This is a genomic window from Flavobacterium sp. UBA7680, from assembly GCF_002482975.1.
Lineage (GTDB): Bacteria > Bacteroidota > Bacteroidia > Flavobacteriales > Flavobacteriaceae > Flavobacterium.
Genome location: NZ_DLHA01000014.1, coordinates 1 through 51,120 on the forward strand (window position 1 = coordinate 1; position 51,120 = coordinate 51,120).

Genomic DNA, 51,120 nt, shown 5'->3' on the forward strand with positions numbered 1-51,120 from the left:
GGCAATCCCTGAAGGTTGGTAACCAAGGGATAGGTGATCTGGTCTTCAACGAGCTGTGGAGCACGTCCCATCCATTCTGTAAAAACGATTACCTGATTTTCAGATAAATCGGGAATAGCATCAATAGGATTTTTTTGAATAGAGATGATACCCCATACAAATATTCCTGCTGATAATAGTAAAACGATATAACGGTTGCGCAGCGACCATTCTATTAATTTGTGTACCATAGATTTAATTTATTTGTGCAAGACTATCGCTTACTTTTTCAATCCAATTGAGCAGTTGTTCTTTCTGAACAGTATTCAGCACTGCATTTTTATGGATCAGCGTATAGGAAGCCAAAGGCATTTCGTTAGCTTTTATCTGCTTGGCAATTCGGTCTAATTTATTTTCCTGTTTTCGTTTGGAATAACTTCCCCATTGGCTAAAATTCAAATTTTCTTTACCCTTAGTAATATGCCCCTCCATGAAAGTACGTGCCGGCTGTATGTAGGAGTACCATGGATATTGCGTGTTGCTGCTGTGACAATCATAACAGGAAGTCTGAAGAATCGTTTGTACATTTTTGGGAATGGGATAGACTCTCGAAATGTGAATTGGTAAAACCTGCCCGTAATCGGAATTTCGGGCAGGCTGATACAATTGCATCAGTAGAAAAATAATTAACCCAATAAAAAGAATCTTTCTGATGAATCGTTTCATTTTACAATTGTTTTTTCATTGAACCGCAGGTAAGCATTTTGGAACCATAGTAAGGGTTTTTTATCTCTTTTGTTTCACTAATCCAGATAGCTCCTTTTCCTCCATCATACATAGGACAAGAATCCTGGTATAGTGTTTTTGGAGCTCCAAAAGTCTTGATCAAATCATTTACGTCTTTACTCAGTAGGGCAAAATGCTCTCTTTGATGCTCAATATTGCCACCATTAGCCCCAATATGTTCTGCATGCTCTTTGGCGTCGTCAGCTATATCAAGATATGCTGCTTTGGATTTTGGATCTATCGATTTTACATTTACGCTTTTGAAAGTCGCATACAATGCTTTTCCAGCTTTAGCAGCTCCGTTGGTGTCATCTTTTGCAAGTGCATTTTTTAATGCTAAATAATTTGCTACAATTTGTTCAGTTGAAAATTTAGTTTCTGTTTTTTTGCTTTGTGCATTACCTGAAACCATTACAAATACCATAACTATGGCTGAAAGAATTACATTTTTCATTTTTATTAAATTTTAATTGTTAAAAAAAAGGGTACTATTGATGTTTCTGAAAATATGTCTATCAACTTACTTACATGAAAAGACATATCATAAGTGACTATTTGGTTAAAGAACGGATCAAAGGGCAGTCTAAAAAATTAGATGCATTTTTTCCATTTCAATAAATTCGGAACATCAATAGTCACCGTAACATTGAGTGGTCATTATGTAAATAACCCGATATATTTAGAAGTAGTTAACTGCTTTACAGTTCTTTTTTCATAGAACCACAGGTTAACATTTTTTTACCTTGATATGGATTTTTGATTTCCTTGGTTTCGCTTATCCAAATAGCTCCTTTACCACCATCATACATAGGGCAAAAATCTTGATACAATTTTTGCTCTGATTTGAAAGATTTTATCAAATCATTCATGTCTTTACTTAACATGGCAAAATGCTCTCTTTGGTGTTCGATATTTCCACCGTTAGCTCCAATATGTTCTGCGTGTTCTTTAGCATCATCAGCAATATCAAGATATTCTGTCTTTAATTTCGCATCTATTGAATTGGGATTTACATTATTAAAAATTGCATACAATGCTTGTCCGGCATTTGCAGCTCCTTTTGTATCATCTTTGGTTAATGCATTTTTTAAAGTCAGATAATTGCTCACAATTTCGTTTATAGAAAATGTTGTTTGAGCACCTTGAGTTGTTTTTACCTCTGCACTTTTTTCAGTAGTTTCCTTTACTGGCTCGGTTAATTCCATTCCGCATTTGGAACATTTGTCTCCTTTTTTTCCTGTAACTTCAGGATGCATGGAACAGGCATACAATTGTGAATCACTCTGAGCTGTCCCGGAAGCAGCTTCAGGAGCTGTAGTTTCCTTGTTTTTTGAATTACAGGCTGTAAGTACAATTGCCATTATAAGGGTCGAGAAAATTAATTTTTTCATTTTTTTTAGTTTTAGATCTCTTATAAATGTTGTTTTGTCCAACATTCTTTTATTTGAGTGTTATACGAATAATTCTTTTTTTGATTGTGCAAATTCAATTTCCGGTTGGCATTTTGAATACCTTTTAGGATAGGATTTACATTTTTAGCACCAAACCATTGGGTTTTCTGCCTACATTAATAGTTTTAGAGACAGTGTGATTTGATACGTTAACTACAGAGACTGTATTGGCTGTCTGATTGGTCACATATGCTGTATTGCCATCTGCTGTAAATGTTATTGCATGTGCACCCGAGCCAGTAGTAAATACACCTCCATGCATCCACATCATCATAGTCTGGTCCCAAGTCCAATAATGTACTTTTGCATTAACAGGATCGCTTACCCAAAGTTCCTTCTTATTGCCATTGTGAGACGCTATTCCAGGCATAAATCCTAAATCAATGGTTTGATCTACAGCATCCGTTGCCACATTGATTACCGAGATAGATTGCCCGTCTTCATTATCAACATACATTCTGGCGTCACTTCCTGTCCAAGCACCCACAGGGTTGTTCCCTACAGCAACAGTGGCTGTAACTTGTTTGGTTGTCGTATTTATAACTGACACAGTATTATCATCTCCATTAGCGACATAAGCCTTAGTGCCGTCAGAAGAAAAGGTAAGCTCAGCAGGCATCATGCCCACTGCAATGGTATTTTTCAATGTGTATGTTAATGCATCATAAACCAGAACTTTTCCATTCATGTCCATTTGAGGTACCCAAATTTCTAAACCATTTGGACTGTAGATCGTGTTATGGTTCATCATTGGCAGGTTAATGTTTTTTACAGTTGTTCCATTGACGGCATCAATTACTAGGAGTTTACCTGTCATTCCTTCCATGCCGGCAGTATGACCGGCAGAGAAGTCCATTCCGGGCACGCCAATGGCCAGGTGATTAGAATGTAAAGAAATGTGGTGAGGCCACATGATCATATCAGTTCCGGTCCCCATAAGGCTGACGGTCTCTGTAACTTCATTAGTTGCCAATTTGATTACTGAAATTGTGCCGTCCTGACCATTGACCACATATGCAGCAGGATAGTTTATGTTCAATTTTGGATCGGACATATTCATATCATCTGATTTACTGCAAGAAGACAGCCATAGGGTTCCTAAGATTAATGCTCCAAGGATTGAAGTACCTGTAATTATATTTTTCATTTTTGATTTGGGATTATTTGATTGTTTCTATAGTTGATCCACAGCTTAGCATCTGGGAACCGTAATACGGATTCTTGATACCACTTTCTTTGCTCAGCCAATTCGCATCAACCATTGGGCAATGATTATAATAAACCGGTTGTGGCTGATTGGTAGTTTTTATAAGATCGTAAGTGTTTTTAGATAAGCCTTTAAAGGATTCTCTTTGTTTCTTAATATCCTGGGTTTCAGAAATGTTTTTTGCATCTGTAGCTAAACTTTTCATTACATTCATCCATGCAGTATGTTCTTTAGGTTTTAGGTTGTCCATTTTGACAGCATTGATTGCAGTAAGAAGTTCTTTAGATTTGATTGCAGTAGTCTTGGCATCTGTTTTCACTAAAGCATCTTTTAGCTCAAAGTAGTTGTCGAAAATTGTTTTAAATGGACTGTCTTGTTGTGCATCTGGAAGAACTGCGGTTGTATGCTGGGAATGATCCATTTTCTCCATATCCATTTTTGATTCTTTCATTGTGACAGCCATCTTATTTGTTCTTTCATATTGGCAGCATTGTGGAAGTTTTACATATGCTTCGGCAGGAGATAAGAATTGCTCACTGTCATATCCCGCTAAGGCAATTCGTTTTAGGATCTCCTCCTGATTTGTTTTCTTCTGGTCGTAGGTAATGGCCGCAATTTTGGTGTTCTCATCCCAGTTTGCCGAAGCGATATTTTTGATGTTTGCTGCTTTTTCAATAGCAGTTTTGCACATTAGACAATTACCATAAATTTTTGTGTTTACGGTTTTGGCATTTTTTATAGGTGCGCCATACACTACGACTGATAGCAATATTGTAATTGCCATCAATCCTTTTTGAATTAATTTCATTTTAAAATGTATTAGAAGTGAATGTAGTCTTATGAGAAATAATTGTATATACGAGGTGTATAGACTATTATTCTATATAAGCGAAAAATTAAAATAATGAAAAACAAATGGCTTCCTTCTTTGGCACACGTATGGCTATCAAAAAAGGTTTTTAGCTTATTTTAGGTATAAGCCAGATAGAATAGAAACCTGTTAAAATTGAGGTTTCTGAATTGTAGAATTTTTGTTTTTGAGAAAAAAGACTCAAAGTATTGTTTTTGAATTCCAGTTCGCTTAAAAAGGAGATACCTCCATTGCATACTGAAGCACACCCGCATGAAGCATGTCCACATTTATGACCGCAGCCATCATGCTTTTCCTTTTTGGAATGACCGCCTTCTTCTGAGCAGCAATCCTCATTATGGGTTTTAGAAGTTTCCTTAGTACAGGAAGCTTTCTTTGAAAGATTTCCACATGCAAAAGTTGCCGTTGGCACTAGGAAGAGGCCAAGGGTAACAATTAATATGATGTAAAATCTTTTCATGAGAAGTAAATATAGTATTACAAAGGTAATAATATAAATATAAGTTAAAATAAATTAAATGTTAAAGTTGTTAATTTCAAATATCTTTTGTAATCTCCACGGATAATTCCTGCCATGATTAAAATGGTAGAACCATTAATTTTTATTTTTGCAATGTAATCAAATTTGCATTATAACTATTTATAAATGAATTCTAGTTTCGTATAAAGTTGCCGATAGTCAATAAAAATTATTTTTAAATAATATAAATTTTATTACTATTTTTACATCCGTGAAATGGTTTAACATCATATTGTCAGTTTATATAGTAGTCTTGGCATTTATGCCCTGTGCTGATATGGAAGTAAGTAATGCCGGACAGTCTTCGGAAGCGCAGCAATATCAATGTGTTAATCATTCACACAATAAGAAAAAAGATTTGTGTAACCCATTTTGTAATTGTAATCGTTGTGGAGCACAGATTTTGAGTTATTTTCCTGTTATTAATTATAATTTTACTTTAATCTCTACGGTTATAAAAACCAAAGAACCAGTTTACAAGCCAGTTTTTGTTTCCTATTTCTTTGGAAGTATTTGGCAACCACCTCAAATAGTATAATGATGCCCGAGTAATTTCGGGTTAACAAGTTGTGGACTTCCACGAAATTTCAGGATTATGTCCTGAGAATATCATTCATTATACAATAAAAAATGTTAGACAAGATAATTGCGTTCAGCATAAAAAACAAAATCATCATAGCAATGATGACACTGGCACTTGTAATTGCAGGTATTTACAGTGCTGTAAAATTGCCCATTGATGTGATTCCTGATATTAGTAACAACCAAGTACAGGTTATTACATTAGCTCCCTCTATGGGCGCTCAGGAAGTAGAGCAATATATTACTGCTCCTATTGAGTTAGCAACAGGTAACATTCCCAATGTTACTGAAAAAAGGTCAATATCAAGATCGGGGTTGTCAGTTGTAACTTTGGTTTTCAAAGATGAAACTGATGTATATTGGGCTCGTCAACAAGTAGGGGCACAACTTAAGGAAGTAGAAGGGCAAATAACCAAAGATATGGGTGAACCAATGCTTGCACCTATTACAACAGGTCTTGGAGAAATATATCACTATGTTATTCATACGAAACCAGGGTATGAAAAAAAGTATTCCGCTACAGATTTACGTACCATTCAGGATTGGATTGTAAAACGACAAATGGCAGGTGTTGTGGGCCTGGCAGAAGTAAGTGGTTGGGGAGGCTATATAAAACAGTATGAAATTGCATTAGACAATGATAGGCTTAATGCTATGAATATTACAATTTCTGAAATATATGAAGCTCTTGAAAAAAATAATGCAAATACTGGCGGGTCATATATAGAACAACAAAGCAATGCTTATTTTATTCGGGGTTTAGGCCAGGTTAAAACTTTGGATGATATTGAAAAAATAGTCATTAAAAATATTAATGGCACTCCTGTCCTTATTCGTGATGTGGCATTAGTGCAGTTTGGAAAGGCTACCCGATACGGGGCAGTTACCCGAAATGGTAAGGGCGAAGTAGTAGCTGGTGTGACGCTAATGCTCAAAGGTGAAAATTTTAACCAAGTTAGCAAAAATGTAAAGGAACGCATGGCACAGATTCAAAAAACACTTCCTGAAGGAGTGATCATTGAGCCTTTTATAGACCGCTCTGAATTAGTGGGCAGAGCTATTGGTACTGTTGAGAAAAACCTGATTGAAGGAGGTTTGATTGTCATTTTGATTTTAGTTTTACTTCTAGGAAATCTTCGAGCTGGATTAGTTGTCGCTTCCGTAATACCTCTTGCCATGCTTTTTGCATTATGCATGATGAGGCTTTTCGGGGTTTCAGGAAATCTTATGAGTTTAGGTGCGATTGATTTTGGGTTAATTGTTGACGGTGCAGTAATTATAGTTGAAGCCATTGTACATCGAATAACATTGAGTCGTAAGCACCATCAAGGTTTAGAAAAACTAACCCAAGAACAGATGGACTCTGAGGTTTATGGTGCTGCTTCCAAAATAAGAAATAGCGCAGCGTTTGGAGAAATCATTATCATGATTGTTTACCTACCGATTTTAGCCCTTGCAGGTATTGAAGGAAAAATGTTTATTCCAATGGCACAAACAGTTGCATTTGCAATTCTTGGAGCATTTATTCTTTCGCTGACTTATGTTCCAATGATGTCAGCGTTATGCCTCAGTAAAAAAACAGAGCATAAAAGAAATATTTCAGATAAGATTATGGATTTCTTACAGCGTGTTTATTCCCCTGTGCTTGAACTTGCATTGAGGTTTAAAAAATCTTTGATAGCTATATTTGCACTTTTATTTTTAGTTAGTATATGGATTTTCAATACTATTGGAGGTGAATTTATCCCAACCCTTGAGGAAGGCGATTTAACAGTGGAAATATCAATGATGCAGGGAGCCTCGCTATCGCAAACAGTTGAAACTTTCACTGTAGCAGAAGGAATGCTGAAAAAGAAATTTCCTGAAATTAGACAAATTGTAACGCGTATAGGTAGTGCCGAAATCCCTACAGATCCAATGCCTATTGAAAAAGGCGATATGATGCTGCAAATGAAGGACAAGAAAGAATGGACTAGTGCTGATTCACGTGAGGAAATACAAGAGAAAATTGAAGAAGTTTTGTCTGTATTGCCTGGCGTCAAAGTTGAAGTAACCCAGCCAATGCAAATGCGATTTAATGAATTGATGACAGGAATACGACAAGATGTCGCTATAAAAATATTTGGAGACGATCTTGACGAGTTAGCAAAACAGGCAAAAATTGTCGGTACATTAATAGCACCTATAGAAGGTGTGACCGAACCGACCATTGAAAAGGTAACTGGTTTACCACAAATAGTTGTCGAGTACGATCGCGACAAAATTGCACAATATGGCTTATCCATTTCTGATGTCAATATGGTTTTAAATACTGCCTTTGCAGGAAATGTTGCTGGTGTTGTTTTTGAAAAAGAAATGCGCTTCGATATGGTGGTGCGTCTAAAGAGTAATTTGCGTACAGATATACACAATATTGAAAACCTCTACGTTCCTTTGCCTTCAGGGAGTAAGATTCCACTAAACCAGTTGGCAGATATTAAAATTGTAGATGCACCCGCTCAGGTATCAAGAGAAAACGGAAAGAGAAGAGTGTATGTAGGTTTTAATGTACGCGGTCGCGATGTTGAAAGTCTTGTTGAGGAGATTCAGGCAAAATTGGATAAGAATCTTAAACTGCCTCCGGGTTATTACATTACTTATGGTGGACAATTTCAAAACTTAAAGGACGCCAATAACCGCTTGGCAGTATCTTTACCTATTGCTTTAGGTTTAATTTTAATCTTGCTGTATTTCACCTTTGGTTCATTAAAACAGACGATGCTCATTTTTACTGCTATTCCGCTGTCAGCTATTGGAGGAATATTCGCTTTGTGGATACGAGACATGCCTTTTAGTATTTCTGCAGGTGTTGGTTTTATTGCTTTGTTTGGAGTTGCAGTTTTAAATGGGATTGTCCTTATTGGTGAATTCAACTCACTTGAAAAAGAAGGAGTTTCAGATATTTATGAACGAGTTCGCCTCGGTACTAAACACCGGTTACGCCCTGTAATCATGACTGCCTCAGTGGCTGCTCTTGGTTTTTTGCCAATGGCATTTTCCACAAGTGCAGGGGCAGAAGTTCAAAAACCATTGGCATCGGTTGTTATTGGAGGACTGATTTCTGCAACCCTACTTACATTAGTTATCCTTCCAGCACTTTACATACTTTTTTCTAATACTAAACATATAAAAATTGGAACTACTCCTGTTGTGATTGCATTATTTCTTTTCACTTCATTTTCATTTGCACAAACATCGGGTAAACCATTAACATTAGACGAAATAGTTAAAATTGCAATTGAAAAAAATCCTCAATTGAAGTCAGCAACATTGCAGGTCCAGCAACAAGAGGTATTAAAGAAAACCTCTTTCGACATTCCAAAAACTAGCATCTCATTATTGCATGGACAATACAATGGTAGCTACAGAGATAATAATTTTGGCGTTACTCAGGACTTTAGCTTTCCAACCGTATATATTGCTCAAGGAAGAGCGCAAAAACAAAATATTGCATTAAGTGAAAAAGTACATACTCTGACAAAAAATGAGTTAATACGCGATGTTAAAACTGCTTTCTATCAACTTGTAGCAAGCAAGGAAAAATTGAAATTGGTAAATACGCAGGATAGTATCTATCGGAAATTTTCTGATGTAGCACAACTTAAATATAAAACTGGAGAAACATCAAATTTGGAAAAACTATCTGCAATGAATATTTACCAAGAAGTGCAGTTGCAAAAAAGTCAGGCCCAGGCTGACATACTAATTTATCAACAAGAACTGAAAAAACTACTTGGAACTAATGATGAAATAATGATTTTGGATGAGAAACTTACAAGACAAACACTTTCAGCTAGCACCGGCACAACTGCAATAAAACAAAATCCAATGCTTGCTTACTACAATCAAAAGATTTCAGTTGCACAGTCTCAATTGAGTTTGGAGAAAAATAAATTTCTTCCTGATCTTTCACTAGGTTATTTTAACCAATCTCTTGATGGTGTTAACGGTTTTCAAGGAATTCAGTTTGGTGTTGGTATTCCAATATTCTTTTCCAGTCAGCGCGGTCGTGTTCAATCAGCAAAAATTGAAGCAGAGATAGCAAGGAGTGATCTTAAGAATTACCAAAACGGTCTTAATTCATATTTTAATAAGCAATTACAAGAGTACCAGAAACTAACAGACCTCCTTAATTATTATGAATCCTCCGGACTTGAACAAGCAAATCAAATTTTACGAATCAGTCAATTTTCATACAAAAAGGGCGAAATTGGTTATGTTGAGTATATTCAAAACCTGACTCAGGCTCTTTCTATCAAGTCTCATTATCTCGACACTTTAAATGAACACACTAAGACGATAATCAATATTAACTTTTTAATTGGTGGAAATTAAAATTCACCCTACTGATATGGAACTTAAAAATAATATAATGGGTATGAAAGCCCTCCTGGCAATGCTTTGTTGTTTACTAATAATAGGTTGCAACGAGAAAAAAGAAGAATCCAAAACAGCTGAAACTCCAAATGAAGATGAACTAACTACATTTGTAGAACTGACAAAAGAGCAATTCGAGACTATTGATATTGAGTTTGGCAAAGTTGAGCAACAAAACCTTTCCACTACTATAAAAGCCAGTGGCCATCTTGGAGTACTTCCACAAAACAAGGCAGAAGTTTCTTCCTACGTTGGTGCAATAGTAAAATCAATTTTAGTAATAGAAGGTAGCAAGGTACAGAAAGGCCAAACAATCGCAATTTTAGAGCATCCGGATTTTATTAAACTGCAACAAGACTACATTGATGCTCGGAATAGTTTGTCTTTTTTGGAAAAAGAATATCAAAGACAAAAAGAACTGGCGGATAATGATGCAGGAACGGGAAAAATATTTCAACGTTCTGAATCTGAGTACAATGGAGCTAAATCAAGGGTAAATGCGCTTGCAGGTCAATTACGTGTTTATTCAGTTAATATGACCCAGCTAGCTAATGGCAAAATTACATCTTCAATAATACTAAAGGCACCTATAACAGGATATATCGCCAAGGTTAATGCTAGTACAGGAGGATATGCAGAACCTAACACTGCACTTTTCGAGATTATTGACAACAGTCAGATTCATTGTGATCTGATGGTTTATGAAAAAGATATTTTTAAGATCAAAGTTGGCCAAAAAATCTTATTTTCAATTACCAATGTTCCCGATTATCAAAATAAAAAAGGAGGAAAAACCATTGAAGGAGAAGTTTTCGGAATCAACAAATCTTTTGAAGGGAATTCAAAAGCAATCAGTGTACATGCCAAGATTAAAAACGAAAGTCATGAACTTATTCCTGGAATGTACGTAGATGCTTTAATTGATGTCGGAAACCGAAAAACAACTGTGGTTCTGAGTGACGCAGTATTTGAAACAGGCGGGAAACAATTTATTTTCATCAGAAATAAAATAACTGGCTGTAAGGAACATAAAGATTGTGCTGCTCATGAATTTTGCAAGCCTTCAGAAAATTGTGCAGAGCATCCAAAATGCGAGCAACACGAACACTGCCCTCGTAGCAAATCTTGCACGAAACATCCCGATTGTGAGATACATGAAAAATGCAAGACAATGGATAAGCCTGATGCCTATTATTTCACGATGATAGAAGTAAAGAAAGGGGTCACTGATTTAGGCTATACAGAAGTATCGTTTACTGATGATATTCCAGCAGATGCAATTGTGGTTACTAAAGGCGCATTTTTTCTACTCTCAAAAAGTAAAACAAGTGAAGAAAAGGATGACAATGACTAATTAAAAAAGATAAGACGTTGAATCAATAGAGCCAAAAGAAAATAAACAATACTAATTTATGAAAATATGGAACATCAACATAAGTACGACGCAAGTGGCAAACAACTGTGTTGCAAATTAGAAAATAAAATTAATAAAAAGGCAAAAGAGTTTTCAAATGAAGGTGGTAATGACCAAGTCCATAAAAAAGAAAATGTTTTTAAAATGTTTATTCCTGCAATTATAGGTTTTATAATGTTGCTGATTGCTATTGTATTGGATAATTTTTTTCCACAATCTTGGTTTACAGGATGGATACGTATAATATGGTATGGCATTGCTTATATTCCCGTAGGTTTCCCTGTTATTAAAGAAGCATTTGAAAGTATTCGTAAAGGCGATATATTTTCTGAGTTTCTTTTAATGGCTATTGCGACACTAGGAGCATTTGCAATTGGTGAATATCCCGAAGGTGTAGCGGTAATGCTGTTTTACGCTGTAGGTGAAATATTTCAAGCATTGGCAGTAAAAAGGGCCAAATTCAATATTAAAAATCTTCTTGACCAACGACCAGATGAGGTAACTGTCCTGGTGAACAATGTAACTAAAACAATTAAAGCGGAAAACGCAAATATTGGAGATATTATACAATTAAAACCTGGTGAAAAACTTGGTTTAGATGGTGAACTATTATCAGATTATGCATCATTTAACACAGCTGCCTTAACAGGTGAAAGCAAACCTGATACCAAATCAAAGGGAGAAACAGTTTTAGCAGGAATGATTAATCTGACTACTGTATCACAGGTAAAGGCAACAACATCTTATACGGATAGTAAATTATCTAAAATTTTAGAGTTAGTTCAAAATGCCACAGCTCAAAAAGCACCAACAGAGTTATTCATCAGAAAATTTGCTAAAATCTACACACCAATAGTAGTCTTATTAGCCTTTTTAATTTGCGTTGGACCCATGTTATTTGTTACTAATTATGTTTTTAGTGATTGGTTATATAAAGCCCTAGTATTTTTGGTTATTTCGTGTCCTTGCGCTTTAGTAATTAGTATTCCTTTAGGTTATTTTGGAGGAATTGGAGCTGCTTCTAAGAACGGAATTCTTTTCAAAGGAAGTAATTTTCTCGATGTTATGGCAACAATTCAAAATGTAGTGATGGACAAAACCGGAACAATGACAGAAGGAGTATTTAAAGTACAGGAAGTGGTTTTTAAGCCAAAATTCAATAAAAACGAAGTCCTGCAAATGGTTAATGCAGTGGAGAATCAAAGCACTCATCCGGTGGCTACAGCCATTCATCAATACGTTGGTAAAATTGACACTTCAATAATTTTACAGAACGTAGAAGAAATAGCAGGTCAGGGATTAAAAGCCACTGTAAACGGAAATGAACTGTTAATCGGTAATTTTAAAATGATGGACAGATTTTCCATAGCTTATGATATAGACCCAACAAGTATTGTTTATACGTTAATTGCAATTGCTTATAATCAAGAGTTCGTTGGATATTTAACCATCGCCGATAGTATTAAAGAAGATTCACAAATCGCAATCGATAGGTTAAAATCATTAGGAGTAAAAACCACGATGCTAAGTGGCGATAAAACCACCGTTGTACAATTTGTAGCTAAATCACTAGGAATTGCAAATGCTTTTGGGGATTTATTACCCGAAGGTAAAGTAAATAAAGTAAAAGAAATAATTGCAAAAAATGAGACTGTGGCCTTTATTGGTGATGGTGTAAACGATGCACCAGTGGTCGCATTAAGCAATGTTGGTATTGCAATGGGAGGCTTAGGAAGCGATGCTACCATAGAAACTGCTGATGTGGTTATACAAGATGACAAACCAAGTAAAATTGCAATGGCAATTAATATTGGTAAACAGACCAAGAAAATAGTTTGGCAAAATATAGGTTTAGCATTTACAGTAAAAGCTATTGTTTTAATACTCGGCGCAGGTGGTTTAGCCACCATGTGGGAAGCTGTTTTTGCCGATGTCGGAGTAGCGTTATTGGCAATTTTAAATGCAGTTAGAATTCAGAAAATGAAATTTTAGTATTGATTATAATATTCATAAAAAGGTGTTCGGTTAAATTAATCCAGCACCTTTTTAATATTAATTTAAAAAAATATAGTTAACTCTTTAGATTTCCATATGGCAATATAGTTGTTCCAGTTAATTTCTCTCACCTTATATGTTTTTTACCATAATCTATGTAAAACAATAATAATTTCTGAACATAGTGCTCCCAGAATAATCTTTAATCCCCACCCTTGATTAAATAGAAACCAATTTGAATTGTGCTGAAGTATAATATTTTATAAGATATTGAGACTTTAATTTAATATAGATTAGTTATAGACAAGCCTAACAATGAAGAAACTCTCTGTAAAGATGACATAATTTTGATAATCAATGACATTTTTTATACATTTACAGTTATTAAAGTACATTGACTGATTGCGATTAAATTGATCAAGGAAACAAAGGACTGCAAGGTAAGTCATTATAAATGAGACCTATTCGGCGACCCTTTTTGGGCGAGTACCTGGAAACACCAATAAAACCAACGAATTAAGGAATAGGTAGGTCGTCCTGCCACCCCGACTAAAGAGCCTTCCAAAGGCAGTCAAAACCCCTTAAATCGTATGATTTAAGGGGTTTTTCTTTTTATTCAACTCCAAAATATTCAAGTTATATCAAAGAAAATGGGACCTATTCGGCTACCCCTTTTCTTTTTTTATCTTTAGGTCCCAAAATTCAATTTAATGTTTTAATAGTCAGTCATAAAAGTTTTCACAGAATAACGGAAAGTTGAAGTTTTTTAAGTTACTTGAAATAATTTCTTTCAAAACCATTTTTATTACACAATATCTTAAAAGACTATAAGGTCATTTTAAAATTATTTATCATTCAAAATCTTTTCGATATCCGAATATTTATAATACATAAGTCCTCCAATCTTTGTATATGCCAGTGTACCATTTATTCGGAGGTTCTGCAAAGTTCCTGCGGAAATATTTAATAATTTTCGGACTTCAGAAGATTTTAGCCATTCATTTTTCTGCTGGGACTGAGGCTGAATGAATTGCTTTAAATCATTCAAAAGAAGATTTCTGAATTCATTTAAGTCTTCACGGGTGATAAGATCGATTAACATAATTATATAATTTTTAGATTGTTACAATACAAAATTATACAGTTTTGAGAATTTTGATTCATAATCAGCAGCAAGTTTCTACGCCACTTACTTTAATTCCCTCCTTTTGACCTTAAAATTATTACATAAATACGATTTTAAGTTTCGCATCCCAATTACCTCAAAAGCTACTTCAAGTAATTACCATTTGACCATTTATAAATTCAAGCCAATTTAGTTCTTAATGTTTATTAAAACTTTTTCTAGGAAGATAAAATATCGAATTAGTTATAATTTCAATTTAGGTGCAGAATCGGTGCAACTAGTTTCATAAATATTATAAAAAACTGTTAAACAACCACTTGAAGCCTTAAGTTCGAAACATTACTAAAGTCCAACAATTCTGTCGACAGGGTCGGCAGAATTTATTTTCCATATTCAAATGTTTTCAAAATTAGATTATATTCATTAAATTAGCAGTATGGATAAAGAAGCAGAATTAGGACTCGATTTTATAATTGACAAATTAACAAACTCAATAGAAAACGTGATTACCGGAGATAGTTTTCAGACTAAAATTTCTATTCTCAAAATTCTGATTTAAAGTCTTTAACAAAGAAAAATGGCTGGCTTTCTAATTGGAATGAAGAATTTAAAAATCCAATTAGAGATGTTTATAAACTTACAATTTTTGGAAATTCAAAAATAATTCAAGGTCTTCAAGCTTAGAAGTTAAGTCAGATCATGTCTATATGCATCTTGTTGAAAGTGCTCCATTCAATAAAGGACAAACAAAGGTTTATGCTGATGTAGCTGGTAATCTAGCTGCTTATGCTTGTAAATTATCTTTTCAGCGGGGTCACGATGGAAATGTTTCTTTTCTTTCAAAATCGCAATTAGCTGATCATTATGAAAAAACACTTGGAGAATTCCATTTCGGTGGTAGAATTATGATAATTGAAACAAAATCAGCTTTGAAATTAATCAATAAATATTTTCAAAATAAATAATTATGAAAACTAAAAAATTAGATTTAGATATAGACAGTATTGGTGGACTAAGTTCTCTAACATTAGCTGAAGTAAAAGCTTTAAGCGATTTTTTTCAAAAGAAAAAACTAACAAAAAAAACTGAGAAAAAATAAAATAACCCAAAGCATAGCATGAGCCGAAAAGCAAACTGCTATGATAACGCGATAGCAGAAAGCTTCTTCAAGACATTAAAGGTAGAACTGGTATACCAAAATAAATATAAGACTAAAGAGAAAGCAGAAAAATCAATAACCGATTATATCGAGAACTTTTACAACACCTGCAGAAGACATTCTGCACTCGGAAACTTAACCATCGAAGAGTTTCAGAATCAGCAGGCAATTAAATAATAGCTTTTCTTAGTATGCTAGAGTTAAACTGGGTGCACAATCGATGCATTTAGACTTAACAAGAACTGATAATACTGTATTAAAACAATTTGAAGGCTCAAGTTCGAAATATTACTACATCAATTTTCTGAAGTACACTGAATGAATACCTTTTTTTGAGAAGTACACAATAGCTCTACAATAAAGGATTTAAAACATAAATTCAGTACCTATAAGCTCCACATGATAAGAGAAAAATGCTTTAAAAATTATCACTTCAAGTTTTGTGGAATTTATCTTGGCTTTCACAAATGTTTATTCCCTCCAAATTATCATCATATACATTAATTACCTTGAAGGACCGTTGCACATACAACTCTTTTTCTCTTCAACCGCTGTATTGGATGTTGTCTTTTTTAGAGAACTTAAAAAATTATATACATTTTCAGATTTTGCGAATCTCTTGATTATAAGTTTTAGCGAACTGCCATAAAATCAAAATCTTAATTTTAATGATACTCATTGTGTTTAAAGTTGCATTATCTATCCGCTACTTTAAAGTCCATTTTTACCATAATTAAGGGTTCATTTTTGCACTCTTATCGTATTTCCAATTCTCGTTTGCATATTCAAAATTTTACTTATTATCTTTAATGTAGAGAATTGCTCGATCCAGCACTTCATCTTTTCCTTGTTGTATACCTAAAACAGTACGTTTTACAACTATATCAGGAACGATTCCAATTCTTTGAGTTTCTTTACCGTCGGGGTAGTAAACACCTATTCCTGAAAAAGGCGCATCGTAATCTTTAATAAAATCGATATGACTGGTGTTGCCATCTGCTCCCGCTGTTTGACTGCCAATTACTTTAGCATCATCTGCTGTTTGAAAACACATTGTTGCCCATTCAGACTGACTTAATGAATTCTCATCTACTAATATAATTACTTTACCTTTGTAATTGTTTTTATTTTCTGTACCGCAAATATCTAATTCTTTCATCCAATAAAATTTACCTGGATAACTGAGATCAGGGATTGTGTATTTAGCAAAAGGTTTTGGGCTTGAATTTAGAAATTTAGAAATTTCAAAATTAGCCCCCTTAGGATAGTTCCTGGAATCTAAAATTATGGCTTGTGTGTCACGTAACTTATCGATCATTAGAGAAACTTCAGATATTTTGAGTTTGCCCATATTTACATAACCTATATTATCTTCTAGCACATAGTATTTTTCCTTTTTCGATTTTTTAAATTCATTACTATGTGATATATTATAGTCAAAACATTCAATTCTTTTGCTGCTGGTAATTTTGTTGCGCGTGACCTCTACATCTATAAAATCATTATAACCAGAAGAAATTTCAGAAACCAGATTTAGAAGATATGCTGATTCATTTGAAGCACTTATATATGGCCTTTCGTTTCTAATAATTTTAGCAATAGTTTTTCCATCAACTTTGTTAATCAAATCACCAATCTTAATATCATAATGTTCGGCTAATGTATCACTTAAAATTTCTGTCACCACCATTTTTTGATCCAGAATAACACATTTCATGGGAAGAAATTTTCTCATTTTCCCAATATTTTTAGACATTGTATAATAAAATGATGAATGAGTATCATTTATACGGACAACTAATTTTAGCATTGCTAATTTAAAATCGTCTTCATTCTTAACATTTAAAAAATTAGGCAATATGTCTTCAAGAGTTTTGCCCCAATTGTTATCCATCAAATATTTATAGGGGTAGAAATATTCAATAATATTCCAATATCGAAAAAGAGCTAATAAACGCAGATTCTTATTATTCCACTGAAAATCAATAGAGTTTTCATTCATTAAAAATATATTTCCCGCTTCAGTGTTTCCAACATAATATGGCACCCCTTGATATCTATTAACTTCTATGAATTTAAGCTTTTGAGAAAGATCTTTAGAGAATAGTTCATTTTGAACTATCCAAGATAAATCAAAATTACGATCATAATAAATAACATCCTTCGAAGGAACAATATTCATTTCCTTAACCATTCCTAATGAATCTATCCAGTTTTCAATAATTTTTGAGAATTCAGGTGCGGTTTTCGCCTTATCTATCTGAGGTAAAATTTCTACAAGCTCATTATCCCATTGTTTGCTTCCATCGGCCACATTTGGATGGTAATACTTTAAAAAGCCCCAAACTTTAGCTGTCACCACTAACTTTTTAATTTCACTTACATTGTTTTGAGAATATCCTATCTGCAGAAACAGGATAAATAAAAGTAATTTTAACTTTCTCATCATCCTTTTTTTGTAAATTTTATTTGATTTAAAAAAGACTTTGTCAAATAATAGGTCCTAAATTCATTAAACCTTTGATTATCTTCAAAATGTCTATTCATACTCATATGAATCAAAATTGACACATAATTTTTCTTTGCAGATTTATCGTCTAGCTCTCTTTCAATACTCTTTTTTATCTTTTCATTATTTAGGTAATTGAAGAAGTGAAATTCATTAATAAGAAATTTAATGGTTAGGAATTCTTTATTAAATGACTTTCTTAAATCTGAAGTCAGATCAAATTCATTTTGAAACATATTAATTGAATCTTCGCAATAGTCAATCATTTCATCCAACGAAAAATCAAAGATTTCGAGATAACTTTTTATTTTTAATATCGCCATCATTTTAATTAAATCATCATTTAATTCTCCGTTAATTATAGTCATTAAAACATTTAAACTATCTAGATTAAATATATCTTCTGCTGCTTCCATTAACCTGATGCCTCCATACCTATGTATTTCCTGGTCGTAAAGCGATATATGATAATTACTGATAAGATTTATATTTTTCAACTCATGTATTTTACCGATTATATCTTCTTTATTTTTTTGGGAATTAGTCTTAAATCGTAACCTAAGGCATTTATCGGGATTGTAATAATTTACAAAAAAGAATTGATCAACTTTTAGATTTGCAAGAATCTCATTATGGACATATTTTAAAATATCTTTATTTGAGTATGAATTTGTAAACGCTTCTACATATAACCAATCAGAAACTATAGGAATATTTAAATTATTATTTGCAATTTCCTCAATATCTCCATAAGGAACTATTTGTCTGAAGTAGCTAGTATTTTTTACACCCACTGCCAGTTCATGCGAGTAATTGGAATTGCCTTTATCATTAACAATAGGATTAAAAAATTCATATAATGACTCGGATATATAGACGAGCTTAATTGCTTTGATCTTTTCATAGAGAACCTTTAGATCATCTTCATCTTCTGTATCAAGTACAAGAATCCCTTGTCTTTCCACAATATTAATCAATATTGAGAAATTATGTTGTTTGATCTTTCCTAATACATACTTTATAAACTCGGCAAATGTATAATCTTTATCTACCAGCAATATTTGTGCGGGAGAAAGTAGCACATTCTCTTCCATGTAAATTCTAGGAACATAAGGCTTGAAATAACTATATGAATTAAAATTAAAAATAACCCCATATATTTCCTGATTGTAGTATTCAAAATCACATAAAAATCTATATATCTCTGAATCAGAAAGAATAGGATTTAATGCAGAAGTTATTTTAGGCAAAATTTCCTTTTTATGCTTTTGAGATACAAGTCTTATTTCTCCTCCATTTAAATGGACAAATATATCGGAAAGCAATATGGCGTTTTCGTCATCAAATGATGTATTGATTGGAATAGAGAAGTCATAGAATTGTTTTTTAGCAGTTACGTTTATACTTCTAAAGGTACCAATACAGTTAATGTCCGCTAAAATTTTTTCACAATTCATTTCTTTCTCGAAATCAACAATTTCTTGGCAAATACTATCTGTAATATCACTAAACCGTGCAATTAAATTCAAAGCTGAACTAGAACCTAATGATTTTATATATAATATTTTTGCATTTGTTTTTTTACAAATTAATCCTTCAGCCATAACACTGAATGAAGCAGGCAGCTTATTTGTCTTTTTTTCTTTATTCGAATTTATGGGCAAATTCAAATAAATATCATCTTCTGACTCTGCTAAAATCTTTTGCAGGACTTCTTTATCTAATTCTAAATCATAAGATTCTACCAGTGATGTATATGTTAATCCTGAATATGGATTAAAAATTTTACTTATTGGTATAAATCCGTCATTATAACGCTCACCTATTTTGCCAATAAATTTTTTTAAAGTGTCATTTCTATAAGAAGTATGGGAGTTATATTGAATAGTAAAATCAATATAGCGTCCTATTTTTTCTTTAAAATCAAAATCTAAAGTCCCCCCTTCTTTATCGTATGTATTGACTGCGTGCGAGTACCTACCCTCATTATTTTCAAATTTAAAAAAGCTGTCTTGTTCACCTAAGTATTGCTGAGAAAATTTTTTAATTTCATTTGATCCTTCTAGTATAAAAAAATCTTTTCTCACCAATTTAGAATGTAAGTATATATTTTCTTTTGATAATTTTTCCGCATAAGGATAAAAAAGAAAATATTCAATAATCAATCCGCAGTCTACTACATTTTTCAAGTAAGATTTCACCTCATCTATTTCAAAACCCTCTAAAATTATCTCATTTAAAACATCTTGAAGAACTGTAAGTTTTTTAAATCTATTTACTAACCACTCTAAATCACTATCATAATCAATTTCAACATGCTGCTGCTCCACCTTATCACCATTATGTATATCTGATTTGAAAAAACTTATTTTTGACTTGTTTAAAAAATGTATTGAGGGATTAATGCAATACAATTTTTCTAACCACTCATTTCCAGAAATCGAATTTAAATGATTTGACAAAAACAAGCTGTCATACTTCACATTTAATGCAAGTACCTTTTCATTTTTTATTACGGTTGAATTTCCCCACTTAACAGTTCCAACACTATTGAAAACACCAAATGGCGTAGGATTAAAATGTGCCCTGATAAAATATTTAGACAGCGATTTTTTAATTTTATCATCCTTGCTTTTAGTAACATCTTCATATAATGTTCTGGATGAGATTAAAATGGAGAGTCTAAATAACTCATTAGTTTTAAAAAAATTGATTTTGTCCTTTCTATTCTCTTCGTATGATTGAATCGAAAAATTTGCAACTCGTTTTACTATATTATCAAAAAAAATCATATGCTGTATTGGATTACTCTATTTGTTTTATTTATGGTTAATAAACTATTAATGCAAATTAAATATGTCCAGCCATTGGAATGAACTCTGTTTCTTTAAAGTCAGCACTCCCATACCCAAACCTGCTAAACCATTTAAAAGGTTAACCTCTTTCATATATGATCCATCATAATACGTTAAAAATTCATTAAATTTTTTAGTTTGTTGATCTAAAATTCCACTCCACTCATTAATCGAATCACTAAAATTTATACTCATATTAGATGAAGCCAAATCATACTGAAGAATTATGCCTATAGAACCATGACAAAACGTATAATCTTTTACTCCTGAATCATCAGATAATATACGAGTTACATTGTTAACTAATTCAACAGCTTCATACCTTATCGAATTGTCGTTAAAATAGAGACCTAAGTTAAATAATGCGTTAGATATCCCTAAATCTCCTTGACACCAACTTACGATAGGCTCTATTTGAAGATCCGTTTCTAAAATAATCAAATTAGGATAAAATTGTTTTGAACTGCTATGTACCCTTTTATAATTCATTAAGAAATCTGAAATTATATACAATGGTTTTTTGATATCTAGTTTCAATTCCTTAAAATTTCTTTTTAAATCAATTAAAAAATTTATATATCCAGCAGCCCCATGAGCTAAACCTAAATAATAACAGTGCTGATCAGTAAACACAGGTTCTCTTACAACATCTTCAAACTTTGCATTAATTTTTTCAATAAACTCATGCGAAAATTTATATAGAATTTCAATTACTAAATCGTTCTTTTTTGTTTTGTAACGCTCTAAAAAATATTTAGCAATACCCATTGCGCCATGTAAATAATCATATTTATTTTCAGATGCTAACTCATCAAGTTCACATTGCAGAAATAAATCAATATTTGTAAAATACTCTTCATTAACATCAATAAAATTATTTTTTATTCTTAAAAGCATTAATCCATATCCTGCAATTCCGCTACAAAGAGTCGCTGACGTATGCTCTTCATGTATTAACGTATTAATTTTATCAATAATTATTAATAATTTATTTTTATAATCTTCATTTTTAAAAACTTCATAAAGATTATAATAAAATAGAGCTATACCTGACAACCCATCCATAATACCAATTTTATTTTCATCAGGTACTAATTGCCATATATTACTCTCTATTTTAAGTATCACTTCATCCATATTATAAAAACTTTTTATTAATCCAAAAGCAATGATTTATAGTAATTATAAAGAGTAATCTTCATAAATTATGAAAATCACTCTTTATAATTGTGTTACTTGTTTAATTGGTTGTACAGTTCCAAGCCTTTGAAGTACACTTTACTGGCCAAGTTGAAGCTTGATTACATACTCCAGAAGTTTGAGATTTCCCTTGATCTCCCCCCCTTGTTTTTTCTAATTCACTTTTACTTAGTTTTTTTACTGTCAGATTTTTTAATTCTAGTTTTTTCATAATTTTAAAAATTTAGATTAATAATGAGCGTAAAGTAAAAACTAAAAGCGCGTCTATCTATTCATTAGTTAAATATAAAATTCCTAAACTAAATAAAATATTACAAATAAGAATATAAAATACTCCTTTTAGTATATATTATATTTCTTACGAGCATTTTACGAAAATTATAAAATACTTTTCCTTGAAATAAAAGAAGATTAAGATTTTTAATACATTTACAAAAATTAGATCTAAATTAAAATTCTTTAAAATTTTATGAATATAGGTGAGTTAATTAGAAAATTACGACTAACAAAGGACATTAAAGCTGTAGTTATTTATGAAAAGTTAGGAATAAGCCAATCTACCTATTCAAAAATTGAAAACAATAAGTATAAAATTGATATCAAAACTTTAAAAGAAATATCTAGTATTTTATCTACTGACTTAACTACATTAATTGGAGAAGAGAAAGAAGCAAAGATTGATGAAATCAGGAAAAATGATATAGAAAAGGATGTAAATGTTTTCAAATTGATAAAATCTTTAGAGACACAATCAGAATTATTAAGAGAGCAAAATAGTTTCTTAAAAAATGAGATTAATAATAAAAATAAAGAAATTAATCAGTTAAAGCGAAAATTAGCAAAATAAACAATGGTTTCTTATAAAAATATTCATTATATTTTAAAGATATAAATCCTCTAAAAATTGAATCTAAATAGGCATTTGAGTAATTATTTCTCATCTTTGTCCTGTCACATCTGTCGTATAAAATGGAAAGAAAATACGCTTTATAATTTACATTGAACTTCATATCTTTTCTGCAAAAAGGATAAGGCGGTTTTCAAAAATATTTATATCTTGATTTGAATTATAATGGTAAAAAAGCATAACTGAATATTTGGACTTGATACCTTTTTTGCTACAAAATTTAAGACGGTTTTTAACGATATTCACAAGTATAAAGTTTTGTGGCAGAATCGTGGCACATCGGTATTTGGAAAAATGAAAAGCCAGCTAAATAAAGGTCTAAGAAGCTTAGGTTCGAAACTTTTAGAGTTCAAATATTTCAACAAATTGACCGGATACTTAGCAGGGATAATTTATATATTACTTTTCAATCATTATAATTTTGCATTTCAATTTACAATACAATTAGTAACTCTTATAATTGTATAGAATGTAAATTCCAAGTATTGAAATCTTTTTTGGTTTCATCTTATAATTTGAAACCACTTTAGAATGTTTTTCAAATATTAAAATTTTGCAATTTTATAATTTTATCCTTATCAAATTTGAAGATATACAGTAACTACAATTGTATGGTATTAATTTAAGTTTTTATGTCATGATAATCAAACGAACCTTAATCAAATCCTTATTTTTTTTTCTGACAATTTCTCCTTTGTTTGCCCAGAAATACAAAACAGATGTACCTGCATCACTAGTGATTCCTAACAAGATAGAATCTCGTATTGGAACATTGAACTTTAAAGATGGTTTTCCTGATGATAAAACCGTTGAAAAAGTCTATGATAACCTCGATTTTAGCAGGGCTCTTATCGCTTTTATGAATACCATGCCCGGAGCCTCGCAGGTAGCACAACGTAAAGGTATTCGTGAATTTGGACCTGATAATGGTACCGTTATTATTTTTGAAAACTTAATGGATTCAAGATCGCTTTTTTTAACAGCAAATACAGAGAGCATGTACGCCCTTGGCTGGCTAAACTTAAAAGACGGACCTGTTGTGGTAGAATCTCCTCCCAATACCCTTGGACTAGTGGATGATTTTTGGTTTCATTATGTAACAGATCTTGGACTTGCGGGACCAGATAAGGGAAAAGGCGGGAAATTTATTTTTGTACCGCCAGGTTACAAAGGTAAAATTCCAACAGGTTATTTTGTATTTAAACCCAAGACCTATAATCTTTTATTTGGAACCAGAGGATTTGTAGTCAATGGTGATACAAAATCAACTGCAGAGAACATTAAGAAAAACTTGCGCATATATCCACTTTCAAAAGCTGTCAATCCGTCCAAAACGAATTTTGTCAATGTATCGGGAAAATCTTTCAGCACCATCCACTCTATGGATTATAATTTCTTCAAAGAAATTAACGAAGTAGTTCAGGAAGAGTCAAACGACGCCATGGATTCCGAAACCTTGGGACTGCTGGCTTCGATCGGTATTGAAAAAGGAAAACCTTTTAACCCTGATGAAAGAATGAAAAAAATACTCACTGAAGCGGCTTCGGTAGGTAATGCCACGGCAAGAGCCAATGCTTACCGTTCGCGCCTGACAGATTCTTTCTTTTTCCCAAACAGTGCCTGGGGTACCTGTTTTATAGGAGGCAGTTATCTTTTTGAACATGAAGGGGTCCGTATGCTCGATGCTCGCTCTTATATGTTTTTCTATGCCACAGGAATCACCCCTGCTATGGCTATCCAAAAAGTGGGTGCCGGTTCAGCATATGCTGCCGCATTTGTCGATGCCCAAAAGAAACCCTTTGACGGCGGTAAGACTTATCACCTGCATTTACCTCCTAATATTCCGGCAAAACAGTTTTGGTCAGTAGTTTTGTATGACAATCAGACTCGATCTATGCTTCAGACCGATCAGCAGTTTCCGAGTATCAGCAGTCAGAAAAAAGAAACTCAGGTGAATGCTGACGGTTCTGTAGATTTGTACTTTGGACCTAAATCACCTGCAGGAAAAGAAAATAACTGGGTACAAACAATACCAGATAAAGGATGGAGCATTATCCTGCGTCTTTACGGTCCGCAGCAGTCATGGTTTGATAAGACTTGGAAACCCGGAGAAATTGAAGAAATATAATAATTTGTTAAGACGAGGAAGTTCCCTTCTATTAATTTCTAATTTAAAATATTTTTGATAATTCACATTATTTCAACTCTTTTAATGCATCTTCCAGTTTATATTTTTCTCGAACATAATCTTCCTCTAATGAGTCAATAGTCTGTTGTAAAGATGGATCATAGTGCTTAATATCCCCTGCAAATTGTTTAGTAAATTTTACTTTTTCCTTTAATAGGTTAAGTTGCTTCTGAGCGTCTTCTATGCACGTATTCATGTATTCCCGCTCGTCTTGAGGGTGCAATTCTACTTGCTCTCTCTGCTGATCAATAATCTGTTGTGACGATTTAATGATACTGTCTGATTCTTTGTTCAATGCAAACCACTTTCTCAGAAGATTATCATTAATACCAGAGACCTCATCTAAATCTGTCTCTAAGCCATTTTCATTTGAACTCGTCCAATCTTTTTGCTGGCAGCAATATAACAGTATAGCAATACCAGCCAGTATGTAAAACTTTGTTTTCATATAATTTCTTATTTAATTTCTCTTGTGATATTTTCAATTACAAAACAGTTTTATTCTTACTGCTTTTTCTGGTTTTCAATTCTTTGTCTTTGTTGTTTGCCAATTTGATAGTACTAGCAACAGGGAAATTTTCTGGTAAAATCGAAATTGTTTCTTCAATTACTTTACGAGTTTTTAATCCAACAGCAAAATGAATACTATTGGCTTCAACAATATCATTGACTTTGTCGTTTTTGAGCTTTTCTGTGGTTTGAGTAACACGAAATAAATTCACTGCCAATTCTGTATTTTCCATATGGTCGAGAATGTTTTCATCAGGATTAAGACCTCTAATCTCGCGTATGGCTTTTACATCCAGACCTCCATAAAGTCCTCTATATCCATGGTTTTGAAAAAAGGCATAATCTGCAGGAGTAACAATACCAGCTTTTCGTGCGGCTCCTGCTAGCTGAAGATTTCTCTTAGCTAGTTCTTTACGAAGAAAATATCTTCGCTCTTTTACTATTTTAAAATTTTTACTTTTTTGCTGTTGGTTCAATTCCTGCAGACGAGCTTGTGTTGCAAAATAGGCTTGTCCAAGCGCTACCGGTTTTAAAGCAGGATCTGCATTTTGAATTATAAGATAACAGCCATATCGTGATAATTTTGCATCACCCCCATTCCTTTGTAAATCACTCTCAACTGATTTTATTGCACTAAAATCTTTAAAATGTAATGCTGTCTCCTGACCTGTATTAATACAGGAAGCCTTTGCCTTATCCAGCACTTCAATAAATGAACTATACCTGGAATACCCTAGCAATTTTGCAAGATCCTTGGCACTCCAATACTCATTGCCAGCCTTATCTGTTTTTTTGAGTTTCTCAAATATCGATATGCTTTTGCTTTGTGATTTATTTGCTTTCATTGTACTTTTTATTTAAAATCTGAGATTATTTTCTAAACTTATTTTAAATCATCTTAGCTAGACTCTAAGACAGCAAATATCATTTAATATTTTAAGCAGAAAAATGATTTGTATCACCTTATAAAAAAACTATAAATATCAAAAGATGATCACAATCATTTTTAATTTTTACGTGTCCAACTATCTTTAAAATAAATTAAAAGCCATAAAAAGAGAGATTTAAAAGAAATGAAAATGGAAAAATATATTTTAAAGTTTAGTGAGATCGGAATTAACGATATTAATAAAGTAGGTGGCAAAAATGCTTCTCTGGGAGAGATGTACAATAATCTTAGTCCTCATGGTATTAGAGTTTCCAATGGTTTTGCCATAACAACAACTGCCTACAAAGATTTTATAGAATACAATCATTTAAGTTTTGCTCTAAACGAATTAATGCAACTTTTGGATAAGAAAGACTTTATCAACTTAACTGAAATTGGTGAGAAAGCGAGAAAGCTGCTACTTGATGCAAAATTTCCCTTAGATCTTCAAACCGAAATTTCAGACGCCTACTCCTGTTTATGTGAAGACAAAGATCTGGCAGTTGCCGTTAGAAGCAGTGCCACTGCAGAAGATCTTGTCAATGCAAGCTTTGCTGGACAACACGATTCATTTCTAAATATTAAAGGTACAATGCCGCTGATTTATGCCGTAAAATGCTGTTTTGCATCACTCTATACAGACAGAGCCATTAAATACAGATTTGACAAAGGTTTTGATCACGACAAAATATTTCTTTCTGTTGGTATTCAGCAAATGGTCCGCTCTGATTTAGCTTGTTCCGGTATCGGATTTACACTGGAACCCGAATCGGGATTCCTTGATGTGATTCATATTGCAGGGACCTGGGGTCTAGGTGAAACAATCGTACAAGGTATCGTAACTCCTGATGAATTTCTTGTATTTAAAAGATCCATTAAAAACAATAAAAAGGCTATTTTGCAGAAAAATCTCGGAGCAAAAAATAAGATGCTCATTTACAATGATAATTCTTCCGGTATTAATTCAACTGTTCTAAAAATTACGCCCCGAAAATGGTGCAACAAATTTGTCCTTGACGACTCCGAAATTGAAAAACTCGCCAGATGGGCCCTTATTATAGAAGAACATTATAATAAACCAATGGATTTTGAATGGGCGAAGGATGGCTTAAATGGAGAGCTTTATATTATTCAGGCCAGACCAGAAACGGTACATTCCCTCGTAAAACCACTATCAATTACTACTTATAAATTAGAAAAAAAAGGAGTAGCACTTGTTCAGGGCGAGGCTGTTGGAAACCGTATAATTTGTGGTACTGCAAGAATTCTTGTATCGCCAAAAGACGCTTCAAAACTCCAAAGTGGAGAAATTCTGGTTACTAATTTTACCAGCCCGGATTGGGATCCTATCCTAAAAAAAGTGGCTGGAATCATTACCAATAAAGGCGGACGAACAAGTCATGCCTCTATAGTAGCCAGAGAAATGGAAACACCAGCCATTGTGGGAACCGGTAATGCCACTGAAATTATTAAAGATGGGGATCTTATTACCCTGAGCTGTGCAGAAGGAAAAACCGGTTATGTCTATAAAGGCAAATTAAAATACCTGCAAACAACTGTGCCACTCAACAAAATAAAGCTCCCTCAAAAACCAAAAGTACAGCTGATAGTTTCTGAACCCGAGAAAGCATTTGATTTATCATTTTATCCAAATGATGGCGTAGGCTTACTCAGACTTGAATTTATTATAAGCCACAACGTGAAGATACATCCCATGGCGCTCATTCATCCGGAAAAAGTACTTGATGCTGATCAAAGTTTAGCGATAGCAGCACTCACACAAAATTATAGTAGTAAGCCAAATTACCTCATCGAAAAACTCTCACAAGGTGTAGCCACAATAGCGGCAGCCTTTTATCCCAAAGAAGTCATCGTCAGAATGAGTGATTTTAAAAGCAATGAATATTCTCAACTTCTCGGAGGCTCTTTTTTTGAGCCTCACGAAGAAAATCCAATGCTTGGTTTTCGTGGCGCTTGCCGTTATTATCATGAAAAATATCGCGAAGGATTCCGACTTGAATGTGAAGCGATGAAAATAGTTCGGGATGAAATGGGACTTACCAATGTAAAACTCATGATTCCATTTTGTCGTACGCCCGAAGAAGGAAAAAAAGTGATCGCTCTAATGGAAGAATACGGTTTAAAACAGCGTAATAATGGCCTTGAAATATATGTCATGGCAGAGCTTCCATCAAACATATTACTGGCTCAAGAGTTTGCTGAAATTTTTGATGGTTTTTCTATCGGTTCCAATGATCTAACACAGCTTACTTTAGGCATCGACAGAGATTCTGAATTAATTGCAGATCTTTTTGATGAACAAAATCCAGCTTCAAAACAATTCATACTCCAAATGATAAATACCGCTGTGAAAATGGGTAAGAAAATTGGCCTTTGCGGACAGGCGCCAAGTGATTCAGCAGATTTTACAAAATTTTTAGTTATGGCAGGAATCGATAGTATTTCTTTTAATGCTGATGCTCTAATAAATGGTATTAAAAATATCAATACATCAACACTTTCTCTAAAGTTCAAAAGAGGTGCTTCTATACATTAAGAGAACTTTTTGAATCATAAATTAAAGAATGAAACCAGTAGATAAAATCAACAAGACAAAACATTGATTATCAAAAACATTTACCGAAATTTGTTTAAAAAAAATCGATTGCAAAATGAAAAACCAGGCACTTTTAAATGCAATTATTGAAAATGCAATCGATGGCATAATCACAATTAACGAAAGAGGAATTGTTGAATCTATTAATCCTTCTGCATGCCGTCTTTTTCTGTATAATCCTGATGAAGTTATTGGCAAAAACATTTCACTTTTAATGCCTTCTCCAGATAGAGAAAAACACGATTCTTATATACAAAACTATAAATCTTCTGGAATTCCGCATATTATTGGACATGACAGGGATGTGCTTGGGAGGAAAAAAGACGGAAACATATTTCCTTTTAGGCTTGGAGTAAGTGAAGTTAAATTTGAGGGAGAAAGAATTTTTGCAGGTTTCATTCATGATATGAGTCACCAAAAAGAAGCAGAAAACCGTTTAATGCAATACACTCAGCATTTAGAAGAACTAGTAAAAGACCGTACGCAGACGTTAAACGAAACCATTGAAGCCCTAACCGCCACACAAGAAGAAGTGAGTAACACCCTCGAAAAAGAAAAAGAACTCAACAAAATTAAAAGCCGACTATTATCTATGGCATCTCACGAATTTAGAACACCGTTGAGCACCATTCAACTCTCCACTGCCCTACTGCAGCGTTATGTAGAAAATATAGATAATCCAAAAATTGAAACCCATATTCGAAAAATCAAAAGCGCCATTGCAAATCTTACTGCAATTTTGAATGATTTTTTACTTCTTGAAAAAGCAGAATCGAATAAAATCACTTTGGAAATATCAACTTTTAATCTGCAGGATTTTCTCAAAGAAATTATAGGAGAACTAAAACTCCTTACAAAAAAGAAACAAAAGATAATTAACCTGCCAAATACTGAAATTACATTGGTAAAACTAGACAAAAACCTACTCAAAAATTGTATTATTAATCTCGTATCCAATGCCATAAAATATTCTGGAGAAGAAACCGAAATCGAACTATCAACTTCTATAACTGATACAATAGTAATCATCAATGTAAAAGATAACGGCATTGGTATTCCCGAGGAAGATCATAAACATTTGTTTGAAGCTTTTTTCAGGGCCCATAATACAGGAACTATCCCTGGAACCGGTTTGGGACTCCACATTGTTTCACGCTATGTATCATTGATGAACGGTACTATTTCATTTAAAAGCACCGTTGATAAAGGAACTTTATTTACCATTGAACTGCCTCGTTATGACTAAAATACTTATTATTGAAGACAATGACAATATTAGAGAAAATATTGTTGAAATACTTGAACTTTCTGGATATGAGGTCTTTGCGTCAGCTAATGGAAAAACAGGAGTTGAAACGGCGTTAAAAATGTTACCTGATCTTATACTATGTGATATTATGATGCCTGAACTTGACGGATATGGCGTTTTACATATTCTTCATAAACATCCTGAAACACAAGCAACACCTATTATATTTTTGACTGCCAAAGCGGAAAGAGCCGATATTCGTAAAGGAATGGAACTGGGAGTTGATGATTATCTTACCAAGCCATTTGATGATATTGAGCTCCTTAAGGCAATAGAAGCCAGATTGAAGAAAAAAGAACTGCAACAACTTTTTTATGGACAGAGTGCTGAAAACCTCAACGCAGTTATTTCTAAAGAAGACGGACTCGTAAAACTAAAAGAAATCATGCTTGATCGCAGCACCCGACATTATAAAAAAAATCAATATATTCATTACGAAGGCGATCATGTACTAGGAATCTATTATATCATAAGCGGAAAAGTTAAGACGGTAAAACTTACTCAGGAAGGACGTGAACTTATTACAGGTGTTTATAAAGAAAATGATTATCTGGATATTAGTATATTGTTTTCGAATGATACGTATAACGATACGACTATCGCACTCGAAGAAACGGTTTTAAGTTTTTTGCCAACAGAACAGCTTGATAAACTTCTTTTTCTGTATCCTGATGTAGGTGCCAAATTCATTAAAATTCTCGCAAATGATATGCGGGAAAAAGAAGAACGATTACTCCAGATTGCTTATATGTCAGTGCGAAAAAGAATTGCCCAAGGTATTGTACACCTGCTAAAGCAACACAGCTCTAATGGAACCAGTATTAAATTTTCTAGAGATGATCTGGCAGCTTTTTCCGGAACTTCACCTGAAACTGTAAGCCGTACTTTAAGCGATTTTAAAGAAGAAGGGTTAATCGAAAAGACTTCCAGTACGATACATATCCTTAATTTAGAAAAACTAAGCAGAATAAAAAACTAAAAACTCAATTTATGATGAAGATCATTTTCGCAAATGATTTTCATCATCTGGCCGCAACATAATCTACTGTAATTTTGGTTGCACTATTTCATAAAACAAAATCTATCTGATCTGTTTTTTCGAACTAGTCTAAAATTTCTAGTAAAAAAGTTGAATAATGAAAGTAATTAAACACTCAGGTCATGTTGTCCCGTTCGACATCGAAAAATTAAAACTTTCTCTTCAAAAATCTGGAGCTGATGCTGATCTTATCGGGGAATGCCTTGTACAGATACAAAATCAAATGTATGAAGGCATAACTACCAAGCAAATATATAAGATGGCATTTGCGATCTTAAAAAAAGCGTCAAACGGACATGCCGCGCGATATAACCTGCGCTACGCATTGCAAATGCTTGGTCCGGCAGGTTTTTTCTTTGAAAAATTTATATCCAGACTTTATGCCGCCGAAGGTTACAAAACAAGAACAAATCTAACCCTGCAGGGAAAATGTGTATCGCATGAAGTAGATGTGGCACTGAAAAAAGAAAACAAGCTGTCGATGGTTGAATGTAAATTTCATAGCAGCAGAGAAGGAGCTTCAGATGTAAAAGTACCAATGTATATTCTGTCCCGATTTAATGATCTCAAAGCTAAACAGCATACTATTTTTAGCGGAAGCGAAAACATAGATTCCTGTATAATAGTAACAAACAACCGATTTACTAAAGATGCTGAAACTTTTGCCATTTGCAGTGGAATAACTCTTTTAAGCTGGGATTATCCTAAAAATAACAGCATTAAAAATAAAATAGATAAAGGAGGACTTTACCCGATTACATGTCTCACAACGCTGTCAATGGTCGAAAAAGAAAAATTGCTTATTCTCGATCAAATACTTGTAAAAGATCTAATTAATGATTCGAAAAGTCTTCATAAAATAGGAATTAGTGAAAATCGGATCAGAAATGTATTAAAAGAAGCTTCACAAATTTGTAAACTTATTTAAGATGAAAATAAAATTTATTGGAGGCGCCGGAACCGTAACAGGCTCAAAGACACTCATAGAAAGTAATGGTATTAGAATATTGATTGATTGTGGACTTTTTCAAGGCCTAAAAGCGCTCAGAGAACTTAACTGGGAACCGTTGCCAGTTTTGCCTTCTACAATAGATTATGTGTTACTTACACACGGTCACCTGGATCATTGCGGATGGCTTCCAAGGCTGGTTGCACAAGGATTCACGGGCAAAATATATTGCACCTCTCCTACTAAAGATGTGGCAAAACTTGTTCTTTTAGACAGTGCTAAAATTCAGGAAGAAGAAGCCAATAAGGCCAACAAAGAGCATTATTCCAAACATGAAAAAGCAGAACCTCTTTATACTTTAGAGCAGGCTGAAGCTGTTTTTCCCCATTTTAAAATCGTGCAGCCCGACATTGCAACAGATATTGCTCCAGATATTACTGCTGCTTATACTGGTGCAGGACATATCATTGGTGCCTGTACTATTACGCTGCATCTCGAAGGCAAAACTTTGGTTTTCTCAGGTGATATAGGACGTGACGATGATGTATTGATGTTTCCGCCAACAAAACCCATACTGGCAGATTATCTCTTTTTAGAAAGTACTTATGGTAACCGCCTTCATCCTGATCTGGATGCAAAAAAAGAGCTTGAAAACTATATCAACACCACTATAGAACAAAAAGGAACTGTTATTATTCCAGGATTTGCCGTTGAAAGAGCACAATCCATAATGTATTTGATATGGCAACTTAAAACAGAGGGCAGAATTCCAAATGTTCCTTATATTCTGGATACACCGATGGGTGCCAGTGTCCTGGATATTTTTTTACAGAATATGCAATGGCACAAACTCTCTGCTAATGACTGTCATGAAATGTGCAAAATGTTTAAAATAGTTTCTGAATACGAACAGACTATGCGAATCATTGAAGATCCTCAGCCGAAGGTAATCATTGCTGCTAGCGGAATGGCCACAGGAGGTCGAGTATTATCCTATTTCGAGCATTATATAGGCCTGGAGAAAACTACTGTTGTAATGGTAGGCTATCAGGCAGAGGGCACTCGTGGAAGAAGACTTCTTGAAGGTGCCGATGAAATTAAAATATATGGAAACTACTACAACGTTGAAGCTAAAATAGTTCAGATTGAAGGACTCTCTGCTCACGGAGATCAGGAAGATCTTGTAAACTGGCTTTCAGCTCTTAAAAATGTTCCCAAATGCATTTACTTAGTACATGGAGAAAATCTTCCGGCAGATGAACTTCGAATTAAAATTCAGGATAGATATGGTTTTAAGTGTAGTGTTCCGATCATAGGAAGCGAAATAGAAATCTAGAAGATTTTTCATTTCCTTCTAAAATATTTTGGAACCTCAAACCATAATACGGATACTGATCCTGCCAATACACATACAATAAGCTGAAAAACTGTAGGCATTTCAAAATTAAATAAAGAACGTAAAAAAGGTACTGCAAATAATAGTATAACCAAAAGCACCGTAATGCCTATTAAAAGCGAAACCATAAAATTTTTATAGTGAACTGTTACCCATAATGAATAATAAAAAGATCGGTTTACCAGTGTGAGTAGAACATTAGCCGAAATCAAAGTCAAAAAAACCAAACTTCGCGTGCTGTCTTCATTCCATTGATTATACACTGACCACTGATATATTCCTAATACTCCTATGGTAATAACAACTCCCTGCAAAATACTTGTTATCAATTCTTTTACCTTAAAAAAAGTAGACGTTAATGCTCTTGGTCCTCTTTGCATGGTATCGGCTTCAGTAGGTTCATTCTCATAGAGTATTGAACAGGTTGGTCCCATAATTAGTTCTAGCAGAATTACATGGAGCGGACTGAAAATATTGGGATAAATCCATCCTAAAGCAAGTGGAATAAAAACGATCAGAATTATAGGTATATGTATTGATATAATATATTGAATTGCCTTTTTCAGATTCGTATAAATTCTTCTTCCCATTGCTACTGCATCTACCATTTTAGAAAGATCATCTTCCACCAGAATCAACGAAGCAGCATCTTTCGCTATAGCTGTTCCTTTTTTTCCCATGGCAATACCTATGTGAGCTGCTTTAAGTGAAGGTCCGTCATTTACACCGTCACCGGTCATGGCTACAATTTGTCCATTTGCTTTGAGAGCGCTTACAATTCTTAGTTTGGCTTCGGGAAACATTCGGCTAAACAAATTGATATCCGTTACTTTACTTTGTAATTCTGAATCACTCAACTTCATTAGCTCATCGCCTGTAATGGCTTTATCAAATCCCTTAAAACCGATCTGCTGAGCAATTGCGTTTGTTGTACGGGCATTATCTCCTGTAATAATCTTCACCCCAATTCCTGCTTTATAAAAAGACTGTAATACCTCTGAAATATTATCCTTAGGCGGATCATAAAAAGCAACTAAGCCTTTAAATATAAATGGAATTTCCTGCTGTTTTTCAGGATAATTATTTCCTTCCAAAGAGCCTTGAGCAACTCCAAGAACCCTGTATCCTTTTCCGGTTAGTTTATCCATAGCCAATAGGACAATTTCTCTGGTTTCGTTTGTAAGATGGCAAACTTCAAAAATTGCTTCAGGTGCTCCTTTTGCAGCAATAATTCGATTTCCTCCATCATCTTCAAAAATATGAGTCATCATGGGCGGCCTACCTGATAACGGATATTCATGAATCATTTTAAAGTTGGCAGTCAAATCTTTAGCTGTAAACTTTTTATACGTGTTATGCAGAGCAATTTCCATCGGATCAAAAGGTATGGGTTCACTAGCCCACATCGCCGTTGTTATAAGGTCCTCAGTTTCTTTTATTTCTTCAAAAGTAGTAATGTCTGCCTCAAGCCCTGATGGGAGATAAAGGCTTGCCAATTCCATTTTATTCTGCGTTATAGTTCCCGTTTTATCTGTACAGATAATGGTGGCACTGCCCAGTGTTTCAACTGTTTTCATTTGTTTGACTACGATGCCCATTTTCATTAACCGGCGCGCTCCCAATGCCATAAATGTTGTAAACGCAACCGGAATCTCTTCTGGTAATATACTCATGGCCAAAGTAAGCGCTACCAAAAGACTTCCCAAAACATTACCCAATCTGGCATAATTGATAGCCCAAACCAGAATAAAAACTACGACTCCGACAAAAACCATTTTTTTTATAAAATTCCCGATTTGAAGTTCTAAAGGCGTCTTTTCTTCAGCAATAGCTTCCAGGCTGCTTCCTATTTTACCTAACCTTGTTTCGTTGCCAATTTCTGTTACTTTAATAATAGCCAGTCCACTGACAATGGTAGTTCCCGAAAACACTTTATTATCTTCTTTATCTTTATCTTTAAAAACACTCATCGATTCACCGGTAAGTATCGATTCGTTTACCGAAAAATCATTTGAACGCAGGATAACACCATCAGCAGGAACCAATCCTCCTTCTTCCACCATTACCAGATCACCAACAACAATATCTTGTGTTTTAATATTTTGCTGTTTACCCTCACGAATAACTTTGCACAAAGGTTCTATGAATTCCTGTAATTTTGCCAAAGCATTTTGGCTTCTCTTTTCCTGATAAAGCGATATTGCTGCAATTAACAAAATTGAAGCGGTAAGAAATACTGCGTCGCTATATTGCTTATTGACAAAGTAAATTGCGGCCGCAACGAGTAATAAAAGAATCATGGGTTCTGCAAAAATGCTTTTTAGAAAAGCTACGAACCTGTTCTCTTTTTTGTAATTATACTTATTGATTCCATATTTTGCTCTAAAGTCAAGTACTTCTTCAATATTTAGTCCCTGTAATTCTTGTTCCTTATTATTCATAGCTTGTACATAAATTAGCATCGCCGTATACTATCTTAAAGATACAAAATAAGTTTTGCTTTAAAGAGCGGCTTCAAGTATTGAAAAGTATAGCTTTTTTATTCCAGACTAACCGATGGAAAGATGTGCAGTCGTACTTTTAAGGCCTTTAAAACCAAACAATGTTCTTTTACAAATTGAGAAAATCTTCAATGTTTTGTTGATCATTTTACTTTCCTCAATAACGGCCATAGGCCTTAGTACAATATCAGTTATCTCTGAAAATTCATCTGATAGTAGTATAGACGCACGGGCGCTACTTTTGAATCTTTTAAATTTTAATCCTTTATGTCTGGCTGTATTAAAAAATGCAGTCATATAAGAACTTTCTACGGCGGCGAGAAATAGATGTTCTGCTGACCACGCATTTTCATCGAGATTTTTTAAACAGGAATAAGATGATACTTCTATATCATTATTAAAGATAACGGCACTTACTTTTGCAGTTCCATTTAGCTGACATTCCAAATCTACCTGATATTCCTGTGAAGTTTTCATAATAACTAAATTAGTTAGTTCTTCATTAGTAATAAATGATATCCAACATATCTTTTATCTGGCACTAAATTAAAAACTAAAAACAGAAGTGCTAAAAGTCATTATTACAAATGATTCAGATCATTTTTATTCTTTGTGCTTTAATGCAATTTTACATAGCAAAAGGAATTAACGGTAAATTTTAGATTTAAGAGTTGCACAAGCTTCTAATTTCTAAAAACCTAATAAAATCTTATACTAACCCAAAAAAAGATAGCCATGGAAAATCAACAATTATTCGTAGCAAATTATAAATCACTGCAGCAGGCAGAGGATGCAATCAAAAAATTAAAAAAAAGTGGATACGACATTACAAAACTTTCAATAATTGGTAAAGATTGCTATACGGAGCAAAATGTTCTTGGATACTTTAACATTTACGATAAAATGGAAAAATGGAGTACTACCGGACTATTTGCCATAGGGCTATGCGGGTTATTGTTTGGATTACTATTTATTTTCAACCTCACTGCCAATCTTCCCTACTTTAGAATACCCATTATATATGCCTGTGTCGCCGTACTTCTAGGAGCTACGTTGCCATTAATAGGTATGGGATTTTCAAAAGACAAAACCATAAAATATAAAACCGAAGTAAAAGCCCGTAAATATGTGCTGCTTGCTCAGGAAACAAATGCCAACATTGAAATTATGAGAACCACACTTAATACTCATATTCCTAAAGAAAATTCAATAGAAGAAAAAGAGAACCGCGCTCTATTAGAGAACGAAGCTTTTCACCTCTAACAAATAAAACACTATAAACTCAAATTAAGCAACTATCTAAATAAAAACGATATGAAAACTAATGAAGAATTGCAAAGAGATGTTCAAGACGCCATTAAATGGGAACCACAGCTGCATGCCGCAGAAATTGGTGTAACTGCAAAAGATGGTGTAGTAACCCTAATGGGAACTGTAGACGCCTATTACAAAAAAATTGAAGCTGAAAATGCCGCCAAAAATGTTGATGGCGTCAAAGCAGTTGTTGAAGAAATTGAAATCAAATATTCCAGCAATACCAAGTCTGATGAAGATATTGCCAACGATGTCTTAAAGGCTCTAACAGATAACTGGAATGTACCTCAGGAAAAGATTCAGATTAAAGTTGAAAAAGGCTGGGTTACGCTTGAGGGTCAGGTAACCTGGAATTATCAAAAAGAAGCCGCCAATAAATCCGTCGGCCATCTTACAGGTGTGAAAGGCGTAACCAACCGTATCAAAATAAAATCTGAAATACAGGATGAAATTGAGAAAAAAAATATTGTAAAAGCCTTAGAAAGCAATTGGACACTGCACTCTGAGAACATATTCATTAAAGTCGATGGTACAACCGTGACATTGACAGGAGCTGTTTCTTCACTTTTTCAAAAAGATCTTGCAGAAAAAATAGTTTGGAAAACCCCGGGAATCTGGTCCGTCAATAATCAGCTTGTTGTGGAACATAAGTATGCCATATCAGAATAACTTTAAAAGGGAGATGAAGTTCTCCCTTTTATCCCAGTTTTTTAAAATGCATAAAGAGGTTCATTTTGATAGTTTTTCCTAAAAAAATTATTTTTAAAATTAAAAATTATGAAAACAATAATAACCTTAATGACAATTACAGCAATCACTGCTGTAATTCTGATTAGTAACATAAGACAAAACCAAAAAAAAACTAACTCTTAAATAGCAATATCATGGAACCAAGCTGGATCATATTAACATTTATGAGCATCGTCATTTTAATTGTGATGATTTACATCTTTATACAAAACAATAAAGATCGCAAACAATATGAAAAAGATTTAAACACACCTTCAAATCTGTATGAAGAAGAATCTGAAGTAAATGACTTAGATAAATTTTAATTTTTTTATCCTATTAACAATATGAAAATATGAAAACTACAATACTGTATACTCTGTTTCTCATAGCTGCTACACTTACGCTAGTGAATCGTTATACTACATTATATATCAATAATTCAATACTTCATTTTATCATCCTTTTTATTGCAGCTTTAACTTTTGTACTTATAGCAAGCCAGTTATTTGGAAAATTAAAAAGATCAAGATCACAGTTACTGGCATTCATTATTGTTGGAGTTTTATGTTTTATTAAATCCTTCCTTACTTGGGGTGGTGACTGGAAAACACAAACAATTTTATACAAGAACGTGACGAATGATAATAAGAATATAGAGTTTCAAATGCGGGGGGATCGCTTTTCATTCGGATATAAAAAACGCGTTGTAAACAGGTTAAAATTATTTCCCGGATTTGACTGGACTACTGATATTGATACCGCGACAATCGATCACAAGCACTGGAAAAAAATGAATCTTTATGTTAATGAAATGAAGTTTGCTTCAAAATAATAATAAACCGAATTCGTCATTAATTAAAACAATTAGGGCTTCGTACCCGATCAAAAATCTAGAAAGCATGAAAAAAATACTTGTTACAACCGACTTATCTCATAGCTCCAAAGTAGCTGTACGTTTTGCTATTCAGCTGGCATCTCAAATAGGTTATGAACTTACATTTCTATATGTAAATACGTCATTTATTATTGATCCTTTTTCAGCTGTTACTTTTGTAGGTCTTCCGGAGCCAGATAACAAAAAACAGGAGCAAGCTCTTATAAAATTTGTACATACGCTCTACAGACAAACCAACAAACAGCCAGGTAAAACAACTTATATTGCGGAAAATAAACTTGATGTAAGCGAAGCCATTCTAAATTGTGCCAAAAGAATTAAAGCCGATTATATCTGTATGAGTACAAGAGGAGGTGGTCTTGTAAATAAGCTATTGGGAAGTCATACGACCAGAATCTTACATGACTCTCCGATCCCACTTCTGGTTGTTCCAAGATATTACAGAATAAAAAAAATAAGTACTATTTTATACCCGTCAGATTTAGAAAAAATAGAAACTGAACTGCCGTTGATTAAAAATTTTGCATCCTCGTTTGATGCTTCGATCGCTGTATACCATTATGATTATTTTACACAGGAAGAAGAAGTCCACAAAAAACTCAATAAAATAGAGCATAAATTTAAGTCTGACAAAGTATCTTTTCATTTCAAAAAGTTAGATCCGGAAGTATCTCTATTACGACACTTACAGATTGATATTATGACAATAAAACCATCTATCATAACCATGTTTGCCAAAGAAAACCGAAACTGGTTGGAGCAATTATTTCAACCGCTTAAAACTTCTGAAAAAGGTTTTAATACCAGAACCCCGATGCTGGTATTTAAAAAATAATAATTGGCAGGAAAATCAGATATACGATTTAATCTGCCAATATTTTATATCTTAAAAAACCCTGCTTTTTCGTAATAGCAGTAGTATCTTTAATGGTTCACTATCTTTGAGCATTACTTTTAAAAATCCTCTTCATTTTCAACCAAGATTGAAATCATAATCTTATGCTATAATAGAATTTGGGTAATCAAAAAACAATTACAATGAAAAGAAGTATATGGTTCATTATAGTATTATCTGTTTTTTTAGTTCAATGCTCTAGCTCAAGTATAATTAGTTCATGGCAGGCCTCGGAGAAGCTAAATGTAAAAACTGGTCGTATTGTCGTAGTTGGATTGATAAAAGAATCAGACCAATCGCTTCAGTGGCAAATGGAAAATCACCTTGCTGACGATCTGTGCAACCTTGGTTATGATGCCATTCCATCTATTGAACTTTATGGCATTGAAGCATTTAAAGGAAAAGATGAAAAAGAGATCATAAAACAATTACAGCAAGATGATATAGCTGCCGTTTTAACGATTGTATTGCTCAATAAACAAAAAGAAAAGTACTATGCTCCAAAAAGTATGTATGATTTGATAGACCCATATAATGATAATGACTTCTCTATTTACTATAACGCTATTTACACTAAAATCTACCAGGAAGGATATTATGTCAATGATACCTATTATTTTTGGGAAAGTAATCTATTTACAATGCCAGATCAAAAATTAGAATATTCCGTACAGACACAATCCTTTAATCCCTTAAACACCAATAGTCTTGCACATGCATATGGAAAACTAATTATACAGGATATGCTTAGCAATAATATAATTCATAATAGTCATAAACAGAAAGAATAGAATCATTCGGCTTAAAAAAGATTTCAAAAGACTAAAATTTTAAATTACAAATGTAAAATGAAAAGCTAAAAACCTTAAATCCATTGAATGGGCGTACGGTGAAATTTTGGTTTTAATCCATAATTTTTAATGCTATGCTCAATTATAAAAAGCCTTGCCTGTTCAATATCATCTGTAATCATGAATAATTTCGAATCAGCATCATTAATGGTTCCCTCACTTTTCATGAGATTAATATGCTCAATAAGCGCTTTATGGTATTGTGTATTGAAAATTATTATTGGAAAGTTTTTAATCTTGCCTGTCTGTATAAGTGTAAGCGCTTCAAAATATTCATCTAATGTTCCAAAACCTCCGGGCATAACTACAAAGGCAAAAGAATATTTTACCAAAAGTATTTTACGAATAAAAAAATGTTTTGTCTCTACCCATTTATCGAGATAAGAATTAGGTATTTGATCAACCGGCAGTTTAATATTACAACCAACAGTCTTCCCACCCACTTCTTTTGCTCCGCGATTAGCGGCTTCCATAAGACCTGGTCCTCCGCCTGTCATTATTGTAAAACCAAGTTTGGCAAATTCACCTGCAGCCCTTTTGGTAAATTCATAATAAACGTGATCTTCCTTAAAACGGGAAGATCCAAAAAAAGTGATACAAGGACCAATGTAATAGAGTTTACGAAAGGATTTTATCAGTTCCCATAAAATAATAATTATAAATTTCAGTTCAGCAAATCTCGACTGTGGCCCTTCTAAAAACTTAATTTCTGACTTATCACTTTGAGTTTCTTGCTCTGTCATAATTTCAATCGATTAATTATTTAACACAAATAAGGCTGTTCAAGGTTCACTTTTAAATGATTGATAACTTTGATTACTCCCGGCGTTTTATACGCAATCCTTTCAGCTTCTTCTTTTTGAAAAATTGACCCAACGATTCCAGATAATTGTACAGTTGCACCAGCAACCTCAACATCGATCTCATCTGTATCAAACGCCCAATGTCTTTGTAATGCCTTTTCTAGTAATTCTTTCTCTACCTGATCGTATACTTCTCTTTTAAGTTTAATGTTATTGGTAACTTCCCTTACTCCCTTCTGGTTTCTAATTAATTCCAGAGCGAGCTCTCTTTGAAAATTCCATGGTAAAATACCTTCTGCAGTTACACGGCCTTTTTCTACAATGATACCAACCGTATTTTGCGGAACGACCTGATTCTCTTTCAATTTTGTGACAATTTGAGTTGCAATTTCCTGATCAGTGGTATAGGAAGTTTTTTCAAGTATAACCTGAATTTCATCTACAATTGCTGCCACACCTTTAATTTTTTTTGCAGCATGCAGGGCTTCTGTTTTTTTAACAAGCATGTCAACATTTCCTGTTAAGGTAACTACACCTTCTTTTACAATAACTCCAATCTCGGCTGCATGCAGCAAAGGCTCGAATTTGAGCGCCTCTTGAATTTCTCTTTGCAAAATATCATTACTTTTCATATTTTTTTATTTAAGGTTTGCATAAATCAATCAAATTCGACTAAAAGCTCATTATCTACATACCATACACCAGGTGTATTCCATGCAATTCTTTCTGCTTCCTCTTTCTGAAATAGTGAACTCACAATACCACTGAGAGTAATAGTCTTATTATCGACTCTAACCCGTATATTATCAATATCAAGCAACCAGCTGCGACGAAGCGCTTTTTCAACGAACTCCTTTTCTAGTTCATTTTTTATTTCGGCCTCAATTTTTATTTTATCAATTACTCCCCTAACACCTTCTAAATAACGAATAGCATTCTCTGCTGCTTTTCTTTGAAAATTCCAGTGCAAAATCCCTTCAAGTGTTACCCATCCATTCTCTACTGTTACTTTGAGCAGATGGTCAGGAACGGCCCAGTTTTCACGCAATACCTTAACAACTGATGCAGCTATATCGGTATCACTTTTAATTGCTGAAAAATATAGATCAACTTTTACATCGTCGACAACTGCTTTTACACCAGCAATATTTTTAACAGTTTGCTCCGCCTCTTTTTTCTGCGTATAATTATCTACCGTACCTCCAAGGGTTACAATACCATCATTAACGCTAACATCTATGTCGTTAGAATTTAAAATAGGCTCCCATTTGATCGCTTCTTTTACTTCTTTAAGTAAAACATCATTATTTTTTTTCATGGCAAAAAAATTTAAAAATTATAGCTTTGAATGATAATAAACAAAGCATTATCCTTTTTTATAGTTAGGTAAAATTCAAAAAAGCAGATTGGAAAACAAATGATCCCCATCAATCTCAAAAGTGATGTAAATCATTATCCGTAATTAAGAGATTTAATACATTTATCCGAAGAAGTAAGACGATATTAAAATGAATTGAACACCTAAAAAAGAGTTATTTTCTCGTCCAGTAAAAAATTAATCTAATCTTAAGCAAATAAAAAAAATAAGATATACAACAATTCGTTATTTCGTAAAGACCTAAAAACAAGACTTTAAAATGAAACTAATTACCTTATTCCTTTTATTGACAGTAATTCCTATAAATTGGGAACCTGACTTTAATAATGCAAAAAAAATTGCAAAGGAAAAACACGAACTGATTCTGCTCAATTTTTCCGGATCAGATTGGTGTGGTCCATGTATTGTTCTTCGCAGGGATTATTTAGAGAGCCAGGTATTTACTGATATGGCGAACTCAAATTTAGTATTGGTAAATGCTGATTTTCCTAGAAAGAAGAAAAATATTGGTACACCGGAACAGGTAAAACGTAACGAAGATTTAGCCGAAATTTATAACAAAGAAGGAAGTTTCCCTCTTACTCTACTTTTGGATGGCGATGGAAAAGTAATCAAAACCTGGCACGGCAAACCTGAAACTACACCTGATGAGTGGACTGCCGAAATAAAAGCGATCTGTGATAGCAAAAAGTAACATACTGAAAAATCAAAAATATTCACAATCCCTAAAACTTATGGGGAACAATTTTACTATTACAGTTGTTGCCGCAAATGAGAAAGCGGGAAATGAAAATATTAATCTTGCCATTGACGAAATTAGAAGAATCGAAAAACTACTTACTACTTATAAGGATGACAGCCAGACAAATCTAATTAATAAAAATGCTGGAGTTAAAGCTGTAAAAGTAGATCAGGAAGTTTTTAATCTCATCGAAAGATGCATTGGAATTTCAAAAATAACTCAGGGAGCCTTTGACATATCTTATGGAAGTCTTGACAAAAGTCTTTGGAATTTTGACAAAACAATGACCAGTCTTCCTGATGCACTGACAGCAAAAAAAATGGTACATCTAATTGATTATAGAAACATTATTCTGGACAGAGAAAATGCTACTGTGTTTTTAAAAGAAAAAGGAATGCGGATTGGTTTTGGTGGTATTGGAAAAGGTTATGCCGCAGAAATGGCTAAACAAGTACTGCTTAAAAATAATGTTCATAGTGGTATTATAAATGCCAGTGGAGATCTTTGTGCTTGGGGACTACAGCCAAACGGGCAAAAATGGACCATTGGTGTTGCCAATCCTGACGCGCCAAATGCTGCTTTTTCTTATATGGAAATATCCAACAAGGCAGTTGCCACTTCTGGAAATTATGAAAAATTCGTAACCATCAACGGAAAAAAATATTCTCATACTATTGACCCTAAAACAGGACTGCCAATAACCGGAATAAAAAGTGTTACCATTATCGCTTCAAATGCTGAATTTGCTGATGCAATGGCCACTCCAATAGCTGTTATGGGAATTAAGGCAGGATTGTTTCTAATTGACCAGATTCCGGATCTATATTGTATTATTATCGACGACAACAATAAAATTTACACTTCAAAAAACATCAACCTGAAATGAAAAAGCCAAAACAAAAAGCGCTCGTATTATTCTGCAGTATTGCTTTTACAGGCATTCTACTCACCTCCTGTACTTCGGTAAAAGAATATCAAAAAGGAAAAATCAACGATTCTGAAATGGTACTTTCTAACAGGAAAATCGAAAAGACAGAACTCAGCTTTCAATCCTACCGTGAAGGAGCTTCCGGAGCAAATTCAGGAAAAAGCGGCGGCGGCTGCGGTTGTAACTAATTTTCATAAAATTAAAAATGAAAAGAATATTCATTACAGGATTTGCCTTACTGGCATTATTTCAGGTAAGAGCGCAAAATGTACCTACAGATTCCACAGCTTACAAAAGCAGAAAATTAAAATTGGAAGAGGTAAATCTGGTTTCCAGTTATTATAAACAAGACGGAAACAATTCTGCTGTTACAGGAGGAATTGGTTCTGAACATCTTACCGATATTGCCAATACCATAGATGTTAAACTGGTAAAATACGGAGAAACCGGAATTAAACATACTTTTGATATTGAAGCCGGTATTGACCACTATACCTCTGCCTCATCAGATATGATTGATTTGAGTGACAATTCATCTGCATCCTCTTCAGACAACCGCTTCTACCCTTCTCTAACTTATCTGAGAGAAAACGAAGAAAAAGGAAGAACACTGGGAATTGGCGTTTCATCATCGACCGAATTTGATTACCAGTCTTTTGGAGGAAACATTAGTTTTTCACAAAAAACAAAAGACAAAAACGGAGAATTTACAGCTAAGTTTCAAACCTTTATCGATCAGTTAAAACTAATTGAACCGGTTGAACTGCGTCCACCAGGCCAAGAAGGTTATGGCAGTGCCAACCGAAATACTTTTGCAGGAACTTTGAGTTACTCGCAGGTTATAAACAAAGACCTGCAGATAATGCTTGTAGGAGATGTTATCAGTCAAAATGGTTATTTGAGTCTTCCATTTCACAGAGTTTATTTTGAAGATGGTTCTGTTCATCAGGAAAAAATGCCGGATACCAGACTGAAAATTCCACTAGGAATCCGTGCCAGTTATTTCGTAGGGGACAATATAATTATCCGCGCTTACTACAGGTATTATACTGATGACTGGAGTTTAAAAGCTCATACCGCTGATCTTGAAATTCCGATAAAACTAACGCAGGCATTCTCACTGAGTCCGTTTTATAGATATTATACTCAAACCGGAACGAAGTATTTCAAACCATATGGTGAACATACCCCAGCCGATGAATACTACACCAGTAATTATGATTTGTCAAAGTTTGACAGTAGTTTCTTTGGAATGGGCATGAAGTTTACGCCGTTAAATGGAGTCTTTGGACTTAAACACTGGAATACTTTAGAACTTCGTTATGGTCATTATACTAGAACTACAAATATGACTTCGGATATTATTAGTATTAATATTAAGTATAAATAATTACTAATATTTACAAATAATTCCAACTGATACACCCCCTAAAGCTTTTTGATTTAGGGGGTTTTGATTTTATTATAAGGTTATAATTTATTGAAATATTTCTTAAAAAAATAAATATAACCGATATCATTTTGCTAATCAAATACATTATCGTAATATTGCAATATAAATATAAAACAATGGGAGCAACAAAAACAGATCACTTTACCGACAGCCAGAATGAACTGGCAGTTTTAGCCAAGGCACTAGGGCATCCTGCGCGTATTGCTATTATGGAATATTTATTAAAAGTAGATGCGTGCATCTGCGGAGATATTGTAAATGAACTTCCTCTTTCACAGCCTACGGTTTCACAGCATCTTAAAGAATTAAAAAATGCCGGCTTAATCAAAGGAAGTATTGAAGGAAATTCTATCTGCTACTGTATCAATGAACCTGGACTGCAAAAGATAAAAGGGTTCTTTGAGCATATATCAAATCATCTTGCTAAAAAGAGAAATGAATGCTGTTAATCTACAAGATATGGAAATTAGAAAACTTACAGCTGAAGACTGGCAGCAGGTAGAATTAATCTACCAAAAAGGGATAGATACCGGCAACGCTACTTTTCAAACCAGCGCTCCTTCATGGGAGTACTGGGACAATTCACATCTTAAATCCTGCAGAATTACTATGCAGGAAGATGGGAAAGTGATTGGATGGGCTGCCCTTACCCCTGTTTCTTCACGCTGCGTTTATGCAGGGGTTGCAGAAGTGAGCGTATACGTGGATCCTGCACACTGGGGAAAAGCAGTCGGGCTGACCCTTTTAAATGAACTTGTCAGACAGAGCGAAGCAGAAGGAATCTGGACGCTTCAGGCAGGGATTTTTCCTGAGAATACAGCAAGCCTCCGCATCCACGAAAAAGCGAGCTTCAGGATACTAGGCATAAGGGAGAAGATCGGAAAACAAAATGGTATTTGGAGAGATACTGCGCTTCTTGAAAGAAGAAGCTCCGTTATTAATTAATAAAAAATATAGTTTAACTAAATATAAAAAATTATGAAACTTTCAGAAATTAAAGAAGTGCTTAAAACAGTGGAAGCTGTAAATTTTGAACTGCCGGACGGCACATTTGTACCTGAATATTTTCATGTAACTGAAGTAGGTCTGGTTACCAAAAACTTCATCGACTGCGGAGGAACAGTTAGAAAAGAAACGGTTGTAAACTTTCAGCTTTGGGATGCCAACGACTACGAGCACAGGCTTAAACCTCAGAAACTGATCCACATCATTGAGCTTTCAGAAAAAGTATTGGGAATTAAAGACAGTGAAATTGAAGTGGAGTATCAGAACACTACTATCGGTAAATACGATTTGGATTTTAACGGCAAAAATTTCACTTTACTAAATAAGCAGACAGCCTGCCTTGCTCAGGAGCAGTGCGGTATTCCATCTGATAAGCCTGACGTAAAATTATCTCAGCTAAATACTGATAATGCTTCTTCATGCACCCCGGGGGCAGGATGCTGCTAATCATTAAACAGATAATTAATAAACCTTTACAGCCAAAAAACTATGTTATATCCACAAATTGAGAATACCGTTAAATCATTTGATTTTAAGCAGATCTCCGAAGATCGCAAAGCAGTCCTGCAGCCATTAATCGACTTCATTCAGACTAAAGTGCACAGTAAGCTGGAAACCAGGCTAAACCTGATCTGCACGCATAATTCAAGAAGAAGCCATCTCTCGCAGGTTTGGGCGCAGACTGCGGCTGCCTATTACAGCATCAAAAACGTTTCATGCTATTCAGGGGGAACAGAGGCTACTGCCCTTTTCCCGATGGCAGCGGAGACTTTGAAGGATTCAGGATTTAAGATTAAAACGCTTTCAGAGGGATCAAACCCGGTTTATTCCATAAAATATTCAGCTGATGAACTTCCTGTCATCGGTTTTTCCAAAACCTATGATGATGATTTCAATCCTGAAAGCGGATTCGCAGCAATAATGACCTGCTCGCAGGCTGACGGAGGATGCCCGTTTATAGCAGGCGCAGAGAAAAGAATCCCGATCACTTTTGATGATCCAAAAATTTCTGACGGAACGCCTCAGCAGAAGGAAACTTATCTGGAGCGAAGCCTGCAGATAGGAACTGAAATGTTTTACGTATTCTCACAAATAAAAAAATAAAATGTCAGCAAATAATTGTGCACCAGCCGTCGGACGCAAAAAGTTAAGCTTCCTTGACCGCTTCTTAACCCTTTGGATTTTCCTTGCTATGGCTATAGGCGTGGCAATAGGATACTTTATTCCTTCAAGCGGAGGTTTCATCAATTCATTCTCCAGCGGAACAACAAACATTCCATTGGCAATAGGACTTATCCTGATGATGTATCCGCCTCTGGCAAAAGTAAAATACGAGCAGATGGGTCAGGTTTTCAAAAACACTAAAGTCTTAGGTGCTTCTTTATTCCTGAACTGGATCGTAGGCCCTGTCTTAATGTTTTTATTGGCGCTCCTGTTTTTGAACGGATATCCTGAATACATGATTGGAGTGATCCTGATCGGTCTGGCACGCTGTATCGCAATGGTTGTGGTATGGAACGATCTGGCAGACGGAAACCGTGAGTATGCAGCAGGACTTATCGCACTTAACAGTATTTTTCAGGTGCTGCTTTATAGCGTATATGCATACATTTTTATAACCATTCTACCTCCCTATTTTGGATATGATGGCTTCGAAGTCAATATCAGCATTTCACAGATTGCCGAGAGCGTCGGTATCTATTTAGGAATTTCTTTTGCTCTTGGAATCATAAGCCGTTATGCTCTAATTGCAATTAAAGGAACCGAATGGTTTGAAACTAAATATGTACCATTTATTTCTCCTATTACCCTTATATCGTTGCTTTTTACCATCATAGTGATGTTCAGCCTTAAAGGGGAGCTTATTGTCCAGATTCCTATGGATGTTGTTCGTATCGCAGTTCCATTGGTAATATACTTTACCATCATGTTTATCATCAGCTTCTTTGTTGGAAAATATTTCGGTGCTGACTATTCAAAAGCAACTGCAATAGCTTTTACCGCCACAGGAAACAATTTCGAACTTGCCATTGCAGTGGCAATTGGTGTGTTTGGAATAAACAGCGGTCAGGCATTTGCAGGAGTTATCGGGCCATTGGTAGAAGTACCGGCGCTTATTGCACTGGTTAACGTTGCTTTCTGGTTGAAGAAGAAATACTTTGTAAAATAACCTAAGGACCAACATGCAATTAATTTAGAAAATTTGTAACTAATCTAATAAATATTTTAAGACCTTTTTTTACCATAAAAATTTAGTTTATATTTTTCTTCAATTCTTTTTAATGATACAGTTTTTTTCGATTATTTAATATAAACTATTTTTTTGCTTTTCAAACAATAACGAATTATGACACTCATTTTAAACTAGTTAAACGTTCAACGTTTTCAAAAACACTAAAAATTCCGTGGCAGAATCGTGGCGCAGTATTTTTGGAATGAATACCTTTTATGCCACAAAAAGTTAAGGCGGTTTTTCGGAAATATTTGAAAGTGGAAGTTTTGTGGCAGAATTTGGACTTGATACCTTTTCTGCCACAAAAAGTTAAGGCATTTTTTTAATATATTTCACCCGTCTAAGTTTTGTGGCAGAATCGTGGCACATCGGAATTTGGAAAAATGAAAAATCAGCTATATCAAAGCCTGACGAATTTAGGTTCGAAACTTTAGATACGAAAAAGAAAAAACACTAAGTTACTAAAGATAGAAAGATAAAACAGCCCTCATTTCTGAGAGCTGTCGATGCTTAGAGCTATACTTTTTATAAAGAACTGGCTTTTATCCTTACAATCTTGCCATCCTGCATAACAACTAGATCGCTGTTATATTTCTTTTTAAACTCAATTAATTTTTCAGAAACTTTATCCATTGCCTCTATAATCTTCTTCTGAGTCGGTGTCGTTGTTGATTTGTATTCTCTCATGATTGGTTCTTTGTGAGTTTATCGAACTTGATTTCATTTATAACTTCAATATCATTGCCTAAAGTTTTTTGTGCTATCAATTCAGCTTTTACAGCTGTATTGTCAAAAATCAATGCCTCATTAACTATAGGCAAATATATAGCAAACAAATTAGTTATTCCGTTTTTATATCTGCGTTTAATAACATCGGTTTCAATATTGTGTCCTCCTTCCTGAACCCTCGTCTTGACCCTTTCAATTGCCAGGTCAACACTATCGAGCCAAAAAAATAAAAGAACCACTTTATATCCTTTTTCCTGAGCCGAAATCACTTTCTCTTTATAGCTTTTTGTGGCCAAAGTCGTTTCAAAGGCGAAAACTTCATCATTTGCCAATAATTCATTGATTCTGTGGAGCATTATTCTTCCCGATTCAAAGTGGAGTTGATACCTTATTTGCGACTAAACGCTTAGGCAGTGTTTATCTGAGGCAGTAAAAAATGAGGATATATTGCCTAAAATTTCTGACTGGCAGCTAATTTTATTCCTGCTAATTTTAACAGCATGAAAAATACGAGGAGAACCTTTACTTTAGGCTTTAAGATTCTGGCCGCTTCCATGAGCATCCACTGCGGAAGAGTCTGTGACGTGGCAAGAGAACTCAATATCAGCACAAGTACCCTGCAGCACTGGAAGAAGCTCTATCAGGAAAGCAGATTTACCACAAAGAAGACCTCAGCTGAAATATACCATAAAAACGAGCTGCTGAAGCTGCGGAAACAGATAAAAGAATTAGAAATTGAAAGGGACAT

General features: G+C 34.1%; 51 protein-coding genes and 1 pseudogene. 31 read left to right on the plus strand and 21 right to left on the minus strand.

Features of this window, described 5'->3' with window-relative positions:
• The 7 genes from B3C18_RS02080 to B3C18_RS02110 all read right to left on the minus strand — a co-directional run.
• Positions 1-230 (minus strand): efflux RND transporter permease subunit (locus tag B3C18_RS02080; RefSeq protein ID WP_291141597.1); only part of this gene is annotated, 230 nt, incomplete at its 3' end.
• 4 nt (positions 231-234) lie between these two features.
• Complete coding sequence (locus B3C18_RS02085) at positions 235-705, minus strand: heme-binding domain-containing protein (RefSeq protein WP_035650032.1); 471 nt, start codon at positions 703-705, stop codon at positions 235-237.
• 1 nt (position 706) lies between these two features.
• Complete coding sequence (locus tag B3C18_RS02090) at positions 707-1,219, minus strand: DUF3347 domain-containing protein (protein ID WP_035650034.1); 513 nt, start codon at positions 1,217-1,219, stop codon at positions 707-709.
• A 244-nt stretch (positions 1,220-1,463) separates the two neighbouring features.
• Complete coding sequence (locus B3C18_RS02095) at positions 1,464-2,156, minus strand: DUF3347 domain-containing protein (protein WP_035650691.1); 693 nt, start codon at positions 2,154-2,156, stop codon at positions 1,464-1,466.
• A 136-nt stretch (positions 2,157-2,292) separates the two neighbouring features.
• Positions 2,293-3,363 carry a hypothetical protein gene (locus tag B3C18_RS02100; RefSeq protein ID WP_035650035.1) on the minus strand — a complete coding sequence of 357 codons (1,071 nt, stop codon included), beginning with the start codon at positions 3,361-3,363 and terminating at the stop codon, positions 2,293-2,295.
• Positions 3,364-3,376: 13 nt separating this feature from the next.
• Positions 3,377-4,231 carry a DUF3347 domain-containing protein gene (locus B3C18_RS02105; RefSeq protein ID WP_291141604.1) on the minus strand — a complete coding sequence of 285 codons (855 nt, stop codon included), beginning with the start codon at positions 4,229-4,231 and terminating at the stop codon, positions 3,377-3,379.
• A gap of 151 nt (positions 4,232-4,382) precedes the next feature.
• Positions 4,383-4,754 carry a hypothetical protein gene (locus B3C18_RS02110; RefSeq protein ID WP_291141607.1) on the minus strand — a complete coding sequence of 124 codons (372 nt, stop codon included), beginning with the start codon at positions 4,752-4,754 and terminating at the stop codon, positions 4,383-4,385.
• A gap of 271 nt (positions 4,755-5,025) precedes the next feature.
• On the opposite strand from B3C18_RS02110, the gene B3C18_RS25990 reads away from it, so the two are divergent.
• The 4 genes from B3C18_RS25990 to B3C18_RS02125 all read left to right on the plus strand — a co-directional run bounded on the left by B3C18_RS25990 (position 5,026) and on the right by B3C18_RS02125 (position 13,218).
• Positions 5,026-5,352 (plus strand): DUF6660 family protein, encoded by a 327-nt coding sequence (locus B3C18_RS25990; RefSeq protein ID WP_349680551.1) that lies wholly within the window; start codon positions 5,026-5,028, stop codon positions 5,350-5,352.
• 92 nt (positions 5,353-5,444) lie between these two features.
• Positions 5,445-9,770 (plus strand): CusA/CzcA family heavy metal efflux RND transporter, encoded by a 4,326-nt coding sequence (locus B3C18_RS02115; RefSeq protein ID WP_291141610.1) that lies wholly within the window; start codon positions 5,445-5,447, stop codon positions 9,768-9,770.
• Between the two features lie 16 nt (positions 9,771-9,786).
• Positions 9,787-11,166: an efflux RND transporter periplasmic adaptor subunit gene (locus tag B3C18_RS02120; RefSeq protein WP_291141613.1), complete on the plus strand. Its 1,380-nt coding sequence runs from the start codon at positions 9,787-9,789 to the stop codon at positions 11,164-11,166.
• A 66-nt stretch (positions 11,167-11,232) separates the two neighbouring features.
• The gene (locus B3C18_RS02125) at positions 11,233-13,218 is read left to right on the plus strand and encodes a heavy metal translocating P-type ATPase (RefSeq protein WP_291141616.1); all 1,986 of its coding nucleotides are present in this window, start codon (positions 11,233-11,235) and stop codon (positions 13,216-13,218) included.
• An 847-nt stretch (positions 13,219-14,065) separates the two neighbouring features.
• Here B3C18_RS02125 and B3C18_RS02130 read toward each other — a convergent pair.
• Positions 14,066-14,323 carry a helix-turn-helix domain-containing protein gene (locus tag B3C18_RS02130; RefSeq protein ID WP_291141619.1) on the minus strand — a complete coding sequence of 86 codons (258 nt, stop codon included), beginning with the start codon at positions 14,321-14,323 and terminating at the stop codon, positions 14,066-14,068.
• Between the two features lie 460 nt (positions 14,324-14,783).
• On the opposite strand from B3C18_RS02130, the gene B3C18_RS02135 reads away from it, so the two are divergent.
• The 4 genes and pseudogenes from B3C18_RS02135 to B3C18_RS02150 form a co-directional block, all read left to right on the plus strand.
• Positions 14,784-14,906, plus strand: a complete 123-nt coding sequence (locus B3C18_RS02135; RefSeq protein WP_291141623.1) for a hypothetical protein — start codon at positions 14,784-14,786, stop codon at positions 14,904-14,906.
• Between the two features lie 148 nt (positions 14,907-15,054).
• The gene (locus tag B3C18_RS02140) at positions 15,055-15,312 is read left to right on the plus strand and encodes a hypothetical protein (protein ID WP_291141626.1); all 258 of its coding nucleotides are present in this window, start codon (positions 15,055-15,057) and stop codon (positions 15,310-15,312) included.
• Between the two features lie 2 nt (positions 15,313-15,314).
• Positions 15,315-15,446, plus strand: a complete 132-nt coding sequence (locus tag B3C18_RS02145) for a hypothetical protein (protein ID WP_291141630.1) — start codon at positions 15,315-15,317, stop codon at positions 15,444-15,446.
• A gap of 9 nt (positions 15,447-15,455) precedes the next feature.
• Positions 15,456-15,683, plus strand: a pseudogene (locus B3C18_RS02150) (transposase); the annotation flags it as partial.
• 616 nt (positions 15,684-16,299) lie between these two features.
• Here the strand turns inward: B3C18_RS02150 and B3C18_RS02155 are convergent.
• The 4 genes from B3C18_RS02155 to B3C18_RS02170 form a co-directional block, all read right to left on the minus strand.
• Positions 16,300-17,955, minus strand: coding sequence for a S41 family peptidase (locus B3C18_RS02155; protein WP_291141632.1), 1,656 nt, complete (start codon positions 17,953-17,955; stop codon positions 16,300-16,302).
• Entirely contained in the window at positions 17,952-20,807 is a 2,856-nt protein-coding gene (locus B3C18_RS02160) for a lantibiotic dehydratase (protein WP_291141635.1), read from the minus strand. Before B3C18_RS02160 ends, B3C18_RS02155 begins: the two co-directional genes overlap by 4 nt.
• Before the next feature lie 48 nt (positions 20,808-20,855).
• Positions 20,856-22,007 carry a lanthionine synthetase LanC family protein gene (locus B3C18_RS02165; RefSeq protein WP_291141638.1) on the minus strand — a complete coding sequence of 384 codons (1,152 nt, stop codon included), beginning with the start codon at positions 22,005-22,007 and terminating at the stop codon, positions 20,856-20,858.
• Positions 22,008-22,110: 103 nt separating this feature from the next.
• Entirely contained in the window at positions 22,111-22,281 is a 171-nt protein-coding gene (locus B3C18_RS02170) for a hypothetical protein (protein ID WP_291141641.1), read from the minus strand.
• 258 nt (positions 22,282-22,539) lie between these two features.
• On the opposite strand from B3C18_RS02170, the gene B3C18_RS02175 reads away from it, so the two are divergent.
• Positions 22,540-22,917 carry a helix-turn-helix domain-containing protein gene (locus B3C18_RS02175; protein ID WP_291141644.1) on the plus strand — a complete coding sequence of 126 codons (378 nt, stop codon included), beginning with the start codon at positions 22,540-22,542 and terminating at the stop codon, positions 22,915-22,917.
• A 697-nt stretch (positions 22,918-23,614) separates the two neighbouring features.
• Positions 23,615-25,105, plus strand: a complete 1,491-nt coding sequence (locus tag B3C18_RS02180; protein ID WP_291141647.1) for a DUF1254 domain-containing protein — start codon at positions 23,615-23,617, stop codon at positions 25,103-25,105.
• 67 nt (positions 25,106-25,172) lie between these two features.
• Here the strand turns inward: B3C18_RS02180 and B3C18_RS02185 are convergent, their stop codons facing one another.
• Both B3C18_RS02185 and dinD read right to left on the minus strand, forming a co-directional pair.
• On the minus strand, positions 25,173-25,613 hold the full coding sequence (locus B3C18_RS02185; protein ID WP_286969005.1) for a hypothetical protein: 441 nt from the start codon (positions 25,611-25,613) through the stop codon (positions 25,173-25,175).
• 37 nt (positions 25,614-25,650) lie between these two features.
• Entirely contained in the window at positions 25,651-26,520 is an 870-nt protein-coding gene (gene dinD / locus B3C18_RS02190) for a DNA damage-inducible protein D (RefSeq protein ID WP_291141660.1), read from the minus strand.
• 234 nt (positions 26,521-26,754) lie between these two features.
• Here dinD and ppsA point away from each other — a divergent pair, with 234 nt between their 5' ends.
• The 5 genes from ppsA to B3C18_RS02215 all read left to right on the plus strand — a co-directional run bounded on the left by ppsA (position 26,755) and on the right by B3C18_RS02215 (position 33,853).
• On the plus strand, positions 26,755-29,160 hold the full coding sequence (gene ppsA / locus B3C18_RS02195; RefSeq protein WP_291141663.1) for a phosphoenolpyruvate synthase: 2,406 nt from the start codon (positions 26,755-26,757) through the stop codon (positions 29,158-29,160).
• A gap of 115 nt (positions 29,161-29,275) precedes the next feature.
• A complete protein-coding gene (locus tag B3C18_RS02200; RefSeq protein WP_291141667.1) occupies positions 29,276-30,466 on the plus strand; it encodes a PAS domain-containing sensor histidine kinase in 1,191 nt (396 codons plus the stop codon).
• Positions 30,459-31,508, plus strand: a complete 1,050-nt coding sequence (locus B3C18_RS02205; RefSeq protein WP_291141670.1) for a response regulator — start codon at positions 30,459-30,461, stop codon at positions 31,506-31,508. The genes B3C18_RS02200 and B3C18_RS02205 overlap by 8 nt, the downstream gene beginning before the upstream one ends.
• Before the next feature lie 157 nt (positions 31,509-31,665).
• Entirely contained in the window at positions 31,666-32,496 is an 831-nt protein-coding gene (locus B3C18_RS02210) for a restriction endonuclease (protein ID WP_291141675.1), read from the plus strand.
• 1 nt (position 32,497) lies between these two features.
• Complete coding sequence (locus B3C18_RS02215) at positions 32,498-33,853, plus strand: MBL fold metallo-hydrolase (RefSeq protein WP_291141679.1); 1,356 nt, start codon at positions 32,498-32,500, stop codon at positions 33,851-33,853.
• A gap of 8 nt (positions 33,854-33,861) precedes the next feature.
• Here the strand turns inward: B3C18_RS02215 and B3C18_RS02220 are convergent, their stop codons facing one another.
• Both B3C18_RS02220 and B3C18_RS02225 read right to left on the minus strand, forming a co-directional pair.
• Positions 33,862-36,354, minus strand: a complete 2,493-nt coding sequence (locus B3C18_RS02220) for a cation-translocating P-type ATPase (protein ID WP_291141681.1) — start codon at positions 36,352-36,354, stop codon at positions 33,862-33,864.
• Positions 36,355-36,462: 108 nt separating this feature from the next.
• A complete protein-coding gene (locus B3C18_RS02225) occupies positions 36,463-36,891 on the minus strand; it encodes a hypothetical protein (protein ID WP_291141684.1) in 429 nt (142 codons plus the stop codon).
• A 258-nt stretch (positions 36,892-37,149) separates the two neighbouring features.
• Here B3C18_RS02225 and B3C18_RS02230 point away from each other — a divergent pair, with 258 nt between their 5' ends.
• The 6 genes from B3C18_RS02230 (at position 37,150) to B3C18_RS02255 (ending at position 41,041) form a co-directional block, all read left to right on the plus strand.
• Positions 37,150-37,677 carry a hypothetical protein gene (locus B3C18_RS02230; RefSeq protein WP_291141687.1) on the plus strand — a complete coding sequence of 176 codons (528 nt, stop codon included), beginning with the start codon at positions 37,150-37,152 and terminating at the stop codon, positions 37,675-37,677.
• Between the two features lie 51 nt (positions 37,678-37,728).
• The gene (locus B3C18_RS02235; protein ID WP_291141696.1) at positions 37,729-38,397 is read left to right on the plus strand and encodes a BON domain-containing protein; all 669 of its coding nucleotides are present in this window, start codon (positions 37,729-37,731) and stop codon (positions 38,395-38,397) included.
• A gap of 215 nt (positions 38,398-38,612) precedes the next feature.
• Positions 38,613-38,783: a hypothetical protein gene (locus tag B3C18_RS02240; RefSeq protein WP_157849131.1), complete on the plus strand. Its 171-nt coding sequence runs from the start codon at positions 38,613-38,615 to the stop codon at positions 38,781-38,783.
• Between the two features lie 29 nt (positions 38,784-38,812).
• The gene (locus B3C18_RS02245; protein WP_291141703.1) at positions 38,813-39,292 is read left to right on the plus strand and encodes a hypothetical protein; all 480 of its coding nucleotides are present in this window, start codon (positions 38,813-38,815) and stop codon (positions 39,290-39,292) included.
• A 67-nt stretch (positions 39,293-39,359) separates the two neighbouring features.
• The gene (locus B3C18_RS02250; RefSeq protein ID WP_291141706.1) at positions 39,360-40,190 is read left to right on the plus strand and encodes a universal stress protein; all 831 of its coding nucleotides are present in this window, start codon (positions 39,360-39,362) and stop codon (positions 40,188-40,190) included.
• Between the two features lie 203 nt (positions 40,191-40,393).
• Positions 40,394-41,041 carry a hypothetical protein gene (locus B3C18_RS02255; protein ID WP_291141709.1) on the plus strand — a complete coding sequence of 216 codons (648 nt, stop codon included), beginning with the start codon at positions 40,394-40,396 and terminating at the stop codon, positions 41,039-41,041.
• 74 nt (positions 41,042-41,115) lie between these two features.
• On the opposite strand, the gene B3C18_RS02260 is transcribed toward B3C18_RS02255, so the two are convergent.
• From B3C18_RS02260 to B3C18_RS02270, 3 genes are read right to left on the minus strand one after another with little or no spacing between them, the layout of a single operon-like run.
• Positions 41,116-41,844 carry a TIGR00730 family Rossman fold protein gene (locus B3C18_RS02260; RefSeq protein ID WP_291141712.1) on the minus strand — a complete coding sequence of 243 codons (729 nt, stop codon included), beginning with the start codon at positions 41,842-41,844 and terminating at the stop codon, positions 41,116-41,118.
• A 20-nt stretch (positions 41,845-41,864) separates the two neighbouring features.
• Entirely contained in the window at positions 41,865-42,536 is a 672-nt protein-coding gene (locus tag B3C18_RS02265) for a BON domain-containing protein (RefSeq protein ID WP_291141715.1), read from the minus strand.
• Between the two features lie 26 nt (positions 42,537-42,562).
• Positions 42,563-43,222: a BON domain-containing protein gene (locus tag B3C18_RS02270; protein WP_194655990.1), complete on the minus strand. Its 660-nt coding sequence runs from the start codon at positions 43,220-43,222 to the stop codon at positions 42,563-42,565.
• Between the two features lie 319 nt (positions 43,223-43,541).
• Here B3C18_RS02270 and B3C18_RS02275 point away from each other — a divergent pair, with 319 nt between their 5' ends.
• The 9 genes from B3C18_RS02275 (at position 43,542) to arsB (ending at position 49,580) form a co-directional block, all read left to right on the plus strand.
• Positions 43,542-43,976 carry a thioredoxin family protein gene (locus tag B3C18_RS02275; RefSeq protein WP_291141723.1) on the plus strand — a complete coding sequence of 145 codons (435 nt, stop codon included), beginning with the start codon at positions 43,542-43,544 and terminating at the stop codon, positions 43,974-43,976.
• A gap of 40 nt (positions 43,977-44,016) precedes the next feature.
• On the plus strand, positions 44,017-44,910 hold the full coding sequence (locus B3C18_RS02280) for an FAD:protein FMN transferase (RefSeq protein WP_291141726.1): 894 nt from the start codon (positions 44,017-44,019) through the stop codon (positions 44,908-44,910).
• The gene (locus B3C18_RS02285; protein WP_072965097.1) at positions 44,907-45,140 is read left to right on the plus strand and encodes a DUF4266 domain-containing protein; all 234 of its coding nucleotides are present in this window, start codon (positions 44,907-44,909) and stop codon (positions 45,138-45,140) included. The genes B3C18_RS02280 and B3C18_RS02285 overlap by 4 nt, the downstream gene beginning before the upstream one ends.
• 17 nt (positions 45,141-45,157) lie before the next feature.
• A complete protein-coding gene (locus B3C18_RS02290) occupies positions 45,158-46,342 on the plus strand; it encodes a DUF3570 domain-containing protein (RefSeq protein WP_291141733.1) in 1,185 nt (394 codons plus the stop codon).
• A 179-nt stretch (positions 46,343-46,521) separates the two neighbouring features.
• Positions 46,522-46,854 (plus strand): ArsR/SmtB family transcription factor, encoded by a 333-nt coding sequence (locus B3C18_RS02295; RefSeq protein ID WP_056199462.1) that lies wholly within the window; start codon positions 46,522-46,524, stop codon positions 46,852-46,854.
• 10 nt (positions 46,855-46,864) lie between these two features.
• Positions 46,865-47,350 carry a GNAT family N-acetyltransferase gene (locus B3C18_RS02300; protein ID WP_291141741.1) on the plus strand — a complete coding sequence of 162 codons (486 nt, stop codon included), beginning with the start codon at positions 46,865-46,867 and terminating at the stop codon, positions 47,348-47,350.
• Between the two features lie 33 nt (positions 47,351-47,383).
• Positions 47,384-47,857 carry a DUF6428 family protein gene (locus tag B3C18_RS02305; protein WP_291141744.1) on the plus strand — a complete coding sequence of 158 codons (474 nt, stop codon included), beginning with the start codon at positions 47,384-47,386 and terminating at the stop codon, positions 47,855-47,857.
• A gap of 42 nt (positions 47,858-47,899) precedes the next feature.
• Positions 47,900-48,514, plus strand: a complete 615-nt coding sequence (locus B3C18_RS02310; protein WP_291141747.1) for a low molecular weight phosphatase family protein — start codon at positions 47,900-47,902, stop codon at positions 48,512-48,514.
• A 1-nt stretch (position 48,515) separates the two neighbouring features.
• The gene (gene arsB / locus B3C18_RS02315; RefSeq protein ID WP_291141750.1) at positions 48,516-49,580 is read left to right on the plus strand and encodes an ACR3 family arsenite efflux transporter; all 1,065 of its coding nucleotides are present in this window, start codon (positions 48,516-48,518) and stop codon (positions 49,578-49,580) included.
• Between the two features lie 588 nt (positions 49,581-50,168).
• Here the strand turns inward: arsB and B3C18_RS02320 are convergent.
• Positions 50,169-50,330, minus strand: a complete 162-nt coding sequence (locus B3C18_RS02320; protein ID WP_291141753.1) for a hypothetical protein — start codon at positions 50,328-50,330, stop codon at positions 50,169-50,171.
• Positions 50,327-50,728 (minus strand): hypothetical protein, encoded by a 402-nt coding sequence (locus B3C18_RS02325; RefSeq protein ID WP_291141756.1) that lies wholly within the window; start codon positions 50,726-50,728, stop codon positions 50,327-50,329. Before B3C18_RS02325 ends, B3C18_RS02320 begins: the two co-directional genes overlap by 4 nt.
• A gap of 144 nt (positions 50,729-50,872) precedes the next feature.
• Between B3C18_RS02325 and B3C18_RS02330 the strand changes: the two genes are divergently transcribed.
• Positions 50,873-51,120 (plus strand): transposase (locus B3C18_RS02330; RefSeq protein WP_291141759.1); only part of this gene is annotated, 248 nt, incomplete at its 3' end.

Excerpts from the sequence above, each read along its gene's own strand:
- B3C18_RS02085 (WP_035650032.1), bottom strand. The coding sequence starts at position 705 with ATGAAACGATTCATCAGAAAGATTCTTTTTATTGGGTTAATTATTTTT.
- B3C18_RS02090 (WP_035650034.1), bottom strand. The coding sequence starts at position 1,219 with ATGAAAAATGTAATTCTTTCAGCCATAGTTATGGTATTTGTAATGGTT.
- B3C18_RS02095 (WP_035650691.1), bottom strand. The coding sequence starts at position 2,156 with ATGAAAAAATTAATTTTCTCGACCCTTATAATGGCAATTGTACTTACA.
- B3C18_RS02100 (WP_035650035.1), bottom strand. The coding sequence starts at position 3,363 with ATGAAAAATATAATTACAGGTACTTCAATCCTTGGAGCATTAATCTTA.
- B3C18_RS02105 (WP_291141604.1), bottom strand. The coding sequence starts at position 4,231 with ATGAAATTAATTCAAAAAGGATTGATGGCAATTACAATATTGCTATCA.
- B3C18_RS02110 (WP_291141607.1), bottom strand. The coding sequence starts at position 4,754 with ATGAAAAGATTTTACATCATATTAATTGTTACCCTTGGCCTCTTCCTA.
- B3C18_RS02115 (WP_291141610.1), top strand. The coding sequence starts at position 5,445 with ATGTTAGACAAGATAATTGCGTTCAGCATAAAAAACAAAATCATCATA.
- B3C18_RS02120 (WP_291141613.1), top strand. The coding sequence starts at position 9,787 with ATGGAACTTAAAAATAATATAATGGGTATGAAAGCCCTCCTGGCAATG.
- B3C18_RS02125 (WP_291141616.1), top strand. The coding sequence starts at position 11,233 with ATGGAACATCAACATAAGTACGACGCAAGTGGCAAACAACTGTGTTGC.
- B3C18_RS02130 (WP_291141619.1), bottom strand. The coding sequence starts at position 14,323 with ATGTTAATCGATCTTATCACCCGTGAAGACTTAAATGAATTCAGAAAT.
- B3C18_RS02135 (WP_291141623.1), top strand. The coding sequence starts at position 14,784 with ATGGATAAAGAAGCAGAATTAGGACTCGATTTTATAATTGACAAATTA.
- B3C18_RS02140 (WP_291141626.1), top strand. The coding sequence starts at position 15,055 with ATGCATCTTGTTGAAAGTGCTCCATTCAATAAAGGACAAACAAAGGTT.
- B3C18_RS02145 (WP_291141630.1), top strand. The coding sequence starts at position 15,315 with ATGAAAACTAAAAAATTAGATTTAGATATAGACAGTATTGGTGGACTA.
- B3C18_RS02155 (WP_291141632.1), bottom strand. The coding sequence starts at position 17,955 with ATGATGAGAAAGTTAAAATTACTTTTATTTATCCTGTTTCTGCAGATA.
- B3C18_RS02160 (WP_291141635.1), bottom strand. The coding sequence starts at position 20,807 with ATGATTTTTTTTGATAATATAGTAAAACGAGTTGCAAATTTTTCGATT.
- B3C18_RS02165 (WP_291141638.1), bottom strand. The coding sequence starts at position 22,007 with ATGGATGAAGTGATACTTAAAATAGAGAGTAATATATGGCAATTAGTA.
- B3C18_RS02170 (WP_291141641.1), bottom strand. The coding sequence starts at position 22,281 with ATGAAAAAACTAGAATTAAAAAATCTGACAGTAAAAAAACTAAGTAAA.
- B3C18_RS02175 (WP_291141644.1), top strand. The coding sequence starts at position 22,540 with ATGAATATAGGTGAGTTAATTAGAAAATTACGACTAACAAAGGACATT.
- B3C18_RS02180 (WP_291141647.1), top strand. The coding sequence starts at position 23,615 with ATGATAATCAAACGAACCTTAATCAAATCCTTATTTTTTTTTCTGACA.
- B3C18_RS02185 (WP_286969005.1), bottom strand. The coding sequence starts at position 25,613 with ATGAAAACAAAGTTTTACATACTGGCTGGTATTGCTATACTGTTATAT.
- dinD (WP_291141660.1), bottom strand. The coding sequence starts at position 26,520 with ATGAAAGCAAATAAATCACAAAGCAAAAGCATATCGATATTTGAGAAA.
- ppsA (WP_291141663.1), top strand. The coding sequence starts at position 26,755 with ATGGAAAAATATATTTTAAAGTTTAGTGAGATCGGAATTAACGATATT.
- B3C18_RS02200 (WP_291141667.1), top strand. The coding sequence starts at position 29,276 with ATGAAAAACCAGGCACTTTTAAATGCAATTATTGAAAATGCAATCGAT.
- B3C18_RS02205 (WP_291141670.1), top strand. The coding sequence starts at position 30,459 with ATGACTAAAATACTTATTATTGAAGACAATGACAATATTAGAGAAAAT.
- B3C18_RS02210 (WP_291141675.1), top strand. The coding sequence starts at position 31,666 with ATGAAAGTAATTAAACACTCAGGTCATGTTGTCCCGTTCGACATCGAA.
- B3C18_RS02215 (WP_291141679.1), top strand. The coding sequence starts at position 32,498 with ATGAAAATAAAATTTATTGGAGGCGCCGGAACCGTAACAGGCTCAAAG.
- B3C18_RS02220 (WP_291141681.1), bottom strand. The coding sequence starts at position 36,354 with ATGAATAATAAGGAACAAGAATTACAGGGACTAAATATTGAAGAAGTA.
- B3C18_RS02225 (WP_291141684.1), bottom strand. The coding sequence starts at position 36,891 with ATGAAAACTTCACAGGAATATCAGGTAGATTTGGAATGTCAGCTAAAT.
- B3C18_RS02230 (WP_291141687.1), top strand. The coding sequence starts at position 37,150 with ATGGAAAATCAACAATTATTCGTAGCAAATTATAAATCACTGCAGCAG.
- B3C18_RS02235 (WP_291141696.1), top strand. The coding sequence starts at position 37,729 with ATGAAAACTAATGAAGAATTGCAAAGAGATGTTCAAGACGCCATTAAA.
- B3C18_RS02240 (WP_157849131.1), top strand. The coding sequence starts at position 38,613 with ATGGAACCAAGCTGGATCATATTAACATTTATGAGCATCGTCATTTTA.
- B3C18_RS02245 (WP_291141703.1), top strand. The coding sequence starts at position 38,813 with ATGAAAACTACAATACTGTATACTCTGTTTCTCATAGCTGCTACACTT.
- B3C18_RS02250 (WP_291141706.1), top strand. The coding sequence starts at position 39,360 with ATGAAAAAAATACTTGTTACAACCGACTTATCTCATAGCTCCAAAGTA.
- B3C18_RS02255 (WP_291141709.1), top strand. The coding sequence starts at position 40,394 with ATGAAAAGAAGTATATGGTTCATTATAGTATTATCTGTTTTTTTAGTT.
- B3C18_RS02260 (WP_291141712.1), bottom strand. The coding sequence starts at position 41,844 with ATGACAGAGCAAGAAACTCAAAGTGATAAGTCAGAAATTAAGTTTTTA.
- B3C18_RS02265 (WP_291141715.1), bottom strand. The coding sequence starts at position 42,536 with ATGAAAAGTAATGATATTTTGCAAAGAGAAATTCAAGAGGCGCTCAAA.
- B3C18_RS02270 (WP_194655990.1), bottom strand. The coding sequence starts at position 43,222 with ATGAAAAAAAATAATGATGTTTTACTTAAAGAAGTAAAAGAAGCGATC.
- B3C18_RS02275 (WP_291141723.1), top strand. The coding sequence starts at position 43,542 with ATGAAACTAATTACCTTATTCCTTTTATTGACAGTAATTCCTATAAAT.
- B3C18_RS02280 (WP_291141726.1), top strand. The coding sequence starts at position 44,017 with ATGGGGAACAATTTTACTATTACAGTTGTTGCCGCAAATGAGAAAGCG.
- B3C18_RS02285 (WP_072965097.1), top strand. The coding sequence starts at position 44,907 with ATGAAAAAGCCAAAACAAAAAGCGCTCGTATTATTCTGCAGTATTGCT.
- B3C18_RS02290 (WP_291141733.1), top strand. The coding sequence starts at position 45,158 with ATGAAAAGAATATTCATTACAGGATTTGCCTTACTGGCATTATTTCAG.
- B3C18_RS02295 (WP_056199462.1), top strand. The coding sequence starts at position 46,522 with ATGGGAGCAACAAAAACAGATCACTTTACCGACAGCCAGAATGAACTG.
- B3C18_RS02300 (WP_291141741.1), top strand. The coding sequence starts at position 46,865 with ATGGAAATTAGAAAACTTACAGCTGAAGACTGGCAGCAGGTAGAATTA.
- B3C18_RS02305 (WP_291141744.1), top strand. The coding sequence starts at position 47,384 with ATGAAACTTTCAGAAATTAAAGAAGTGCTTAAAACAGTGGAAGCTGTA.
- B3C18_RS02310 (WP_291141747.1), top strand. The coding sequence starts at position 47,900 with ATGTTATATCCACAAATTGAGAATACCGTTAAATCATTTGATTTTAAG.
- arsB (WP_291141750.1), top strand. The coding sequence starts at position 48,516 with ATGTCAGCAAATAATTGTGCACCAGCCGTCGGACGCAAAAAGTTAAGC.
- B3C18_RS02320 (WP_291141753.1), bottom strand. The coding sequence starts at position 50,330 with ATGAGAGAATACAAATCAACAACGACACCGACTCAGAAGAAGATTATA.
- B3C18_RS02325 (WP_291141756.1), bottom strand. The coding sequence starts at position 50,728 with ATGCTCCACAGAATCAATGAATTATTGGCAAATGATGAAGTTTTCGCC.